A 55,226-nucleotide genomic window follows, 5' to 3' on the forward strand; every position below is an offset into this window, starting at 1 on the left:
CGAGACCGGCACCCGGGATATGCGCCAGATCAACGGGCTCTGGCGCTTCATGCCGCACACCGCAACCCTGGCGATGGTGGCGGCGGCCTCCATGGCAGGGGTGCCATTGCTCAACGGCTTCCTGAGCAAGGAGATGTTCTTTGCCGAATCCCTGGCGCTCAATCTGCCGGGTTTCTGGGCCTACCTGCCTCCCCTGGCAGCAACCCTGGCGGGCATCTTTGCCGTGGCCTACTCGGCCCGCTTCATCCACGATGTGTTTTTCAATGGCAAGCCGGTCAATCTGCCGATCTATCCGCCACAGGAACCACCGCGCTACATGCTGATTCCGGTGGAGATCCTGGTATTTGCCTGCCTGCTGGTGGGTATTTTTCCAGCCTTCGCGGTAGGGCCGCTGCTTTATTCAGCAGCAGCCGCTACCCTGGGAGGGCCGGTGCCCGAGTACGAACTGGTCATAATCCACGGCTTCAACCTGCCGCTGTTCATGAGTTTCCTGGCATTCTTTGGCGGCCTGATCATGTATACCCAGCGCCAACGCCTTTTCGATTTCCACGACCGTTTCAAGGCCCTTGACGAAAAAGCCATTTTTGAAGCCTTCGTGACCCGGGTTGCCGCCCGGGCCGAGTCTGTGACCGCGATGATCGAGAATGGCTCATTGCAGCGTTATGGCATGCTGCTGTTTATTTCCGCCGTCGTGATCGTGTTCATGCCCCTGCTAGATCTGGGCCTGTCCATTGGTTCGAATGGTTTGAGCCCGGTGGACCCGGCTACAGCTGTTGGGGCGGCGATACTCATCATCAGCACACTGGCCGCCACTACCTTTCACCGGGAACGACTGTATTCACTGATACTGCTCAGCGTGGTGGGGCTTATGGTAGCCCTGGCCTTTGCCCGCTTTTCGGCGCCGGACCTGGCGCTGACCCAGCTGTCTGTGGAAGTGGTCACTATTGTGCTGCTGATGCTCTCGCTGTTCTATCTACCGTCGTGGACACCTATGGAAACCACCAGTTTCCGGCGCTGGCGGGATGCCCTGATCGGCCTGGTGGTGGGGCTGGGCATGACCCTGGTGACTCTGGCCATCCTCACCCGGCCGTTTTCCTCGATTTCCGAGTTCTTCCTGGAAAACAGCAAACCGGGAGGGGGCGGTACCAACGTGGTTAACGTCATACTGGTTGATTTCCGGGGCTTCGATACCCTCGGCGAGATCACGGTACTGGCCATTGCCGCCCTTGGCATCTTCGCCATGCTTCGCAATGTGGTACTGAAACCAACCCAGGGCGACGGCAAGGGCCACGCCTGGTCCAGGGACGCTTACCCGACGATGCTTACCCAGCTTTCCCGGCCGCTGCTCCCCTTGGCCCTGATGGTGTCCGCCTATATTTTCCTGCGCGGGCACAACATGCCCGGCGGCGGGTTCATCGCGGGGCTGATTACAGCGGTGGCGCTGATTCTGCAGTATATCGCCAGCGGCATGGAGTGGACCCAGCAGCGACTGCCTCTGCGCTACCCGGCCATGCTCGGGTTAGGGGTTCTGATCGCGACCCTGACCGGGGTCGGCAGTTTCGGCTACGGCTACCCGTTCCTGACGTCGTCTTTCACCTACGTCACCTGGCCTGTGGTAGGAAAGTTCGAGCTGGCCACCGCATTGATTTTCGATGTTGGCGTTTTCCTGACGGTGGTGGGCGCCAGCATGCTCATTCTGGTCAGTCTGGGCCGACTTTCCCTGAAACTAAACGCCACCGATAGGAGAGCCTGACATGGAGCTTATGTTCGCGCTGGTCATTGGCACCCTAACGGGGTCCGGGGTCTACCTGATGATGCGGGCCCGTACCTTTCCGGTCATTGTCGGCCTAACCCTACTATCCTATGGCGTCAATCTGTTCCTGTTTTCGTCCGGGCGACTGATGTCCGGGGGCCAGCCCATTATTGGGAGCACGGAAAACTACTCCGACCCACTGCCCCAGGCTCTGGTTCTGACCGCCATCGTCATAGGTTTCGCCATGACTGCCTTCCTGGTTGTGCTTTCACTGCGCAGTCGCGCTGACACCAATGAAGATCACGTTGATGGTCAGCGTGAGCACCGGCGGGTACGGCCTGCTCCGGATGAAGCGGAGGAGCCGCGCAAATGAACCACTGGCTCACCGCACCGCTGCTGATACCGTTGTTTGGCGGCCTGCTCCAGATATTCATGACCTATGCCCCCTTGCAGTTGCGGCGCACGCTGGCCCTTGCGACTTCTGCCCTCACCGTGGTTGCAGCGGTAATATTGCTCGGTCTCGCTGACGACGGCACCTACCGGGCCTATGCCCTCGGCAACTGGCCACCGCCATTCGGAATCGTGCTGGTGCTTGACCGTCTTGCGGCATTGATGGTCTTCATGGCCGCGCTGCTGGCGTTTTTCTGCCATCTGTTCTCGATCCGGGGCACGGACGAAGAGGGCGACTACTTCCATGCCCTGTTTCTGTTTCAGATTTTCGGGCTCAACATCGCGTTCCTGACCGGCGACCTGTTCAACCTGTTTGTGGCCTTTGAGGTGTTACTAATTGCATCCTACGGCCTGCTCATGCATGGCAGGGGTTCGAAACGGACGGTACCCGGACTGCACTACGTGGTTCTGAACCTCATCGGCTCGGCGATGTTCCTGATAGCCGTAGGCATGATTTATGGCGTGACCGGCACCCTGAACATGGCGGATCTGGCGGTGATCGTGCCGGAACTGGATGCTGAGGATGTGCCGCTGGTCAAGGCGGGCGGATTACTGCTGCTGGTTGTATTCGGTCTCAAGGCGGCCGTGCTGCCGCTCTGCTTCTGGCTACCAAGAGCCTATGCCAACGCAACCGCTCCGGTTGCCGGCCTGTTCGCGGTCATGACCAAGGTTGGCATCTACGCTATTCTTCGGGTCTATACCCTGATATTTGGCGACCAGGCCGGAGAACTGGCCAATCTGGGCATGGACTGGATATTCCCGGCCGCCCTGCTGACCATTGTAGCCGGTGTTATAGGCTCGCTGGGCGCGGCTGGTCTGAGGACCCTGATCGCATGGCAGGTCATCCTGTCGGTGGGCACCCTTCTGGCAGCGGTCGGCCTGAACAATATGGCCGGTACCTCGGCCGCCCTGTTTTACCTGCTCAACACCACTTGGCTGGCCGGTGGCCTGTTCCTGCTGGCAGACCTGATTGCCAATCAACGCGGCACGGTTGGCGACCTAATTGTAACGGCACCCCGTATGCACAGCCGCCCGCTCCTCGGCGTACTGTTCCTGCTCGGCGCCACGGCCATCGCCGGCCTGCCGCCCCTGAGCGGTTTCTTTGCCAAACTGTATATCCTTAAGGCAGCGGCCCCTGGGGCACAAATGGCCTGGCTCTGGTCAATTGTCCTGATCGGCGGCTTCATGACTTTGATCGCCTTCAGCCGTGCCGGCAGTATTGTGTTCTGGCGCAATGTAGAGGGTCACGTGGACAACCCCGGCAAGCTCACCCTGCCGGTATCAGTATCTGCCGGGGCGCTGATCGGAATGACCGTAGCCATTGTGGTTCTGGCAGCCCCGATTTCCCGCTATACCGATGCCACCGCGGCGCAACTCCACGAACCCTCGGGTTATATATCCATCCTTGGTACCAAAGCGGTGAAGGGAGAAGGGCAATGAACAAGCGTTTCGGATTCCCCAAACCCTATCTCACCATCGCGCTGTTCCTGGTCTGGCATCTGCTGGCAGGCGAGATTTCAGGTGCCACGGTGGTCATGGGTCTGCTACTGGGCTGGCTGCTGCCCCTGCTGACCCAGTCCCTCTGGCCCGACAAGCCCGGGCTGCGCAAGCCCTGGCTGGTGCCGTTATACGTGGCCCGGGTTACCTACGACATTGTTGTGGCCAGTGTGGACGTCGCTATCCTGGTACTTAACTTCAGGCGCTCCCCCAGGCCGGCATTTATATCCTATCAGCTCAAACTGACCCACCCCATGGCCATCAGTACCCTGGCCGGCACTATATCCCTGACTCCCGGTACCGTCAGCGCCGATATCAGCGACGACGGCACCCTGCTGTTGATCCACGCGCTTGACGTGGAGGATGATCAGGCCCTGATCGATGCGATCCACAACCGCTATGAGAAGCCATTGCAGGAGATGTTCCCATGATCGCTTTTGCCCTGCCGTTTGCCATTGCCCTGATGTCCCTGGCGCTGTTACTGAACCTTTACCGACTGTTCAGGGGGCCGGATGCCCCGGACCGGATTCTCGCCCTCGATACGCTTTACATTAATGCGATAGCGCTCATCGTTTTGCTGGGCATGAGCCTGTCTACCCGGCTCTATCTGGAGGCCGCCCTACTGATTGCTGTCATGGGCTTTGTAGGAACGGTCGCACTGGCGAAATATCTTAAGCGCGGCAGTGTAATCGAGTAGTGGCGATCGCTGCCCGGCCGCCAATTATAAAAAGGAGCTGACATGGAATTTGTACTTGAACTGGTTGTCGCCGTACTGCTGATTGTCGGTAGCGGCTTTGCCCTGGTAGGCGCCATAGGTCTGGCACGGCTGCCAGACTTTTTCACCCGGCTGCACGGCCCTACCAAGGCGTCCACGATGGGCGTGGGTAGCATTGTGCTGGCGTCAATTGTGTTTTTTGTCGATCAGGGCAAGGGCTTTTCCCTGTCAGAACTGCTGCTTATGGTATTCATCGTGATGACGGCCCCGGTGAGTGCCAACCTGCTGGCAAAGGCTGCCATGCACCTTCAGGTTCGAACCACTGACGACACCCGAGGTAATACCTGGGACCAGTAATAACGCCCAGGTCAGGCAGGAGCCAACGCGCCTATCAGCAACGCTATGGCAACCACGAGCAGAATACCGAAGACCGCCCACAGCACCCGGGGTAGCCACGCGGGGGCGGGCTTTGGCGGTATCAGCTGGTGCTCGATGTGTTCCCTTAAAAGTCGGGCGTTACGGTCGTTCGCCCGCCAGACCAGGTCAAAGGCGTCGCCGAACACAGGCACCAGCCCGACCACAAAGTCCACCGCCACATTGCCCAGCATCTTGCCTACGACCCTGGGACCCACTTTGAGACCGATGGCCTCGCTGATCACATAGAAAGACAGCCCCAGGCCAACGGCATCGCCGATTCCCGGAATCAGGCCAATAATCGGATCCAGTCCGAACCGGATGCGAGTGAAGGGAACCCGGAACCGGCTGTCGAGTAGCCCGGCGTAACGATTCAGTCTTGCCAGGGCCCTCTCATACTGGGCATTGCTGACCCGAGCCCCTGGTCCATCTTCCGGAAAATTCCTTGGTGCTGGCATTCTAACGTCCTTATTTTGCCGTATAGTAGGCGATCTCAAATTTCAGGAGGCATGTCTGTGTTAAAGATTAACGAGTATTTCGATGGTAAGGCAAAGTCCATTTCATTCCAGACTTCAACCCTGCCTGCCACCGTCGGCGTTATCAGCCCCGGCGATTACGAGTTCGGCACCTCGAAAAAAGAAACCATGACGGTTATCAGCGGCGTTCTCACCGTGCTGCTGCCCGGCATGACCGACTGGATGGTCTATGGTGCGGGTGAAGGTTTCGAGGTCGCCGGACAGGCCAGCTTCAAGGTCAAAACCGACATCGATACCGCTTATCTCTGCACTTATGAGTGAATCTGCCTCTATGGGTGAAGCACCGTCCGGTGTTCACGATCGCCTGAACCGGTTCATTGGACACCAGTAGTAAAACGATACTGCAGGGCATTCAGGTCTGCAGTACTTTCCTTTGTGTCTACGGTTCCGGTTTTACGGGAACTGTGTCAAATTGAAACTCTTGTCTCGCTACAAAACCAACACTCGAGAAAAGAGGACCAATCTCCATGGCACAGACCAAGCTGCTTTCCCCGGCCAATAATGCCCACCAGTACCCGTTACTGATCAAACAGCTCTTACTGTCAGCTCCCCGCTACGCGCCGGACCAGGAAATCATCTACGCCAACCGGAGCAAATACACCTATCGGGATCTGGTCGAGCGCATCCACAGACTGGCCAACGCCCTTACCCAGGCCGGCGTGGGCCCGGGTGATACCGTCGCCGTCCTGGACTGGGACACCCCCCGTTACCTGGAATGCTTTTTCGCGGTACCCATGATCGGCGCGGTGCTGCATACAGTGAACGTACGCCTGTCGCCGGAGCAAATTGTCTACACCATGAACCACGCCGAAGATGATCTGGTTCTGGTTCATGACGACTTTGTCCCGTTACTGGAACAGGTCAGTGACGAGCTGACGACGGTCAAGGGTTATATCCAGCTCACCGACGAAAGCAAAGCCAAGGACACCAGGCTCAAATCCCAAGGCGAGTATGAAGCCCTGCTGTCAAAGGCAGACAGTCACTTCGACTTTCCCGATTTCGATGAGAACAGCATTGCCACCACCTTCTACACAACAGGCACCACGGGCAACCCCAAGGGCGTGTTCTTCAGTCATCGTCAGCTGGTGCTGCATACCATGGCGACCGCTGCCAATTTCTCTGCCTACGATGAATGCCCGCTGATGCGATCGTCAGGGGTGTATATGCCGATCACGCCCATGTTTCACGTACACGCCTGGGGCGTACCCTATGCCGCCACCATGCTGGGCATGAAACAGGTCTACCCCGGCCGTTATGAGCCCGAGTTACTGGTTGACCTGCTGAAGACCCATAAGGTGACCTTCTCCCATTGTGTGCCCACGATCATGCAGATGCTGATGGCCACCGAAAGCATAAAAACCGCCGACCTCAGTAACTGGCAGGTCCTGATCGGCGGCAGTGCGCTGACTGAAGGCCTGTGCCGGGCCGGCGCCAAGCTGGGCATCCGGATGTACACCGGCTATGGCATGTCGGAGACTGGCCCTCTGCTGACCGCAACCCACCTGCAGCCCGAAGACCTGGACCTGCCCCTGGAACAACAGTGTTCAAAACGGGTTAAGACGGGCATGCCGGTGCCACTGACTGAAATTCGTATTCTCGACCCTGAAGGCAATTCCCTGCCCCATGATGGTGAAGCAAAAGGCGAAGTGGTCGCCCGGGCGCCCTGGCTCACCCAGAGCTACCTGAAAGAGCCAGAGAAAGGCGAAGCTCTGTGGGAAGGTGGCTGGCTCCATACCGGCGACGTGGCCAGCATCGAGCCCGACAGCACGCTGGTGATCAAGGACCGTATCAAGGACGTGATCAAGACCGGTGGCGAGTGGCTGTCCTCCCTGGATCTGGAAAACCTGATCAGTCAGCATCCCGCCGTGGCCGGTGCTGCCGTGGTCGGGGTGCCCGATGAGAAATGGGGCGAGCGTCCCCATGCGCTGGTGGTTCTGGAGCCCGGCGAGACAGCGGATGTCAAGACCCTGCAGGAGCACCTGCAGAAGTTTGTTGATTCCGGCGAAATCAACAAGTGGGCAATCCCCGGCAAATTCGATTTTGTCGACGACATTCCCAAAACCAGCGTCGGCAAGATCAACAAGAAACTGATCCGGGACCAGATCAAGTAACAGCCCCCAGGCGGGCGGTGGAAGCCGCCCGCCTGGCTCTGCGTTAGTTGGGCCCCGCAGTCAGGCCACATTTTCATGCGAAATCGTAGCGTCCGCCTTTTGCCAGTGCCCGCTGGTAGGCCGGGCGTTCATGCATACGCTTGACGTAGGCGACGATGCTGGGCCGCGTGCTTTTGTCCACCAGATGGCGGGCGACCGATGCCTCCAGGGGAAAACTCATCTGGATATCGGCAGCGCTGAGCTCATCCCCCAGGAACCAGGTGTTCTTCGCCAGGTGGCTCTCGACGAAATCCATGTGGGTCTTGATCTGGGGCCCGATGAAGGTCTTGTTGGTTTTGTCCGCTATACCCTTGGCGACAGGTTTGATAAAGAACGGCATGGGACTGGTTTTGACCTTTTCGAACACCAGGCGCATGACCAGCGGCGGCATCAGCGAGCCTTCGGCGTAGTGCAGCCAATAGGTGTAATCGAGCCAGGCCTGGGTGCCCGCCGGCGGCAGCATGGCGTCCTTGCCATAGGTGTGCGCCAGGTAGTCGATGATTGCCCCGGATTCAGCCACCGTGAGGTCACCATCGGTGATAACCGGCGACTTACCCAATGGGTGCACTTTCTTCAGACTGGCAGGCGCCAGCATGGTCTTGGGATCTCTTTCGTAACGCTTTATCTCATAGGGAACCCCCAACTCCTCGAGCATCCAGAGAATACGCTGGGACCGGGAATTATTGAGGTGGTGAACTGTGATCATGGAGCACTCCGCTTAGTCGTGATTGGCAAACAGACTAACAGAGTAGGGTCGAAACCGCCTGATGGTTCACTTTCGGGCAACAAGCCAGGTCAGTGACCCGACTTGTCCCTTTCGATGCCGCGTCTCTTGGCCGGCCTACCTGCTCATCCCTGTAAACGCAAAGTCCACCTCGGGCTTACGCCCTGAAATAATGTCTGCGATGGCGGCTGCCGAGCCGCAGGAGTGAGTCCAGCCCAGGGTACCGTGGCCGGTGTTCAGGTAGAGGTTACGGTAACGGCTTTTCCCGATATAAGGCACGTTGGAGGGTGTCGCGGGCCGAAGGCCGGCCCAGAACTCGGCCTGGTCCCAATAGCCTGCTTCCGGCATGATGTCAGCGGCGCGCCTGAGGATGGCCCGGCAACGGACTTTGTTCAGGTCACGACTGTACCCGCTGAGCTCTGCCGTTCCGGCCACCCGCATCCGGTCACCCAGACGCGAATACACCAGCTTGTACTCATCATCGGTGAGGCTGACACTAAACGCTGCTTCGGCATTTTTGACCGGGACCGTGATGGAGTAGCCCTTGGCCGGGTAGATGTTCAGGAACAGTCCGAGGCTGCGGGCAACAGGAGCGCTGAAGCTGCCAAGGCTGAGGACGTAGCCGTCGGCTCGCATGGTACCGTGATGTCCGTCTTTCAGGGTGTGCACGCCAGCGATACTGTCACGGGTATGGTCGAAGCCGAGGATCTCGGTTCCGTACTGGAAGACCACCCCTGCCTCGGCGGCTTTATCTGCCAGGCCCTGGGTGAACTTCCTGGCGTCACCGGATTCATCGTCGGAAGTGTAGGTGGCGCCCACGATCCGTTCGCTGATCGGTTTGAGGGCCGGCTCCAGTTCAACGGCTCGGGCGCGATCAATCACCTGCCTGTCGCAGCCCAGTTCCCGCATGATGCGGGTCGGCTCCAGGGCGCTATCAAACTCTTTCTGGCTGGTGTAGAAGTGCAGGATGCCTTTTTCCAGGTGGTCATAGTCAATGCCCAACTGCTTCCGGACGGCCTGTAACTGGCCGCGGCTATAGGTACCCAAATTGACCATCTGGCGGATATTATAGGACGCCCTGGCGTTAGTGCATTGCCTCAGAAAACTCAGACCCCAGCGCCATTGGGCCGGGTCCATGCGGAACTTGAACAGCAACGGGGCGTCTGCCTGGGTCAGCCATTTAAGCATTTTCAGAGGGGCGGCCGGGTTTGCCCAAGGCTCGGCATGGGATACGGAGATCTGGCCGCCATTGGCATAGCTGGTCTCAACCCCCGGCTTGCCCTGACGATCAATGACTGTGACGTCGTGGCCCGCCTGCCTGAGAAACCAGGCAGTTGTGACCCCGACGACACCCGCGCCCATGACCAGTATGTGCATGCCTGTCCTCCCCGTTGCGAATGTCAACGCCCTATTGTAGTGACTGAATCCAGGCTTTGCGCCCCAGACCATCAGCCACCCGAGCGGCGGACTTTCCAGCCCCTGGCTTCCAGCAGCGGCATCAAAAGATCGCGCTGGTCACCCTGGATTTCGATGACGCCGTCCTTGACGGTACCCCCGGTTCCACATTTGGCTTTCAGTGCTTTCGCCAGGGCCTTCAGATCGGCTTCAGCCAGGGGCACGCCGGTTACCAGGGTGACGCCCTTGCCTTTGCGTCCTTTGGTCTCACGGCTGACCCTTACAGTGCCATCACCTTCAGGAATCCTGGGGGCGCCGCATGAGCATTCCGCTACCGCATTTCCACAACCCGGGCACATACGACCCTGGTCCGTGGAAAAGACCAGTCCGCCAGCGGATCGTTTTTTCATGATGCACTCCTGTACCGGTTATGGCTGCAGAGGTTGTGATTGACGAGGTCGTGCCAGATTACTGGTCTGAGATTCGGTTAGGGATAGGACAGACAGGACGCAAGGCCGCTCCGGGCCTCACTATAGCAGGAATCATGAGCCGATGAAGAACACCAGCAGGGCCATGAAAAAGCCCCGCTTGCGCTTTTGTGATGCCAGAGGCGCCAGCAGGAGAGGTTCACCGCCCTGATCCTGTGCCTGGCCGTGCCCCGCTTCGAATTCATCGACCAGGTCTGACCGATCCTCGGCGAGGATTCCGTCCGCACGCTCGACCATGTCCTCCTGGACGCGTAATCGCACACCGCCGAGGGCATCGGAAAGCATCCACTGCATATTGATGGTGTGCTCATCCGCTACCAGGGCGGTAATACCCTCGGACTCCAGCCGTGCCCTTGCCAGGTGGGCCTCGAAAGGCAATGAATACTGGCGGACAGTGACCCAGGACAAGGCCTCAGCCTCCTGGTGGATACTTGCTGAACATGTCAGCAACGATGGCATCGATCAATTCGCGCCGGGTATCGGGCGCCTGGTCCTCGTTGAGGTAGCGCTTGCTTGCGGCGCGCCAGACCACGCGATCGCTGGTGCTGTCGATAAGCTCCACTATCAGCTTGCCCTCCTCGACTTCACGGACCGGCGGCGCTGTGGACAGGCCGAACCCGAATGGCCCGCGGCCAAGGCCGAGGCCGTAGGAGAAGCCGGTGGTATCGAGTCGCTCCACGGTTTCAATGCCGTAGGAGACCAGGAGGTCAGCTTCCTCCTGTGGCTCCCTGGCAAGGTTCTTGCCCTCCAGTGCAGTTTCAATGGCAGCCTCTATTCGTGCAGCGTCCAGTGAGAGCGCCTGCTTCTCGCCGGTCTTGTCTGCAAACGCCCAGGTGTCGTAGCTGGCGAACTCTGTGCCCGAATCATAGTCGGTCGCAACGTTACTGGCGCAGCCTGCTAGCAGCAGCACCATGACTGAGGTTATCCACATTCGCATCATTTAACGGACTCCTGTCTCTGTATCCCATGCAATTGAATGCCTTTGACAACAGTATACGCACTGTCATGCCAAACGGAGGCCTGGCCCGGCCTAACTGTCCAGACTGTAATCCATTCCCTGGGCGCCACAAAACGCCAGCAGTGCCTCAAGATGCGCGTCCGGAACCTCCAGCCTCACCGAAACCCCGGTATCGTAACCGACGGCTTTAATCTCGGCGTCATGCTGACCAGCCCAGTGGCGCAGGGCCTGCTCCAGGGCAAAGTCGAGGGCCAGCGTGACCGCTGTCAGAGCGGACGGCACTGTTCGCTCGACCTCAGACAGAACGCTTTCAGCAGCGCCGGCGTAAGCCCTGACGAGGCCGCCCGCGCCCAGCTTAACACCGCCAAAATAGCGGACGACCGTCACCAGCACATCACCCATGTCCTTGTGCTGGATGACCCCCAGAATAGGCTTGCCGGCGGTACCGGAAGGTTCGCCATCATCATTCATGCCTGCTTCCGCCGCCGACCCTGGCTTCCCGATCTGATAGGCCCAGCAAAGGTGCCTGGCGGCCGGATGCTCCGAGCGTATACGGGCAACCTGTAACTGCATGTCCTCCCGGCTGTGGACAGGCGCCACCCGGGCGATGAAATGGCTTTTCCTGACTTCGGTTTCCCGCTCCAGGGCCCCGGCTGGTATGGGATAGGCTTTCATCGCTCACCTCCCGGAGTATGGGTTAGCGGCTGGTGGACCATGAGCCCGCTTCGGACTACCCGCAAAGCCATGTCAGCGCCCACCGGTGAAGACCGGCCAGCTCAGAATCACCCTCAGGCCTCCTTCCGGGGGCAGCTGGGCCGTGATCTCGCCATCGTGGGTTTTCATGATGTCCCGGGCTATGGCCAGACCCAGGCCCCAGCCGTCCCCGGTTCTGGACTCATCTGCGCGGTAGAACGGCTCGAACAGCTTGGCCAGGGTGGTTTCGGGCACCCCAGGTCCGGAATCGGTGACCACGCATCGCAACCGGTCTTTCTGGCAGCTTACCTCGAGGACCACAGTGCGGCCCGGCGGCGTATGGTCCAGGGCATTCTGAAGCACGTTATCCAGGGCCCGGTGCAGCATACCCTCATCCCCAAGGACTGTGGCCCCCCTGCACTGGGGCGACACACTAAGATGGCAGTCCACTCCGCGGCGCTCTGCATAGTCCGTGGCATCCTGCAGGACATGGTTGACGACCCGTACCAGAGGCACAGGCTCGCGGCTGATGTCGCCGCCCTGTTCCGACAACCGGTAAAGGGTCAGGATCTGGGCGGTCATGACCTCCATGCGTTCATTCTGGCGCAGAATACTCGCCATCAGCTCCCGGTCGGCGTCGCCATCGCTGGCCAGCTCGATGGCGATACGCTGACGGGTCAGAGGCGTACGCAGGTCGTGGGATATATCCCGCACCAGATGCTTCTGTCTCTCAAGCAGGTTCCAGAGCTGATCAGTCATGGTATTGAAAGCCCGTGCCAGAGCACCGATCTCATCATGCCGGTTGGCGATACGGTCAGGCACCCTGAGCGACGTATCCCCATCGGCAATGGCCCGGGCGGTGGATTCAACCTGCCGCAGCGGCCGGGAGATCCGGCGTGCTATCCACCAGCAACCGAGGGTAATGATGACAAAGCCCAGGCTGATCTCGAGGATGCGGAAAAACCGGGGATCAAGCCAGCCTTCGCCGCCTACCCGGGGCCAGGCCACCAACCTGAACCCGTCGGCAACCTCGAGCACCGCTGGCTGATGCCGATACCAGCCGCCGCCCATGCGTTCGCGAATATGCTTGGGCAGGACGTTGTCCGAACCCTCCGGTTTTTGGCCGTTATCCCCGGACTCGACCAGTAGCAGGTGAAGGTCCAGCGCCTGTCCCTGCTCCTTGAGGTAGCGCCAGGCTGCTCCCCGGCCCTCACTGGAACGTACCTGTAGAGCCTCGGCCGCGATATCCCTCAGGCCTTCCTGACGTTCGATGGCGGAACGTTCCCGGTCAATAAGCTCTTGGGTGGTAAAATTGCTGACCAGCAAGGTCAGCGCCATAGCCAGCCAGATCATGCCAAAGATGCGCCAGAACAGGGGAAACGGGAGTCCCATCAGGACGTGCTCCGGTAGCTGTAGCCCAGCCCGCGGACGGTTTCTATTCTGGGGAGATCGTCGTCGCCCAGCTTACGTCGAAGGTTACTTATGTGCATATCCAGGGTCCTGTCATGGGAAGCCAGCCGCCGACCGCGGGCCCTCTGCATCAGGTCGGTCTTGCGTACCACACTGCCCGCGCGGGCCAGCAGCTGCCTCAACTCCGGATCGTCCTCGACTAACAGTACCCTGTTCTGCATGCTTGCTCTCTTTTTGCGCTTATGCCAAGTCTAGCATGGCCGAAACCCCGGGCCATTTATCGAAGCTGCCGGTTTACACAACCTCTACGAGACACTGACGACGCCTGACTTCCGGCATCTATGCTTGTCTGGGTCAGCAACTCCCTAATTATGTAGCCCCCTGGCGCCAGGACCGTTTACTGACAACCTGGTGGTGATCCAGGGGTAGGTTATGACGTAAGCTGCCCTAGGCTTAAACCAAAGCCGAAGCCTATTTGAGGAGTTCGCCCGCAGCCATGACCCAACCTGCTACGCCCGGTTTCTGCATAAAGACCCTGAGTTCGATTACCGAGATTCCGGAAGCCCTCTGGGACAGTTTCAGCGATGGCAGCAACCCCTTCCTCCGCCACCGTTTCCTGAGCGCCCTGGAAACCACCGGATGCACCACAGCTGCAACAGGCTGGGCCCCGGCCCACCTGGTGTTCTATCACCACGACCGCCCGGTTGGGGTCAGCCCCGCCTATCTGAAAAGCCATTCCATGGGCGAGTATGTATTTGACTGGGCGTGGGCCGATGCCTTTGAACGGTATGGGCTTGAGTATTATCCCAAACTGCTCATTGCCATACCCTTCACGCCTTCCGAGGGTCCAAGACTTCTGCTAGAGCCCGGGTTTCGCAGCCAACTGACAGCGCCACAGCTCGAGGCTGCCCTGGACAGCGTCGCCGGAGAACTGGGGGTCCACTCCTGGCATCTGCTGTTCCCGGATGAAGCTGACCAGGAGCTACTGGTGCCCACCGGAAAACTTCAACGCCTGGGTTGCCAGTTCCACTGGTACAACCGTGGCTACCAGAGCTTCGAGGACTTTCTTGCCACCCTAACGTCCCGCAAGCGCAAGAGTATCCGCAAGGAGCGCCGCCAGGTCGAGGAACAGGACATCGGATTTATCCAATACCCGGGCACCGGGCTGCCGGACCATGTGCTGAAGGCCTTCTATGTGTTCTATCAGGCCACCTACCTCAAGCGGGGGCAGCGCCCTTATCTGAACCTGGCTTTCTTCCAGGCGCTAACGGAAAACCAGCCAGAGCAGGTCCATATCACCATGGCGGTGAAAGACGGGCAGATGATTGCAGGTGCCCTGTTTCTCCACGGCGGCGGCACGCTCTACGGGCGGTATTGGGGCTGTCTCGAAGAATACAGCCACCTGCACTTCGAGACCTGCTACTACCAGGGCATCGAGCTGGCCATTGCACGTGGGCTTCACTGTTTTGACGCCGGTGCCCAAGGCGAACACAAGCTGGTGCGTGGTTTCGAGCCGGAGCTGACCCATTCCTGGCACTGGGTGTTTCACCCCGGCTTCGAGGATGCGCTGGACCAGTTCTGCAGGGAGGAGCGGGCCCAGACCCGCGCCTATCGGCAAGCTGCACTGGCAGCCCTGCCCTACCGACAGGCAGACTAGCCCGAACATCGGGTAGACGGGACTAGCGCATGGCGGTCACTGACAGGGTATGAAACTCATCAAGGGCAAACTGGTCGGTCATGCCGCTGACCATGTCCTGGATCAGCCGGCAACGGGCGTAGCGTTCCCAGACCTCAGCATCCGTCGGGGAGGTCTCACGCATGGCAAGATATGCCCGCACGTGCTTGTTGGGCAGGCGCTTGTAAAGCCGGCTTTCCACCAGCAGGCCTTTCTGCTGGCCGGCCAGCAGGCGGTCGAAGTCACTGCGTGACAAAAGAAGCAGTGGCTTGAAGTGGTCCAGCAGGCCGGTAATGATCCGATAGCCCTGCAACTCCAGTGTCTCCACTTCCGGCACCGAGAACACGTGGGTCACCGCGACTCGCTTGAATGTTTCAATAACGGCGTGGCAGGCGGAATCGTCTTCCAGCAGGGCCCGGTTAAGGTCTCCTGCACAGACAGCCTCGAGATTGGCGACAAACGCCTGGGCAGCATGGCGCACCAACGGGTGAATCACCTTTACTCGAAGCCAGACAAAGAACTCATGGTCTTTGTTTATGGATTCGCTCTCTGCGCGTTTACGGGCAAATTCAACCAGATCCCGAAACGACTCATTACCCAGTTCAGCATGGGACGCTGAACCCGGGTGAAGCCCGTCGAAGGTGCTGATCAGTTGGCTGGCCAGTTCATTGTAGGTCATCAGTCCCTTGTCGACGCCGTCCTCAAGATCGGCGAGACAGTAAGAGATATCGTCGGCGGCTTCCATGACATAGGCGAGCGGGTGCCGATGGCCGGGCGTCATGCCAAGGGCCGTTTGCATGTCCTGGACGAACGCTGACTCGGAATAGTAATACCCTGGCTTTTTCCTCAGGTACGACAACGGCTCTCCCGCCTCCGGACGGGGTTCCGTTGCGGGGCGCGTATACTTGAACACAGCGGCGGCCTGCACATAAGTGAGGTTCAGCTTGAGCAGGTTGGAAATCAACCGTATGCCCTGGGCATTACCTTCGAAGCTCTTCAATTCATGGGCCAGCTGGGCCTTGAGGGAGCCTGTCTCTTCGGTATCGGCATCCCGGAATGGCGCCAGTTCGTGAAGGTGGTCGTTGAACCACTTGGAAAGCGCGGCCTCACCGAAATGCCCGAACGGCGGATTGCCGATATCGTGCATCAGGCAGGCCATTTCCACCAGGGTCTCTGTGGCACGTTCAAGGCCGCCAAGCCCCAGCTCATCAACCCGGCTACCCAGGCTGCGGAATATGGTACGCACAATGAAACGACCGGTCTGCTGCACCTCAAGGGAATGGGTGAGCCGGCTTCTCACGGCCGCATTGCGCTCAAGGGGGAAAACCTGGGTTTTCTGCTGCAGACGGCGTACCGCAGCCGAGTTGATGATTCGCCCGCGGTCACTCTCCAGCTGGTCTTCGAACCTCTGGATACCGCAGGCCGCTACACTGAAGCGGGTGCTATCGACGCCCTCTGCCGTGCGGTTATAGGGGCGCTGGAGGGAGAATCTGGGAGCAAAATCTGTCATGTCATCCGGTACCTCGATAAACAGTCTGGCAGTGTCACATAACCGTCAGGAACGATCCAGAACCTGGCGACGGCCAGCCGCCCAGCCACGGAACGGCTCGGCCGTTCTGCTGTCAACAGGCTGCTGGAACCAACGACGGGGCTGGTGACAGCGTGATACTTTTTTTCCGCATTCGTAAAGACCTACTCATCGGGTTTACGGCCCATTTTTTGACTCGCCTGCTGTGACAACAGCACTGCTGAAAGGAAAGTCTATAGATGATGACAACGTTCTGGTGGTTGGCCAAAGCAGGACTTCTGCTGCTGCTCTTGCTTGCCGGCCCCCTGTTCATGGCCGCCAGCAGCAACATACAGAGCAACCAGAACTGGTTTGACGCGGACAGATCAAGCGCGGGCATTGCGCCCAGGGCAGAGGGATTTCCCGAGGCCATCGTGCAGGTTTACGGGGCACGGGCCTTTGGCTGGCGAGGTTACTTTGCCGTGCATACCTGGATCGCCACCAAGCAAGCCGGCGCCAGCAGCTATGTGGTCCATGATGTCACCGGTTGGGGCAGCCACACCGTAAGGTCCCGGCCAGGGGTTCCCGACCGGGCCTGGTACGGCAATGCACCAAGACTTATTGCCGACTTCCGCGGCCAGCGCGCAGCCGAGCTTATCCCGGAAATACAGCAGGCGGTGGCGGATTACCCTTACCCGAACCGCTACGAAGCCTGGCCGGGGCCGAACAGCAACACCTTTGTGGCCTGGGTTATACGCCAGGTGCCAGAGCTGGACGTGGCTCTGCCCAACACCGCCATCGGAAAGGACTACCTGGGGGATGGTTACATCTCGCGTACGCCAGGGGGCCTGGGCTATCAGGTTTCCGCCAACGGCTATGTCGGCCTTCTGGCCAGTGTCAGGGAGGGACTGGAGCTGAACATCATGGGTTTGTCCCTGGGAATTGACCCCCTTGCCCTGGCAATAAAATTGCCTGGCGTGGGTCATCTGGGCTTCCGGGATCCCTGGATGGATAAGGCTGATGCCGCCACTGAAACCGGCACCCTGACCGGCTCCGCTTCAGGCAGTGACAGCCCTGGCGAGCCGAGTGGGCTGTCACTCCGTGACCCGGCAGCGAGCCAGTAAAGCGTCACCGCTGGGGCTGTGCGATGGCCGTATGCCACCCGGCGTTTTTAGCGCCGGGTCCAGTCGCCCCAGCTTAGCGAGACCGCTTGCCTCAGAAGCTGACGGTCAGCCCGAGGCCAAGACCGTCAATAGTGACGTCGTCTTTGTCGAAGTAGCGCATGTACTCCAGGTTGGCAGAGAGTGCGTCGTTAACCGCGAAGTTGACCCCTATACCATAGGACAGATCCGACTCGTCCTCTGTTGAGCTTCCCAGGACATTATCAACTTCCAGCTCATATCGGGTAAAACCCAATATTCCGTATGGGGTTACCGGGGATTCGTTGACCACGCTGAGGGTGCCGTAGGCACCAAAAAAGCTGTTAACCGAAAGCTCAGTGGTGCTGTTGATATCTTCATCCACCACCCCGAAACCAGCTCGCGCTTCAACCCCGAAGTAAGGGTTGACGTGGGCGCCCACTTTGCCTGAAAGCGTACCCAGGTCGGCGTCCAGATCATCGCCGTCAACGTCCACAAAGGTATAGTTGGCGCCGGCATAGAGGCTACCGCCTCCGCTCTTATAGATATCGGCCAGGGCCGGGGCAGACGCGCAAGCCAGCGTGACTGTGGCAATAAGGGCAGGAATCCGATTCATGATGTACCTCTGACTGTTTTGGTTTGAGTTAATTACAACATCCGTGTCGGCATTACCAGGGAAGTTCATCCCCATTGCTGTGCCAGAATGACCCGGTATTATCCAGGGAGAGCGCTTCGATCCGGCGCGCCAGGCCCAGGGCCGCCTCTTCCGGCGTTATGATACCCCCGAAATTGACCATGCGCGTTTTGACATAGCCCGGATGCAACTGGGCGACCGCGATACCCCGCGGTTTCAGGTCCATGGCCAGGGACCTGCCAAAGGCATTCAGGGCGGCCTTGGAGGCGCGATAACCGTAGCGGCCGCCGGAGTCATTATCTGCAATGGATCCCATACGGCTGGTGATGTTGGCGATCTTACTGCCCGATCCCAGGTTGGGCAGCAGCGCCTCGGTCACCCTGAGAGGTCCATAGGCATTCACTTCCATCTGCCTGCGAATGGAATCGAGATCGATGCTGCCCAATTGCTCATCCTGAAGCAGCCCGGCGTTATTGATCAGAAGATCGAGTACCTGGTCTCCCAGCCGGTCTGACAGGCGCTGGATATTATCAGCTTTCGTGATGTCGATATCCTCAATGACCTCCTTTGCCAGGCTATCCAGATCCTCTGAACTCTGCCTGCAGACGCCAATAACACTCCACTCTTCACGGGCATAATGACGGGCAAGCTCCAGCCCAATGCCGCGATTGGCTCCGGTAATCAGGACAGTGGTCATAACCCCTCCTCGCTGTGTGTGGTGAATCCGACGAACGGCAAAGCCTACCATCGCGCCTCACGGGTTCCCATGCCCAGGCGCGTCAGTTTTCCGATCCTGTGATCGGGTCACTCCGGCCGGGCCGCTGCAGGACAGCTCAGCGGGTAAGCACTTCGGCCAGGGTGATCAAAATCAGAAGCCCAAGCCATAACACACCGCCGACGGCGAAAAGCCGGATCAGCCCGTCGCTGGCCCTCAGCCGCATAAAGAACACCATCAGTAACGCAGCCATGGCGGTGGCAATTACATAGTGCAATAGAGGACGCCACGGGCCGGTCATCAGGACATTAAGGCCCACGGTCAGCGCAAGCAGAGCCAGCAGCCCAAGCCAGATGAGGATTGGTTGACGGTAATTCATGCTAGGGCCCTAACAGATACAGTGTGGTGAACAGGAACAGCCAGATCACATCCACAAACGCCCAATACAGGCCGCTTACCTGGGTCTGGCGTGTCAGCCGGTGCGGATCTCGCCAGCGCTGGACCAGAACGACCATGACCCCGAGAAGCCCGAGGCCGATGACCATGTGCAGGGCGTGCAGCCCCGTCAGGATGAAGTAGAGGTTGAAAAACAGCTCCGCCTGTTGGGACTCGTTTCCTGGCCATGCAAAGACCAGCCCGGGAAGAGGCATCAGCTGCGCTTGCCATTCCTGGTACCACTCGTAGCCCTTCACCCCGAGGAACCCCAGACCAAGAGCCATGGTGGCCAGGTAAAACACCAGGGTCAGCCGACGACTTCCGGCCTCAACCGCCTGCTCCGCAAGGGCCATGGTAAGACCACTGGTCAGTAGCAGCACAGTATTGGCTGTTGCCAGGGGCAGGCTCAGGTGGCCGGCGGCCTCGGCAAAAACCTGGGGATGCTGCACCCGATACATGGCAAACATTGCAAAGCCACCACCAAACAGGAGGAGCTCGGTGACCAGGAAGACCCACATGCCCATAAGCACCGCTCGACGCTGCTGGCCCATGTCATCGAACTGCTCTGCCGGGGCAGGCTTAACGATAGGCATAGGGACCCTCCGTCACCCGGGGGATACTGACAAAGTTGTGCTTCGGCGGCGGCGAGGCAGTACGCCACTCCAGGCCCTCGGCCTGCCAGGGATTGGCTCCGGCCGGTGCACCCCGGAACAGTGACCAGGTGAAATACACCAGCGGCAGCAGGTAGCCTATGGCCAGCACGACACTGCCCAGGGACGACATGACATGAAGCAACTGGAACGCCTCAGGGTACTCGTGGTAGCGCCGGGGCATGCCGCTGTAGCCCAGCAGGAACTGGGGGAAGAACGTCAGGTTGAAGCCGATGAACAGCGCCAGGGCCGCAATCTTTGACCAGAGTTCGGAATAGAGTCTGCCAGTCATTTTCGGCCACCAGAAATGCAAGCCGCCCAGATAGGCGGTCACCGCCCCACCCACCATGATGTAGTGAAAATGGGCGGTAATGAAGTAGGTATCGTGGAGGTGTACATCCAGCGCCAGGGCGGCCAGGAAGATGCCCGTCAGCCCGCCGATGGCGAAGAGCCCCAGGAACGACAGCCCATAGATCATCGGGGCGGTAAAGGTGATGCGCCCGCGATACAGGGTCGCTGTCCAGTTAAGGGTCTTGACTGCCGAAGGTACCGCAACCAGGAAGCTGAAAAAGGAAAACAGGATGCCGGCATAGAGGCTCTGGCCAGAGGTAAACATGTGGTGACCCCAGACCACGAAACCGAATAGCGAAATCGCCATGATGGCAAGTACCATGCCCTTGTAACCGAAGATCCGGTTCTTCGAGAAACAGGTAATGAGCTCAGATACCACCCCCATCGCCGGCAGGATCATGATGTAGACCGCCGGGTGCGAGTAGAACCAGAACAGGTGCTGGAACAGCAGGGGGTCGCCGCCCAGGGATGGATCGAAGATGCCGATGCCGAGCAGGCGTTCCGCAGCGATCAACAGCAAGGTAACGGACAACACCGGCGTTGCCAGGACCAGGATAAGACTGGTGGCATAATTGGCCCAAACGAACAGCGGCAGCCGGAGCCAGTGCATGCCTGGCGCGCGCATGGTGTGGGTGGTGACGATGAAGTTGATGCCGGTAAGAATCGATGAGAAACCGACAATAAAAACACCCGCGACCGCTGCGATCACCGCGGAACTGGAAAACAGGCTGGAATAGGGCGTGTAGAAGGTCCAGCCGGTATCAACCCCGCCACCGATGACCATTACAATGGTGAAAATCCCGCCCAGGGTGTAGATGTACCACGACAGCAGATTCAGCCTGGGAAAGGCCAGGTCCCGGGCGCCTACCATCATGGGCATGAGGAAGTTGCCCAGGGTGGCCGGAATCGAGGGGATCAGAAAAAACCAGACCATCACGATGCCGTGCAGGGAAAAGGTTTCGTTGTAGCCTTCGGCGGTCAGGAAATCCCCAGGAGGTGTCATCAGTTCCAGCCGGATAAGCAGCGCGGCTATGCCGCCCAGGAAAAAGAACCCGGTAATGGATACCAGGTACAGCCAGCAGATGCGCTTGTGATCGGTGGTCAGCAACCAGGAGTGCAGACTCCAGCCACCGCTCAGGTAGTGCTTGTGTACTTCCGCAGTCATTGCCCTGCTCCTGTTGATTGCTTCCATGCGCCCGCCGGTAGCGACTTGATATAGGCGATGATCTGGAAGATCTCGTCCTCGGAAATCTGCCCTTTATAGCTGGGCATGACCGGCTCATACCCGGCCACCACATGTTTTTGTGGCTGCAGGATGGAGTTACGCAGGTAGGCTTCGTCGGCTTCGATCATCTCGCCGCTGGCCAGGGGCCTGGTGCGGCCAAACACGCCGTCCAGGGTCGGCGCCCGGACGCTGGCATCGCCCTGGTGGCAGCCGGAACAGCCATAACTGCGAAACAGGTCCTGCCCCGCCACCTCAGGGCTTGGCCCCTTGCCCTGGCGCCCGAGCCAGCCCTGGTAGTCGGCCTGGGACAGCACCACAAGCTTGCCTCTCATACGGGCGTGCTCGGTACCGCAGTACTCGGCGCAGAACAGCCGGTACTCGCCGGGTTCGGTGGCACGAAAATGGGCTTCGGTGTACATGCCCGGCACCGCATCACGCTTGAGTCGCAGGGCCGGCAGCGAAAAACTGTGGATCACATCCTGGGAGGTAAGCCGCAGTTTAACGGTCTGGTCCACCGGAATATGAAGGGTGTTGATCTCACGGGTGCCATCCGGATGCTGGGCTTTCCACATCCACTGCTTGCCGATGACGTTGATGGTGAAATCCGACTCGGTCTCCCCATACAGGTTCAGGTAGAGCCAGCCCGCCCAGACAAACAACCCCAGGAAGGACACGGCCAGAATCAGGGCAAAGCCGATTTCTATGCGCTGGCCGAGCTTTTCCGGCACCGCCTTGCCCCGCTCACCAGAGCGCTTGCTGCTGTAACGGAACCCGAAGCCGACAATGAGCCCGACCAGCACCAGTATCAGCAGGCCCGACAGGGCCAATAGCACGAAGTACAGATTATCCACCTGGGAGGCATAGGCCGAGGCCTGGGTCGGAATCAGTTCGAGGCCGATATCGGCGTCCACAACGGAGCTTGTGCTCATCGCGCCTCCCGCTTTCTCAGCCAGAACACCAACAGGCCCAGCGCCAGTGCTGAGGCGCCCCCAGCCATCTGCATCATCCGGCTCACCGCCAGGTTGTACTGCCCGGCATCAGGGTCAAAGCGGTAGCAACGCAGCAGGACCTGATCGGCGGTGCTGCCCAGCTCACCCCGGGAGGCGTCCACCAGGGCCAGCCGCAGGTCTGGCGACCTCTGCGCCAGGCGCAGCAGGTAATGACTGATCACGTTGCCTGGCGACAGCACCACCACCCCGGCGGGGTGGGCGTAGCGGTCACGCTCGGCGTCGTAGGCATAGGAATAGCCGATGGCGTCAGCCAGGGAGCGGATGGCCTCCTGGCTTCCGCTCAGAAAACGCCAGTTTTCAATGCCGTCCTTGTAGTGGCTGCTCAGACCCTCTTTCAGAGTGCTCGCCTCGGCCGGGCCCTCGTCCGGGTCAATACTGACCACAGCGACGTCAAAATCACGGTGATCGAAGTCCAGCCCGGCCAGGGCCTCCGCAAGATCATCCAGCACCATGGGGCACAGGTCGGGACACTCAAACCAGGACAGCACCAGAATCAGTGGCCGCTGCCGGGCAAGGTCAGCAATCAGCACAGGCTCACCGGCGATGTCAGTAAAAGTCCCCTGCACTTCCACGGTGTCGCCAATGCGTTGTTCGAACCCTGCCGTTGCCAGCTTCTGCCCGGAAGTCTCTGCCCCCACCTGGACCGGAGCCAGCAAGACAAGTATCAGTAACAGAACTGGGCCAGCGTTCATGGTTCGGCCTCCCCGGCTCTGGCGTCCTGATCGACGCCTTTCTCCACCAACAGGGTTATTGCCTGGTCGATGGGAATGTGAACAATGCCGTTTTGGCGATCGACCCATCCCGAGCTCTGCAGGTGATCCCGAGAGGCGGCCTGCCATTCATCCAGATCGGCTACCGGGTCATCCTGAAGCTGTATGCCTGTCTCCGGGGCCTGCCGGGGTTCCATAAATGGCGAAGGCCTCGGGGAAAACGCTGACAGGTACCAGGAAAAACCGCCCCATACCAGCAGACTCAGGCCAGCGATGACCACCGCAGCTATGGCAAGGGCACGGAAAAGTGAGCGCGCCTCGGTACTGTCTTCTTCATGAAGCCGGGGCGCTCGCGAGTCCTGCCGGTCGTTGTACCTCATGGCATCACCTCCGCTCTCTCAGTCCGTGTCTGGAATCCGGCGCGAACCATCGCCAGGAAACCTGCCCCTGTGGCCACCAGTAACACCGGTGTCAGCCAGAGCTGCACCGGCTGCCATTCACCAAAGGCTGGCAGGATCAGCCAGTGAACCTGCAGCAAATGCCCCACCAGACAGGTAACAGCCGCCGTTTTCAGCCAGGTCCCCCGGCCCTTGGCGGTACCGGACAGAAGGATCAGAAAGGGCACCAGGAAAAACAGTCCGAATGATAACCAGCCCATCTCAAACCAGGGGGATTCATTGCGCGCCAGATACCAGCCAATTTCATCGGGAAGATTGGCCGACCAGATCACGATGTACTGGGAAATCGCCATGAACATCCAGCCCAGCAGCACCGCCAGCCAGAGATTGGCAAGGTCACGCCGGGGGCTTTCTCCAGCGGAGCCCGGCTGGACCAGCATCCCGAATGCAAGGGCCGCGCTGCCAAAGCCCGTGGCAAGCATCAGACCGTAGATATCGGAATAGAACAGAGGCTCAAGGGACATGAACCAGTCGAAACCGAAAAACGTCAGTATCAGCAGCCAGAGGATAAGCCCCGGCGCGTGGATGCGGCGCGCCCTGCCCCGCCAGACCCCGAGGCCCCAGGCCAGGGCCAGCCAGACACAGCCGTAAAACAGGCTGCGGAGTACAAAAAACGGCTCATTCAGATACAACAATTTGTTCTGTACCAGCTCCGGCAAGCTGCTCGCCGGAGCCGTCCACGGAAACAGCAGACCAATACCCAGTACGGGCACAACCATTGCCACCACAAAGACCGGCAGGGTGCCTGCCAGCGCCAGCCAGAGCGGCCTGGTCACAGTCCCCCACCGGCCTCCGGTCAGGCCATGGGTCATCAGGATGGCCAGCGCGCCCAGGGGCAATGCACCCCATGTAAGGACAACCGCCAGCCAGCTCTGGAGCGCCCCCTCGGGACTCTGCCAGGCGCCAGCTGCGCCCGCCATGAGGGTAATCGCCAGCGGCAGCCACAACCTGAAGGGATTCACTGGTCCACCTCCAGCTCGGCCCGCTGGACATCGGTCAGATCCTCGGTACTGGCATGCTGGGATAACTGTAGGGCGCGGATATAGGCGGCGACTGCCCAACGTTCGTCCGGGGTCACCCTGGCGCTGTAGGAATACATCACGCCGTAACCATCGGTAATCACATCGTAGACGTACCGCATGGGCATGGCCCGGAGGCGACTCTCATGCAGTGACGGCGGCGCCGGGAAACCACGCTGCACCACCATGCCTTCGCCCTTGCCGGTAATGCCGTGGCAGGGGGCGCAGAATATCTCGTACCTCTGGCGTCCCTGTTCAAGCAGCTCGCGATTGAGCTCAAGCGTCAGGGTCTGGGGCACGGGTTCCAGCCTCGCATCCCGGGCAACGGTGCCTGCCACCGGGGGACGTGCCGACGCATTGCCCGGCCAGTCTGGAGCCCGTTCGTAAGCCTCGTACCGGGGCTGCTCTGCCATTTCCTGCTGGCAGCCGGCAAGGGCCAGCACCATGGCCAGGCCGAGAAACCACCAGCGCGTCACGTTCCCACCTCCTCGATGTCTTCCGCGCCCAGGCCCTGCAGGCAACGGCGCGCAGAGTCCGGGTCGGGGGTGTGGATCATCAGGAAGAACCCATCATCTGAGGCGCGACCGAACGCCGGGTAATCGAATACCGGATGGTGAGGCCGCGGCAGACGGTTGCCCGCCAGCATCATAACGACTGCCGTCAGCGCCGCCACCAGTATGCCCACCTCGAAGGTGACCGGCAGGAAGGCGGGCCAGCTCGCCAGGGGTTTGCCACCAACCACAACCGGATAGTCGATCACCGAAGAAAACCACTGAAGAAATAGCACGCCCGCGGCGGCAAGCACGCCTGCGCCCAGCGCGTAGACCGGTATGGGTCGCGGTTGAAAGCCCAGGGCTTCGGCCAGGCCGGGCACCGGGAAAGGGGCAAAGGCTTCAAGCCGGTCATGGCCCTGCGCGGAGGCGGCGCGCACCGCCGCGACCAGTTCGGTATCCGTTGTGAAACGCCCCATGACGCCGCCAACCTCTGCCTTACTCATGACGAGCACGCTCATGGTCAGTGGACTCAGGTTGGGAGCGCTCCCTCATGGCGGTGCGCATGTCGTGCATCGACACCACCGGCGCCAGGCGCACAAAGACAAACATCAGGAAGGTGAACAGGCCCAGGGTGCCGGCGTACAGCAGCCAGTCCCAGCCGGTGGGCCAGATCGTATCCCAGGTCGACGGCATGAACTCCGCGTGGGTGCTGGTAAATACGATCTGGAAGCGCTCCAGCCACATGCCCAGGTTGCTGGTGAGCGCCAGTACAAACAGCCACAGGGGCGAACGGCGCACGTTGCGGAACCATAAAAGCTGCACCAGCACCACGTTGCAGAAAATCATGCCCCACCATATGGGCGCATAGGGGCCGGTCCAGCGATCGATCATCAGGTACCGGTAGTACTCGTCACCGGTGTACCAGGCAGTGAACATTTCCTGGCTGTAGGCATAGCCCACTACCAGGGCAAACAACAGCATCATGCGGCCCAGGTAATCCAGGTGGCGCCGGGTGATCAGGTCCCTGAGACCGAACACCGACCGCATGATGATTGCCAGCATGGACACCGTTGCAAAGCCGGAGAACAAGGCCCCGGCGACAAAGTAAGGCGGAAATATGGTGAAGTGGAACCCCGGCACGATAGAGATCGCCAGGTCCAGGGAAATGATACCCGTCACTGAAACCACAATGGGCGCGGCCACCACCGCAAGGACCTGGTTGGCTTTTTCGTAGCGGGCCCAGTGCCGGGCCGAGTTGCGCCAGCCCAGGGCGAGCACCCCATAGAACAGCTGGCGTCCCCGCCCGAGGGCCCGATCGCGGAGTGTCGCAAAGTCCGGCAACAGGCTGAGGTAAAGAAAACAGGTGGTAAAGATCAGATAGGTGGCGATGGCGAAAAAGTCCCACACCAGAGGGCTGCGCCACTGGGGCCAGAGACCGAGGGAGTCCGGATAAGGCAGCAGGTAGTAGGCCAGCCACGGCCGGCCGAGATGAATCAGCGGATAGATACCGGCACAGACAATGGCAAACATCGCCATGGCTTCGGCGAGACGGTTGATGGAGGCGCGCCAGGGCTGTCTTGTCAGCAGGAGTACAGCGGAAATCAGCGTACCGGCATGGGCAATACCGATCCACCAGATGGTATTGACGATGGGCATGCCCCAGGCCACCGGTATATTGATACCGAAAATACCCACGCCTGTGGTGAAGAGATGGGCCAGCCCCCCGAGCAGCACCAGGGTCAGCAGGCCGGATACCACAAACCCCACCCGCCAGCCGGGCCGTGGCCGACGATCCAGCACCAGCCCTGCAATACGACTGGTCAGGGTGCGCTGGGTCAGGTCGCCGGGTATCAGCTGTTGTCCTTGCTCCCTAGACATAATCTGTCCTTGAGTGATCGCCTTAAGTCACGTTCAGAACACTCACGTTCTGGTTTTAATCGCCGGGTTAGGGTTCTTTACCGCAGCCAGATAGGTGGTGCGGGGTCGCGTATTCAGGTGCGCCAGCATGCTGTAATTGAGCGGGCTCGCCTTGAGGCGGCTGATTTCCGAGGTTTCGTCCGCCAGATCGCCGAAAACAATGGCCCGGGTGGGACAGGCCTGCTGACAGGCCGTCTGTAACTCACCCTCAGCAATGGGCCGCTCTTGTGCTTCCGCCTGCTGACGAACCGAGCTGATGCGCTGAACGCAATAGGTGCATTTTTCCATCACTCCCCGCGACCGTACGGTAACGTCCGGGTTCTGCACCGCCGGCTCGGCCGGATACGCGGCCGCGGCACTGGTGTAGTCGATCCAGTTGAAGCGGCGAACCTTGTAGGGGCAGTTCTGGGAGCAGTAGCGGGTGCCCACACAACGCTGGTAGATCATCTGGTTCAGGCCGTCAGCGGAATGTTGGGTTGCCCCCACCGGGCAAACATATTCGCAGGGGGCATTTTCGCAATGCATGCAGGGTACCGGCTGGAAAACCATGGCGGGGTTTTGGGGCGCTCCGGAAAAGTAGCGGTCCACCCTTATCCAGTGCAGGTCGTGGCCCCGGGCTATTTCCTCAGCACCTACCACCGGAATGTTGTTCTCGGCCTGGCAGGCGGTGACACAGCCATTGCAGCCAATACAGGCAGACAGGTCAATGGCCATGCCCCAGGCATGCTCCGCCTCCCGCTCCGCCGGCCAGGGCTCTTCATAAAGCGACAGTTCATGGTGCTCTTTTTGGGCAAAGCCCGGATTACGTCGATAGGTTTCCAGGTCAGCGGCACGGATCAGGTCCCGCCCCTCGATGTCGTGATGGGTCTGAATGGCCGCAAGCGCCCTGTGGCTGCCGGTCGGCTGCAACTGCACAACCGTTGCCCAGGGTGACTCCGGATCCAGTAGCTCATAGGCTGAAATCCCCACTCCATCTGCAACCCGACCGCCAAAGTCACGGCCAAACCCCAGGCTCAGACTTACTGACTGCTCAGGCTGGCCCGGCAGGACCATAACCGGCACCTGGAGCTTGCGGTCAGCCCGGGTCAGTTCGACCATGTCTCCATCTTCAAGCTTATGGGAATCCGCAAGCGCAGGACTCACCAGCAGGGCGTTGTGCCAGGTCAGGGTCGTGATCGGGCGGGGCATTTCCTGGAGCCAGCCATTATTGGCGTATCGTCCGTCCCACAGCGCCGGATCCGGCCTGGGCTGAAGCACCAGCCCCTCTGGCACAGCCTGACTTTCCGGCAGATCCGCGAGAGCCTGCGGCCGCTGTCCGGGCATGACCGTTTCAGCAGCGGTTCCCGAAACGACGCCATCCCGGAGTGCGCGACGCCAGAGATCCTCAAAATTACCTCCCTTGTCGTCCTGACTGTCAGTAATAGTCTCCAGCCCGGCGCTGTTCTGCTGCCAGTGGTCCCGCAAAAGCTGAAGAGGATCAGATTCCACGCCCTCGCCGATGGCGGCAAGCATCTGCAATGCAGTCCAACCCCCGGTGAGAGGCAGGATCATGGGCTGGATAAGGGAAACCGTGCCATCAAAGGCTCGGACATCCCCCCAGGACTCGAGATCATGAGTGGCCGGCACATGCCAGAGGGACAGTCGGGCAGTTTCATCCTGGTACTCTCCCCAGTGCAGGCGCCAGGGAATCTGGGAAAAAAGTGTCCGGAACCCGGATTCGGCAGGCGCCGTATAGACGGGATTGGCCGCCAGAACGACAAGGCTCTCCACCTCACCGTCCCTTGCCGCCTGGGCAAGTTCTTCCAGCCCGGGCAAAAGGGGATCTCCTGCCACCGGCTGCATCCACGCCAGCGGCCCGCCAAAGGCTCCCAGCTCCTGATTCATGGCGTGGGCCAGCACCTGCACCGTTTCCGATTGCTGCTCGCCGGGCACCACCAGAGCGGCGCCCTCATGGGACCTGAGATCCTCGACAACGGCAGTAACCCAGTCTTCAGGCAGGACATTACGTTCAGGCGGCGGGACATCCAGCCCCAGCTCCCGGGCCAGCTGGCGGGCTGCGGCATCCACTTCCGGATAGGCCAGGCCAAGGCGATGGTCCGCTGTCGCCCCCGTGATAACTGGGGTCGATTCAATGGCATAGAGCCGGGTAAATGCTTCGTCTGGGTCCACGGGACGCCGCCGCGACATCAGGTCATGGGCGTAACGCAGAAAACCGGGTGGCGATTGCAGGAAGTCCGCGTCCAGGCTCAACACCACCTCTGCCTCGGTAAAACGGTAACGGGGCTCGAGGGCTTCGCCGAACAGTCTCTGGCTGGCCCTGAACACCTGTCGGCGGTCAACAGGCTCGTGCAGGAACCAGCGCGCACGAGGCCAGCGTTCCTGCATTTTGGCTATCCGGGCCCGCTGGCTGGGCGATGAAATGGTCCCGGTAAGTAAGCACAGGCCCCGCCCTTCTTCCCGGTCCCAATCGTCCTGTTTCTGCCTCAACTCAGCCAGCAGTGAGCCCATGTCCGAGACTGCCTGCCTGCGCATCACGGAGGCCGAACGGTCAGGATCGTATAGGGAAAGTACCGCCGCCTGGGTAATCGCATCGCAACTGCCGAGTGTGGCCGGATGGTCGGGATTGCCCTCCAGCTTGGTCGGCCTGCCCTCGTGGTTTTCTGCAATGACGCCGTGGCCGTAACCGCCCAAAGCAATAGCAGAGGCGTAGTAACGGGCCTGACCCGGCACACTGTGCTCTGGCATGCGCACGTAGGGAATCAAATCCTCTTCCGGCGGACGCCCGCACCCGGTCAGGCCTGCAAGAGCTACGCTTGCACCCAGAAGATGAAAGGTCTGACGCCGGCTTATGGGAGCCTGCCACAGCTGCTGGGCCTCGGTAATTTCCGACGTCGGTCCACCACTACAGCTACTCCTGTTGAGCTCAGCCAGGGTTCGCCAGTACCCGGTTTCCTGGCCGGGACCCCGGGCAGCGGCGATTGCTCTGTCTCTTTCCGGCTTTATCGGTGGCATGTCATGCACTCAATCAGGCGGTCGGTCTTGATTCCGTAGTGGGCAACCAACTGCCCGGACTCTTCAGGGCTCAGGTCCTCGAACCCCATGGCGGTAATGGCACCGGAGGGACGCAACTCCGGGCTCGGATTACGGTGGCAGTCCAGGCACCATTTCATCGAAAGACTGCTCTTTTTCTGGGTCAGGGGCATACGGTCGAGCCTGCCGTGACAGGATTCACAACCTACCCCGTTATTCACGTGGCTCTGGTGGTTAAAGTAGACGTAGTCCGGCAGGTCATAGACCCGCTTCCAGGCCAGGGGCCGGTCTTCCGTGAAGCTCTCGCGCACCGGTGCGAGTATGTCGGCGTTCGTCCAAAGCTGGGAGTGACAGGTCATACAGGTTTGCGTGTCGGGAATACCCGCAAAACTCGAACGGTCAACGCTGGTATGACAGTAGCGGCAATCGATACCCAGTCCGCCGACATGGTGCTGATGACTGAAGGGCACCGGCTGTTGCGGTACCGACTCGGCGCCCGTGACATAGGGCGACCCGGAAAAGGCGACAGCCATGACCAGTACAGCCACGGCAAGACAGGCCCCGCCGATAAATACGATGCGGACTATGGCATTGGAGCGGGGTTGAAATACCTGGGCCATCAGGCCGCTGCCCGGCTATAAGCAGAAACTCCGGCATCACAGTTCCGGTTCCGGTTCAGGTAACAATCCCGGTAACAAAAGGTGGCGACCGAAGTCCGTCCTTCTGAAAACCAGAGCAGATCTCTGGACATTACAGTAGCTCCATCCTTGAAACTCAACTTCATGCTAGCGAGCCAAACCTACAGTTTCAATGTCTGTTTGCCATGCTCCGGGCGGAACCCGCCCGCGCTATCCCTGGCACTATCCCTGGCACTATCCCTGGCACTATCCCTGGCAGTATCCCGGGGCAATCCCAGTCGCGCCTCAGCATGGCGACCGGCGGCGGTTTACGGCGTGCGGAAAGCCTTGCTATGGTTAAAGTCCAACCACGGCCAACCACGGAACGGGAGGATTTATGGACACCCTACCCTTCGGTACAACAGACATAAAAGTAACCCCTGTCGGGCTCGGAACCTGGGCTATCGGGGGCTGGATGTGGGGAGGCACCGATGAGAAGCAGTCCATCGAGACTGTCCGCGCCGCCGTCGACAAGGGCATCGGCCTGATCGATACCGCGCCGGTCTACGGCTTCGGTCGTTCTGAAGAGCTTGTGGGCAAGGCCCTGGCAGGAGGTTTGCGGGATAAAGTCGCCCTGGCCACCAAAGTGGCCATGAACTGGAACCTGGAGCAGACCGAGGTCTGGCGGGACGCAAGCGCCGCCCGGATCGAGCGCGAGGTGGAGGATTCCCTCCAGCGACTCCAGACTGACCGCATCGATATCTACCAGGTCCACTGGCCGGATCCTGTAGTGCCCATGGAGGAAACTGCCAAAGCCATGGAGAAGCTCTACACGTCCGGAAAAATACGGGCGATCGGAGTCAGTAATTTCACGCCGGATCAGATGGATGAATTCCGTAAATTTGCGCCCCTTCATAGCCTGCAGCCCCCATACAATCTGTTCGAGCGCGGCATTGAAGATGACGTGCTGCCCTATTGCCAGAAGCACGACCTGGCAACCATCACTTACGGTGGCCTGTGTCGCGGGCTGTTAACTGGCCGAATCGGCAGGGACACCCAATTTGAAGGCGATGATTTACGCAAAAGCGACCCCAAATTCCAGGGAGACCGTTTTGAGCATTACCTCTCGGCAGTCAATGAGCTTGATCAGTTTGCCAGGGACTACAGTCAGAAAACGGTGCTTGCCCTGGCCCTGCGCTGGTTGATCGACCGCAAGGGCGTAACCACCGCGCTCTGGGGCGCACGAAGACCTGACCAGCTGGACCCGGTGACTGAAATCGACGGCTGGTCCCTGGACAGCGATGCCATGAAAGAAATCGACCGCATACTCGACACCCATATAAAGGACCCTGTCGGGCCCGAATTCATGGCACCCCCCAGCCGGGAGAAGCCGGCCAGCAAGACCCGCAAGGTCCACAGCGGTACGCTTTGAGTTGGTAGCCTTCGGCCTGTCAGCCTGAAAGGACGCTTTAAGTATAAGGAGATTTATTATGGCAAGAGACCCCGCGAAGTGGCAGCAACTCCGTTCAGACCACGACGATGCCTGGCGCCACTATGAGGATGTCGTTTCGGACATCCATGCCTCCTACGAGGAGATGGCTCAAGGCGGCACCGGAGACATTCCGGACGATGCCCAGCTTGGGCGGCTGTCCGATGCCTGGGAAAGACTTGGTGATGCCAGGCGCCGTATCGATCACTACTTCAAGGGTGAAGCAGAAGCCTGACCCTCGCCGGCTAACCGGCCAAAGGCGCCATTCTGGGCAAGGTGAAACCGGTCGAAGTCGTTCGCCATGAACAGGGGGCCGGTAAAGAACTGGCGGGCTTCGTTCTCCAGAACATCAATGGAGTCTTCACCGGTACCATGATAGCGCGGACTGATATGGGTCAGCACCAGGTTCCGCACGCCGATGTCTTCTGCAAACCGGGCGACCATCTCCGCTGAACTGTGTCGCGGTGCGTTACCGATGCGGTCAGCTACCGCCTGGGTGTAGGTAGCCTCGTGAACCAGCACATCGGCCGCCGAAACTGCGCTGGCCAACAAGGCGGGGGTGTCGTTGTCGCCAGCGATAACCACCTTGCGGGATGCGTGCAGTCTCAGGCGGTAGTCTTCGCTTCGCAGGACCTGGCCGTCGGGCAGTTCAGCATCTTCCCCCGCCTGAAGCCTCCCCCATTCCGGGCCAGGGCTGATGCCCTCCAGTTCCAGCTTCTCAACGTCCAGACGCCAGCCTGGCTGCTTTTCACTGAAACCATAGGCCCAGGACGGCAGCCGGTGGGAAAGCCGGGTAACCTCCAGTTTGAAGTCGCCCAGGTCGGTGGCCGAAAGCTCCTCCACATTCCGGTAGTTGATCGAAAACGGCGGCGTCAGTTCGGATGCCGCCATGGCAGCCACCACGAAAACCTTCAACTGTCGCGGGCCTATGATTGTGAGCGGGTCTTTCCGCCCGGACAGGGCTGCGGTGGCGATGAGCCCGGGCAGCCCGAAGCAGTGGTCGCCATGCATGTGGGTTATCAGTACAGCCTGAAGGTTGTGCAGGGACAACCTGGTATAAAGCAGGCGATGCTGGGTACCCTCCCCGCAGTCGACCAGGCACCAGGCTTTGGAATTGGCTCTTTTAACAGCAATGCCCGAAACATTGCGCTTCTTGGTCGGCATGCCCGCCGATGTACCGAGAAACTGGATTTCCATAACAAACATTCGCCAGACTAAAGGTATCTGTTTTGCACATTTGTTTTCTATCTTGCACCTAAGCGTTGTAAGACACAAAACGGGAAACAAACAGTTAGAATCTACAATAAACGATTCACGCCAGACCTTCCCATAGTCCGATAAGACTGATGACCAGTAACACGACCCCCAGGAGGCGGAAGAAAACCGGCGTTTCTGCCTGCAGCATCCGGTTGTGGAAGTGCAGGCCGATGATGTGACCCACTGCGGCACAGGGTAACAACCAGAGGTGGTGAATGAGCTGCAGATCCACCCCCACATAGATAAAGGCGGCCATCTTGATGGTCACCAGAATAAACCATAAGGCAAACAGTGTGTCCCGCAGGCGTTCCTTGGGCAGATGCTGGGCAACCACAGCAATAATAAGGGGCGCCCCTATCAGGGAAGTTCCGCTAATATAGCCGCCGAGCATCAGGAAGACGCCATCCACCACCCGACTGTTACTACGGAATGGCTTGTCGAGAATGTAGGAAACCGCATAGAACGAAACAATGGTAAAGATGATGCCGCTCATGATCGACGGCGGCAGGGTCAGCAGCCCGAACACTCCGATCAGCTTGGGCACGATCATGATGCCGAGGATACGCCAGAGATAAGGCCAGTCGACGGTGCTCAGCCCCTTTCCTGCGGACTTCGTGCCCCGGTTGTTAAGGGCAATGGTCAAAGATGAAAACACCAGAAGATGTACCGCAATCAGGGGCAGAAAAACCAACGGCTCATTGTGGACCAGCAACAGGAACGGCAGCGACAGCACAGCACCGCCAAAACCGAGGCCCGAGCGTACAAATCCGCTCCAGACAAAAATGAGCCCGATCAGGGCATACTGGTAAAACGAAAATTCAGTCATGGAGGCTCAGGTTGGGGGCAAACAGTAAGCAAGGCAGGAATTATAGGACGGCACTGGACGGATTGATATTGGTGGCCCTGCTGGTCATCGCTCCGTTATTTTTCATCGGCGGCCCGGATTGGGCCTCCAGCCCCCTGGTGAAGGCCACCTGGAATCTCGGCCATATTCTGTTTTTTGGTCTCGCTGTTGCCCTGATCAGGCCCCGGCGCTGGCTCCAGGGCTGGCGCCTGTGGTTGACTGTGAGCGTGATCGTGCTTGGCCTTGGGATGGCGATTGAGCTGGTCCAGGGCGCGGGCAGCCGGGAACTGGACAGCCATGACCTGTTGCGCAACCTGATCGGCGCCTGGGCCGTTCTGGCCTGGCAAAAGCCTGCAGCAAAGCCGCTCGGCCACTGGCTGCTGCGGGGCCTGGCTACCCTGCTGTTACTGACGGAACTGGGCCTGGTGACTGAAGTCGCGATACAGCAGGTGCGGATAGAACGACAGATGCCACAGCTGTATGACTTTTCGGCCCCTGACCCCTCTGACTACTGGAGCGGTAACGCCTATGCCAGTGACCGCCACGTTGCAGAGGGAGAACAAAGCCTGGCCCTGAACCTCGACCCGGGCGCCTATTCCGGGGTGTGGCTGGAGAATCTTGCCTGGGACTGGCGTGGCTACGAGTCGCTCAGCCTGACTTTCCATAATCCCGAGCAGACGCCGGTTCGTCTTACCCTGCGGGTCAACGACGTTACCCATGACCGGGGTGACAATGCCCACTACGACCGCTTCAATCACAGCCTGACTATCAGGCCCGGACGACACGAGTTCAGCTTTGCCCTGCAGAGGATAGCCCAGGCACCCAGGGACAGAACCATGGATATGGCCCATGTCCGTCGACTGGGCCTGTTTGCAACCGGTCTTGAGGAATCCAGGACCGTCTACCTGTTAGAGCTGACACTTGAATGACGGGGCCAGATAGCCGCGACCAGCTCTAAAGATCCGCCAGCGTTGCCTTGAGCGTTTCCGAGATGCGCGCGTTGAGCTTCAGGTCGACAATGCCGTCAGCGCGGGTGCGGCCGAGGTTCAGGGTGGCTATGGGCTTGCCCTGCTCATGGGCGCGCCGACAGAAACGATACCCCGAGTACACCATCAATGAGGAGCCGATAACCAACAGCCCGTCGCTGGCATCAAGGGCCTGGAAAGCTGCGGTCACCCGCGGTTTGGGTACGTTATCGCCAAAGAAGACCACATCGGGCTTCAGGATGCCGCCGCAACTGGCGCAATCGGCCACCTGGAAGCTGCTGAAGTCCACATCAAGATCCGCATCGCCATCCGGAGCTGCTCTGGCAGTGAAGACAGTGAAATCGGGGTTCAGCCTGTGACAACGGTCATGGACGTCATCCCGGCTCGACCGTAAACCACAAGCCATGCAAACCACCTGGTCGGCACGACCATGGAGATCCACTGCCCCTGGGCTTCCTGCCCGCTGGTGCAGACGGTCTACATTCTGGGTAACCACATAGCCGGCATGGGACCTGGCTTCCATCTCCGCCACGTAGAAATGCGCCGGGTTGGGCTCAGCATTGCGAATGGTGGGCCAGCCAATGAGGCTGCGCCCCCAGTATCGTTGCCGGATGCCTTGGCTTTCCATGAACTCCTGGTGCTGAACCGGCTGCTTGCGCTTCCAGGCCCCCTCTCCGTCCCGATAGTCCGGAATGCCGGAATCCGTGCTCATACCGGCGCCGGTAAGAATGAACAAACGCGGGTTGCGCCGGATAAATCCGATCAGATGCCCGGCTGCTTCTTCTGGCGAATGGCAGAGCAATGCCGGGGCGTCTGGTGGTCCGATTTCTGGCCCGGTCCCGCCCCGGGTTGCGTTATTCGCCAGCGAACTGCCTGCGATCATGGTGAGGCCCTTTCAGGTAAATCAAAGCCCCATTCTAGTGGGGGCACCAGGCACATCCAAGGCCTCTGCCATTACCGGGAATCAATGCTCCTTGGCTTCCCAGCCCGCCGGGGGCTCGACACCCTCGGGGTCTTCCGTGGGCGATACGCCGGGCTTGCTGATGATCTGCACGGTGCTTGCCTGCGGCCCTTCTTCGCCCATTTCCGCTTCGAACCGTACCTCGGTACCTGGGGTCAGGCGCTCGAAGTCACCGTGCAGAACCGAGTTACGGTGGAAATAGTATTCCTCGTTGTCAGTGGGTGACTTGATAAAGCCGTAGTCCTGGTCGGGGAACAACCGGACCACCATGGCGGTGGGTGTGTCGTTATGCTGCTGCTTGACGGCGCCTTTCTGTCTGGCGGTTTCTTTCTGGATCTGTTTCTCAATGGCTTCAAACGCCTTGCGGATAACCGGTCTTAGCTGAACCTGGGGATCAGCCACGGTGCCCTGCTTGTCCGCGACCAGGTCCTTTTTCGGCGGCAGGGTGACCTCCACGCGGGCCCGGTAGGGGTTTCCGGTATTGTGTTGATGCTGGGCCCGCTCGACGACAACCCGGCAGGAAATGAGGCTGTCGCACATGCGGTCAAGGCGCTGGACCCGGTCCTGGATATAATCTTCAAGCCACTGGGAGGAAGAAACGCCCTCAAATTTAATAACCGGCTCGGTTTGCATAGCTGACTCCCTGGTATCCGTTCTGAATTTCCGGTGGAGGGCAGCTGAATTGCCGGCAATAGCGCCAGCAACAGCGCCAGGCAACGCCAGGGCAGTGACGCCATCCGGCGTAACTGATCGGCATCGCCTGGCAAATGCCCCTATAACTAAACCTGAGAGCGCGCAGCTCAAATTCAAGCCGTAGCAGGAATTTCCTTTGGGATGAAAGGCGGAATACAGGTAGAACCTATCGGGTGATGCCTAGGCGACGCACGATATTGCCCTTTCGGTTACTAGTGAAAAGCTACCCTATCAGAGGCAACAGGCCTTGTATTTCCGGCCGCTGCCGCAGGGGCATGGTTCATTGCGGCCGGGTCGAAGTACCCCTTCCCTGGGCTCACCCGTCAGGTAGAACCAGCGTCCCTGTTCCTGGGCAAAGTCAGACTGCTCTTCCAGGTAGCCCCAGCCTTCGGCCGTTCGGTATACAGCGCGAAAATGGACCTGTCCGTGCTTGTCTCCGGGTGCTGTGCCGGGAGCCGAGATGACCTGCAATCCTGCCCAGTCCGGCGAGCGGGCAAGATCAAGGGTTTCAGGCCGGGTCGTAGGGTGCCAGGTCTGAATGAGGTAGTCGGTATTCCTGAGGACGAAAGCGCTGTACCGGGAGCGCATGAGGGATTCCGGAGTCGGCGCTGGCTGACCCTCGTGCCATGGTCTGCAGCAATCCCGATAGGATCGGCCCGTGCCGCAGGGGCACGACGATCCTGCGATGGTAGTGCCTGGCATGGCTGACGCTTCTATTCTTGATCGGCGCTGTACTCGCCGCGCCGCGCCATGCTGTTAAGCTTGGCCCGTTTCAGAAACGCTGCCTGGGCCTGATCACGGTTGCTGTTATCGCCGCCCCAGGCTGCCATGGCGGGCTCCTGAAGTGCCCGGCCGTAGGACATGCTCAGGTGCCAGGGTGCTTTGTCCCGCAGACGGTTTAGCGCGTTCAGGTTGGCAGTCGCCTCTTCCGGACTCTGCCCGCCGGACAGGAAATTGATGCTGGGTACCGCCGCCGGAACCGTGCGACGCAAAATGCGCAGGGTGGTTTCAGCGACTTCTTCCGGCGAGGCCTTGCCGGCTTCCTTACCCGGGGTAATCATGCTGGGTTTGAGGATCATGTGCTCGAGCACCACCCCGTGCTGGTGCAGGGCATGGAATACAGAATGCCAGACCTGCTCATTCACTTCAGCTGCCCGCTCGATACTGTGGTTGCCGTCAATCAGTACTTCCGGCTCCACAATCGGGAGTATACCGACGGCCTGACAGACGGCTGCGTACCGTGCCAGCATTTCGGCATTGGCCGTGAGACCGAGCGCCGTGGGGTTATGATCGGTAATCGGGTAGACCTCGCGCCATTTGGCAAAACGAGCACCCTGCTTCTTGTGCCGGAGCAGCCGATCCTCCAGCCCGTCCAGGCCAAAGGTGATCATGTCGCCCGGCGCTCCTGCCAGGGGGCCCTTGCCCTTGTCTACCTTGATGCCGGGAATAATGCCGTTAGCGGACGCCAGCTCTGGTAATGGCTTGCCGTTGCCGTCCTGCTGGCTCATGGTCTCTTCGTAAAAAATCATGCCACAAATGTACTTGCCTACCTCGGGCGTGGACAACAGCATGGAGCGGTACCAACGCCGATTCTCTTCCGTGGATTCAACCCCGACTGCCTTAAGACGCTTGGTCATGGTGCCGGTGCTCTCGTCCGCCGCCAGAATGCCCCGCTCGTCGTCAATCATCTCTTCCACGGTGTTCTGAAGTTCCGCATGAACCGACATCGGCCTACCCTCCCTAGTTTGCTGATAGTTTGTTGAATGCACCATGGTTGCTGATTTGGCGTCCGGGAGCAAGATGTGTCACCGGTCCCGTTGTGTCCTGAAGCGGGAGCGTGTAAACATTCCCCAAAGCGCCTACATTAGGCAGACAGTGCCCGACAGCGAGCCAGGGGCAGTCATTGATCAATACCAGGAGGTGGTCGTGAAGGAGAGGGACAGCAAGCCGGTTCTGTTTGCGCTGGAGGCCAGCAGGGACTTTGGCGCGCGGGTAGCGAGTCTGCTGGGACTGGAACTGGCCTCCCAGGAAGATCGGCACTTCGAGGATGGCGAGCACAAGACCCGGCCTGTACTGCCAGTGCGCAACCGCGACACTTACATTCTTCACTCGCTGTTCGGGGACGACCAGTTCAGCGTCCACGACAAGCTCTGCCGTCTGCTGTTTTTTGTCGCAACCCTCCGGGACGCCGGCGCATCAAGCGTTACGGTTCTCATGCCGTATCTGGCTTACGGTCGCAAGGACAGACGCAGCAAACCCAATGATCCGGTGACCACGCGCTACGTGGCGCAACTGCTTGAGGCCATGGGCGCCGACCGTGTTGTTGCCCTTGAGGCCCACAACCAGGCTGCCTTTGACAACGCCTTCCGCTGCCGGACCGAGCATCTGGAGGCCCACGGTCTGTTTGTGTCCGAACTGACCACTCTTGTTGATTCCGCCCCTGTGGTTATCGTGTCGCCGGATTCCGGTGGTACCAAACGGGTTGACCGGTTCCGCGACGCCTGGGCTGCCGAGACCGGCAGCCAGCCTCCCACCGCCTTTTTGGAAAAGCACCGAAGTGAGGGCGTTGTGAGCGGCGATGCGGTCATAGGCGACCTCGAAGGCCGGGTCGCCATTATCGTGGATGACATGGTGGCGGGCGGCACAACCCTGCTGCGGGCCGCCCAGTCGTGTAAGGCGAAGGGAGCTACGAAGGTCTACGGGGTGGTTACCCATGGCCTGTTCGGCCCGGGTTCGGAGAGACTCTACAGCGCCCCAGAACTGGACCTGCTTCTGGTCAGCGACAGCGTAAAGCCCATGCAGACGCCGCCTACTGGCAGCCGGGTCAAGGTGGTTTCGGTAGCCAGTCTGTTTGCCGGTGCTATTGGCCGGCACCCGTTCTGGACGAATGCCGCCGGAGGCCAGTGAAAGACGATGGGATGGATGTCGCTGGAGCGGAGCGATGGAATAAAGGCACCGGCACTGGCGGTCGCTCACGCCCAGCCGTCTGCGGTTGTGTATGGTTGGGCGACCTTGTTTTCGCCGTCCGCTCTGGACTAGGCTGGACAGAGGCTCTTGCTGAAACCGGCCAACCGGATTCAGATTTTGTTTCTTTTGAGTCAAAGCGGAGACGCCAAACCCGATGAAGCAGGCTGAGCTCGATAGACGTGCTGGTTGGAAAAAATCCCCTGTTTTGGGCATTCTCACCAGCGTGGTGTTTGTCGGTATTATCCTCGCTATTCTCTATGCCTTCGGCATCCATGAGCATGTGGTGACCATGTTGCGCTGGTTTGAAGCCCAGGGCGCCTGGGCCGCGCTATGGTTCATTCTGATCATGGCCGCAGTGATGGTGCTTCTGCTGCCGGGCGTGCTGTTTACCACCGGCGCGGGTTTTGTTTTCGGCGTGCTTGAGGGCACGGTTTATGTGGTGAGCGGGACTGTGCTCGGGTCATCCATTGCCTTTCTTATTGCCCGGTATCTGTTCGGGGAAAAAGCCCGCAACTTTGTACTGGCCCGCGCCCGCTTGAAACTGATGAGCGACGAGCTGACCCCCCACGGTGGCAAGATCGTACTGCTCACGCGCCTGATCCCGTTCTTCCCCAGCAAACTGTCCAACTATTTTTTCGGCCTGACCGACTTCTCGTTCAAGGGTTTTTTCTTCGGCTCGCTGCTGGGTTATATCCCTTTTTCCCTGCATAACGTGTATCTCGGCTCCCTTGCCGCCGACCTCACGGTACTCGGTGTGCGGGAAACCGGAAGGACACCCCTTGAATGGGGGATCTATGCAGCCGGGTTTATCGGCACAGTCATCGCCGTCATTTTTCTCAATGTTCTTGCCCGTCGTGCTCTGGCGAAATACACCGGCAATGAAAATATCGTGGAGGCACCTCAGTGAGCTGGATGAAATGGTTGCCCTGGCGCTACGCCGTCAAGAAGGTTGCTCACCAGCACGGGTTTCTGGATCCGATCGCCCTGCTGGCAAAACTGCACGGCTTCGCCCAGCCCTCCGAAGTGGGCGAACCCATCGAACTGCTCAGAGCCGGCGTTGTCTTTCACGCCCGGGGTCTTATCAACAGCCGGGTGATCCAGCACAACCTGGATTGGGTCTGGCCCCACTGGATCGAACGCCAGTTCAATCCCCTGGACCCTGCGTTCATACCCCGCGCCTTTTCCATCACCCACATCAATCTCAGCCAGCGCAACTGGACCGCTATCGGTCATCCGGACTGCGACGAACTGCCGATTGTTGACCCCCGCGGCCTACTGACACCCCTGTATGACAGCTGGTCCCTGGACGGTTGGCTTATGGCAGAGGATGGCCGCTGCCTGCTCCCCTCCCGCGCCGACATCAGTCAACAGCGCCAGGATCTGGATGAGGGCGTCAGCGTTACCACAGAATCGTCCATGGATGATCTGGAACTGACCAGCCGCAGCTGGGTTGAGCTGGAAAACGGCATCCCGGTATGCAAGCTCCGCCTTCGGGCCCGATGCAAGACCGCAGGTTCCCTGATACTCGCGTTGCGCCCAAGCAATCCGGAAGGGGTGAGCTTCATCCACAAGGTCAGCCTCAGCGACAGGCGTGACGGCTGGCTAGTGGACGAAAAACACAAGGTCGCCTTTGGGGATGCAGCCGACAGTCACCACGTCTCCGACTACCGCAACGGCGATGTGCATATTCACCTGACCGACCGGGATGATCAGAGCGAGGGCACCTGTGACGTAGGCATGGTCACCGCCGCCGCGCTTTTCAAGGTGGAGGCGGGCAAGCCCCGGGAGATCACCGCCAGCATTGCCCTATCCGAAACCCAGGCCCGCCTGCCAGGCAAGGACGCATGGCAAACCGAACGCGAGGGTCATGCTCGTCTCCAGTGCCCTGACCCCCACTACCAGTTTCTTTATGAAGCGGCTGTGGCCTCGCTCATCCTGCACTCTCCGGACGATGTCTACCCCGGGCCGTTTACCTATAAGCGCTTCTGGTTCCGGGATGCCGCGTTCATTATCAACGCCCTGCTCAGCATTGGGCTGACGGCACGCGCCGAACGGGCGCTGGCACGGTTCCCCGAGCGCCAGACGACCATGGGCTATTTCCGCTCCCAGGAAGGCGAATGGGATGCCAACGGCGAAGTTCTGTGGGTGCTCAAGCGGTACTTTGACCTGACCGGCACCCGCCCGGGCGCCAACTGGCAGGGACCCATCAAACGGGGCGCCCGCTGGATCATGAAGAAACGTCTCAAGGATACCCTTGACGCGCCCCATGCCGGTCTGTTGCCCGCAGGTTTCAGCGCCGAGCACCTGGGGCCAAATGACTATTATTACTGGGACGATTTCTGGGGCATAGCCGGCCTTGAGGCGGCGTCCGCCATGCTGGCAGATGACAGCCCTGAACACAGCGGCAAGTTCGCCCAAGGAGCCCGGGATTTTTCCAAAGCGGTTAGCCGTAGCCTGGCCCAGTGCCAGCACCGGCTGAAGCGCCCCGCCATGCCGGCCTCCCCCTACCGCCGCCTGGACGCCGGGGCCATCGGGTCGCTGGCGTTTGGCTATCCGGTTCAGCTCTGTGCCCCGGACGACCCGAGATTGCTGGACCTGGCGGATTTTCTGATGGACCGCTGTCTGGTTGCAGGCGCCTTCTACCAGGACATGATTCACTCCGGACTGAATGCCTACCTGACCCTGCACATTGCCCAAGTTTTGCTCCGGGCCGGCGACCCCCGCTACCTGGACCTGATGGATGCAGTCGCCGACCTGGCATCGCCTACCGGCCAGTGGCCCGAAGCCATCCATCCCACGACCAAGGGCGGCTGCATGGGGGATGGCCACCACGTCTGGGCTTCGGCAGAGTGGGTCTTGATGATCCGCAACTGTTTTGTCCGTGAGGAGGGCGAGCGTCTTATCCTGTGCGGTGGTGTGCCACAGCGCTGGCTTGAGCAGAGCGAGCCTGTCAGTTTTGGCCCGGCACCCACCAGCTTCGGCACCGTCACCATTCGTATTCTGCCCCAGCAGGACGGTGGCCCACGGGTCGAGTGGGAAGCCAACTGGCATAATGACCGGCCCCCTATCGAGGTTTCACTCCCGGGATTCAAGTCGTTGAGTCCGACGTCGGACGCCAGCTCTGTTAAACTGGAGCCGGTCTGACGCCGGGTAGGAGACGCCTCATGCCCGACAGAGGATCAGAACACCATTTAAAGTAAACAGGTACGAGTTAAAGTAAACAGCTACGAAACCGATTCAGCCAGACAGGATGCACCATGAAACCACCCCTTGGTATTATCGAAGGCTTTTACGGGCCCGCCTGGTCCTGGCAGGAGCGCACCGATGTGGTTTCCACTCTTGCACCCCATGGCTACGGTTTCTACTGGTACGCCCCCAAGGGCGATCCCTTCCTTCGACGCCAGTGGCAGAAACCCCATCCCCCGGAAGAGGCCCGGCAGCTCACTGATTTTGCCGGTTCTTGCGAATCCGCCGGCCTTGCGTTCGGCGTCGGACTGAGTCCCTATGAGATCTATCGCAGCTTTGACGCCAGTGCCAAAGCCCTGCTGCAAGCCAAGCTCGCGGGACTGGCGGCAATGGGCGTAGAGCGTCTGGCCCTGCTATTTGACGACATGCCGGGGGACCTGCCCGACCTGGCCTTGCGCCAAGCGGAGGTGGTGGATTGGGTGCTGAACCAGACACCTTTCCAGCAGATAGCCGTGTGCCCCACTTACTACACTGATGACCCGGTCCTTGACCGTGTGTTTGCCCAGCGTCCTATAGACTATCTGGAAAATTTGGGCAGACTCCTGGAGGATTCTGTGGAAATTTTCTGGACCGGAGAAGAAGTCTGCTCCAAAGCGATCTCACCGGGTCACGTCCGCCAGATCAATGAACGGCTGGGCCGACCGGTGTTGCTATGGGACAACTACCCTGTCAACGACGGCGACCGAATGTCCCGGCACCTGCACCTGAGAGGCTTCACCGGACGCCCATCAGGCCTCCGTGAACTTGTCAGCGGTCACGCCATAAACCCGTCACTGCAACCGACCCTGGCCTGCATTCCGGCACTGACCCTGGCAGACAGTTACCGCCTGGGAGACGACTACTGTTACATCGATGCAACAAGGCGTGCCGCTTCCGCAGTGCTGGGAAACGAGCTGGGACAACTGGTCTGTGACGACCTGCTAAGCCTGGAGGATGCCGGTCTGGCCAGACTGAGTGAGGGTCGTATCGCCGCCTTGCGTAAGCGCTACTGCGGCTTTGACCACCAGGGCGCCCGGGAAATCGTCGCCTGGCTCGACGGCGCCTATCAGGTTACCGATGAGATGGTTCTGACTCAGTAATTGCCCACGACTGGCCGGCAGGGCTTCGAATAGCGGGCGCCCCAGGGATAGCCCATCGCCTTCTGGTCCGCCAGGAAGGTCTTTAGCTCTGCCACGGGCATGGGCTTGGCGAAGAAAAAACCCTGCCCGAAACTGTAGTTGTAGTCCCTTACCACACGCCATTGGGCTTCGGTTTCGATTCCTTCGGCGACCAGGCGCATATTGAGCGCCTCCGCCATCTGGCCGATGGTTCGCACCAGTTCGTTACTGGTGCCCTGCCCCTCAACATTTTTCAGAAATGACTTGTCCAGTTTGAGCATGGCCACCGGCATGTCCCGGAGTCGGCTGAGGGACGAGTAACCGGTACCGAAGTCATCAATGGCCACGTCATAACCGCTGGCACAGAGCCGCGCCAGCATACTCTCCATCTTGCAGGCGTCCCTGAGCATTGAATCTTCGGTAATCTCGATCACCAGCGCATCTGCAGGCATGCCCTCAGCCCTGGTGATGTCCTGAATCTGTTCGAGAATATGGGGCTGCCACAACTGGTTGATGGAGAGGTTCAGTGCCAGACGCAGGTCTGGCTGTACGGTTCGGCATTCCATGAGTGCCCGGCAGGCTTCCCGGAACACCAGTTCGCCGGCACGGGCGATCAGGCCGGTTTCCTCAAGCACTTTGAGAAACTGCTCCGGTGTGCGCAGGGAGCCGTCCATTCGGGGCCACCTCATCAGGGCCTCAACTGCTTCGACCTCTCCGGTCTGCAGGTTGAGAATAGGCTGGTAGAAGGTAATGAGCTCTTTTCTGTCCACCGCTTCATGAAGCTCATTCTCAAGGGCAAGTCGCTCCCGTTGTATAGTGGTCAGCATGGCGGAGTAAAACTGGAACTGGTCCCCGCCTCTGGACTTGGCCTCGTACATGGCCATGTCGGCCCAGTTGATGAGCTTGGTCGCGGCGGTTGTATCGGCAGGAAACAGTGCAATGCCAACACTGGCGCCAAGACGGTGTTCATGGGATCCATCCAGGAAAGGCTCCCGCATGCACTCCACCACCCGTTCCGCCAGCTGGCTGGCCGCACGGGCCAGCTCCTCCATGGGCCCGGCAAGGCGGCTACCCGTGCCGGCCTCGATTGTCTCGCCGTGGATAAGAAAGACAAATTCATCGCCGCCCAGCCTGGCCACAAAGTCTTCTTCCCGGGCAAGCTGTCGCAGGCGTTCTGCCACCAGCCAGAGAAGCCGGTCGCCCACTACGTGGCCGAGACTGTCATTGATGCGCTTGAAACCGTCCAGGTCCACGAAAAGCAGGGCTGCGTAACGCTCGTGTCGCTCGGCCTCGGAATCAAGCTTGGCCAGTTCCTCCTTGATGTACTGTCGGTTTGGCAGCCCCGTCAGGGCATCGCGATAGGCTCGTCTTTGGGCAAGGGCCCTCTGCTCTTCCAGCTTGTCCCGCATGCGCAGCGAGGAAATGCCATGGGCCGCGTTATCGGCGAGTTTCTGCAGCAACGCGACTTCATCGGTATGGAAGGCTTCGCTTATGGTGGAGTAGATGACCATGACGCCCAGTGTGGTGCTGCCGTCGAAGAACAGCGGCAAGGCCAGCGCTGTGCGGATCCCACGCTCGGCCAGCTGGCCGTCCCGCGCCAGTTCCGCCGGGCCGCTGATTACCGGCAGGCGTTCAGCAATGGCACTCTGGGCGGGGCTGGCTGCGACCTGCTCCTCATTCACCACTAGTGCATCGAGGTTATTACCCCGGGCACTGTCCGCTTCGTGCACCGCAAGGACATCTATCTGGCCGGGCGTGTTCTGATGCGCCATGCCTACCCATGCCAGGCGGTAGCCTTCCGGCCCGACAATATGGGTCAGCACCCGGTCGAGAAGATCGTCCTCGGTGCTAGAGCGGATTGCCGCCTCATTGGAGGCTGCCAGAATCCGGTAGGCCCGGTCCATCCTGACCCGCTGGGTCTCGGACAACAAGAACCGCTGATGCTGGTGCCGTGAAAGCTCCTGGAGCCGTTCGAGGTTATTGATCCGGGCACGCAGCTCTGCGGTCAGCACCGGCGTGAACACGACATCGTCCACCTCGTTACCCAGCACATTACGGGTATGACCGAGCTGGTTTTCCCGCAGCATCAGCAGGACTGGCACCAGCTCAGGGTCACGGGACTGCCTGAGAGTTCTCAAGGTGGCGCGGCTGCTGCGAAGGCGATTGAAATCAACGATCACAAGGTCAATGTCTGGTCCTGGCGTCATACCCTCCTGCCAGCGCACCAGGGTATGCTGCGGCAGAGCCTCTGCCAGGACCCGCCGGTTTCCTTCGTGACTCAGTAATAAAAGTATGCGTGCCATCCGGGGTCAGGCTCCTGGATTGGGTTAAGAGCCCGTATCGGGATCGATCTGAATGGGCTGACCGCGCAAAATACCGCTCAGGCCATGCAAGGGCGGACCCACCTGCAAACCCTCATCGGTAATATCGAACCGATGCAGAGTCTTAGCAAAATCCCCGACCCGGTTTTTGATCACGCCAATGGTTTTCCGGAGTTCACTTTTCACTTCGATATAGCGGAGCATGATGAGGGTATCGCTCAGGTAATTCATGCTGGGATCAGCGGCAGACACGTTCTCTGATGAGATATGGGGTGTCTCATTCACCAGTATCGTCGATACACCCGCACTGACAAGATAACGGCAAAGGGCGTGCAGACGGTTGTTCACATCCTCGCCATCCACGGCCAGATTCTCCACCGACACCTTGTAACCGGAAGAGCCATCAATCATCACGGTTCGGATATCATGCTCTTCAATCTGCTGACGTATACTCTGGGCCAGCTCATCCGGAGAGAAGCGCATGGGCTCGATGGTCTGGACCTGAAGATCCCCTGCCTCCGTCAGCTGCGCAGCAGGCAGGTGCAGGCGTTCGCAACGGCTCAGCACGGTCTGCTCACTTTCTTCAAAGCAGAAAACCAGGGCTCGCTCGCCCCGTTTTGCTGCCGCACAGACAAACTGCATACCCAGGGTGGTTTTGCCCACCCCCGTTGGTCCTGCGATTATAATCATGCTGCCCGTGTGCATGCCGCCATTAAGCATGTCGTTCAGCGCAGGGATGTCCGTGGTGATCTGCCGCGATGTCACTGCCTGGCTGTGATCAGAAGGCACCATTCTCGGGTAGACCCTCATGCCTGACGAGGTGAGCTTCATGAAATGGTTGCCCGCCGAAAAGGTTGACCCTCTGTGTTTACTGACCCGGATGCTGCGGCCCTGCCCCATTCGGGCCAGGGTAACGATGCCGTCTGCGATAAAGTTCAGTTCTGAGCCACCCTGCGTACTGTGTTCGCCATCAGTAGCCTCGCTTGAAAACAGCAGGGTCGCCCCGCGGGAGGCAATAAAGTTGAACAGGGCCTGACTTTGGCGACGGAACTGATAGGCATCCGGTGAAAGCGCCGCCAGGGACGACAGTGGCTCAATGACCACGCGGGCTGGCCGGTGGCGGTCCAGGGCGTCACAGATCTTGCGGAGTATGGGGGCCAGGCCCAGGTCAGAGCTCGGGATCACATCGAAAGCATCCTGGGCCTCCTGCTCAATATCTCCGGGAGATAGATCCTCGAACACCAGCTTCTCGGGCATCAGCCCGAGAGATTCGGCCATCCACCGGATCTTTTCCATGCTTTTATCGAAGGTAATGTAAAGCGTTGGCTCATCGGAGCATTGAGCGAGAAACTGCAGACAGAGGGTAGTTTTGCCGCATCCCGGCCCGCCGCTGACCATATAGGCTCGCTCCTTGAAGAAGCCACCACCCAGAATGCTGTCTAGACCGGCGATGCCGGCTGAAATGCGTTCAACCACGTGAAACTCCACAATGTCAGCGCTTGGTAGACTGATAAAGCCGCTCTGGCGTCAGTGCAGAACAGGGAGCGGCTCATGGCCACAGGAATACAGGGCAACCTGAATGCTGGCAAGCAGATGCTTAATCGTGCGGACGGCGTCTTGGATGACTCGCTTTTATAAACAGGCATCTGCACTATCAGCGTGTCATGGCGGGGGGTAAGCTACAAGAATAAAAAAACCCGCAACCACGGTGGTGCGGGTTTCCTTGACATCAATCAAAATCAGCTTACTTCAGTTAACGCCTCTTCGACTATTTTCAGGCCTTCTTCCAATATGTCGTCTTCAATGGTGACCGGCATCAGAAAGCGAATGGAGTTGCCATACATGCCGCAACTCAGCAGTATCAGGCCCTTTTCCTTGGCCTTCGCGGTTACTGCGGCGGCCAGATCAGCCCGGGGCGTCCGGCTGGCTTTGTCTTCCACAAGCTCAAAGGCAGCCATGGGTCCCAAGTTGCGAACGTTGTCCACGTGCTCGAACTTTTCCTGCCACTGGGCAAAGCGCTTTTTCAGCTTTTCGCCCAGACGTTGGCTCATACCCAGGATGTCCTCCTGCTCGAAGACTTCCATAACCGCAAGCGCCGCAGCACAGGAAACCGGACTACCGGTATAGGTGCCGCCAAGGGAGTTGGGCCCGGAGGCGTCCATGTACTTGTCGGTGCCCACAATGGCCGAGATGGGCATGCCATCTGCCATGCTCTTGGCCATGGTCATCATGTCGGGCTCGACACCGCTGTGCTCGATGGCGAACATCTTACCGGTGCGGCCGAACCCGCTCTGGACTTCATCCACGATCATCAGCATGCCGTGCTCATCACAGATATCACGGATCGCCTTGAGGAAGCTGTGAGGCGCAGCGTAGAACCCACCCTCACCCAGAACAGGCTCGATGACGATGGCGGCGGTGTCTTTCGGGTTGGCATCGGTTTTCAGCACCATCCGGAGCCCACGCAGTGCTTCCTCTTCGCTTACGCCATGGTAGGGAACCGGGTAAGGCGCCCGGAATACGGTGCCTGGCATGGGTCCGAAATCGGTCTGGTAGGGGTTGACCTTGCCGTTCATGGCCATGGTCATGAAGGTACGGCCATGGTAACCGCCGTCGAAACAGATAACGTTGGTCTTGCCCGTTGCCGCCCGGGCAATCTTAAGCGCGTTCTCCAGCGCTTCTGCTCCGGAATTCGCCAGCATGACCTTGGCATGGCCACGGACCGGCGTCAGGTGACTGAGCTTTTCGGCCACTTTGACATAGCCCTCATAGGGCATCACCGTCTGGCAGGTATGCATGACCTTGTCCAGCTGCGCCTTGACCGCCTCCACCACCTTCGGGTGCCGGTGACCCAGGTTCAGCACCCCGATACCGCCGGCAAAATCGATCATGCGCTTGCCGTCGGCGTCCCAGAGCTCAGCATTCTTGGCGTGGTCGGCGAACTGCTCGTTGGGGCTGGCGGCGCCACGGGCAACATAACGCTCTTTCAGTGCCTGCAACTCTTTGTTGCTCATCCTGTCCTCCATTGATTTCGGCGTCAAAAATATGAGCATCAGTATGGCGCTTCAGAGGCGGATTTTCCAATCGATGCGGCCTGCTTCCGTCAATGGCGCCAGTCCCTTGTGACTTTTGCGGGTCCGGCAGAGGGGGCTGGATTAGCTTCTAGCGTCTGAACTTGGTCTCCAGCACGACCGCTGAATTGGTTCGCTCGACCCCTTCCAGGTTACCGATCGTGTCCAGGGTGGCACTGAGCGCTTCCAGCGATTGCGCCTGAACGATAGCCACCAGATCGTATTCCCCGCTAACGGAATAGAGTTGAGCTACCTGACTGATCTGCTCCAGGGCAAGATTTGTCCGCGCCGTCAGCTTCTGTCGGACCTTGATGGACACGTGGGCCTCGACCTGATTCTGTGAGTAATCACCGCCCAGCTCCAGGGTGTAACCCCGGATGACCCCACTGGCTTCAAGCCGGGCGATCCGGTGCTGCACAGTTGACCTGGACAGGCTCAGGGCTCTGGCAAGGTCTGAAACGCTCTCCCTGGCATTCTGTCGTAAAAGAAGTAAAAGACGCTGGTCCTGCTCGCTGATCATGGGCCACTCAACATTCGGGTTCGGACAGTCGCCAATCTAGCATATAGACCCTGCGCTGGCGCTTAGTCCTGCAGCAGCAGGGGCATGACCAAATGGTAATAGCTCCGGGTATCGCGCCCGAACCCGAAGGAGTGGCCAGGGAACCTTCCCGCGCACAGGCACTGGACAACGCATTGTCTAGCCCTGCAACTATGTGCTAAATATCGGTGTACAGTAGTTAACGCATGACATAACACCAAGGAGGGAGTTTATGAATCGTCTAGCAACCACCATGCTGGCACTCGCAGTGGTGCCCGCAATAGCAATGGCCGACCTTGATCTTGTCGCCGATGACTACGAGATCGAAATTCACAAAATCAGTACGGAAGGGGTCGGCGAATCCATTGGTACCGTCACCCTGCGAGACCACGAGTACGGTGTCCTCATACGGCCTGATCTCGAAGGCCTGAGCCCGGGACTCCACGGTTTCCACTTGCACGCAAACCCTGATTGCGGACCTGCGGAGAAAGATGGCGAGACGGTCGCAGGCGCTGCTGCCGGTGGCCATTTTGACCCTGACAACACCGGTTCTCACAAAGGGCCATTTGAAGAAGGCCACAAGGGCGACCTGCCCGCTTTGTACGTCAATGAAGACGGTGAAGCGACCATTCCCGAACTGGCTCCCCGCCTTGAGTTCAGTGATCTCGAAGGCCATGCCCTGGTCATTCACGAGGGCGGCGACAACTACTCCGACGACCCCAAACCCTTGGGCGGCGGCGGAGCCCGGGTTGCCTGTGGTGTCATAGAGTCCCAGTAAAGCAGACTCTTTTCAACAGTCGTAAACAGTCTCAGGTGGGCGCCTGCGTCCACCTGAGACAGGCTTGACCCGACAGGGAGAATGTAGCCATGTCCACACTCAGACAATTTGCCATACCAGCACTATGTCCGGCCCTATGGATGTCGCTCGTCCTCGCCACCCCAACGCTGGCCCAGGAAGATCCGGAAGAGGAAACCGCCCCGGCAAAAGGCGCCCTCTCGGTAGAAATGAAATCCGTTTCTCCGGCTGGAAAAGGCGAAACCATAGGCGTTATAGAGATTTCCGTGACCCTCGGGGGCCTTCTTTTCGTGCCGCAGCTCGAGCTACTCCGGCCGGGCCTTCACGGCTTCCACGTGCATGAAAACGCCAACTGCCGAACCTCCCGGAAGGAAACCGAGCCTGGCGCCACTGCCCAGCCGGTTCCCGCTGGCGAGGCTGGAGGGCACCTGGACCCGGGCTGGATAGGAAGCCACGAAGGCCCATACGGCAATGGCCATCTCGGCGATCTTCCCAACCTGTACGTCAACGAAGAGGGTATTGCAGAGCATCCGGTGTTCGCGCCCCGGCTAAGTGTTGAGGCGCTGGAAGGCACTGCCCTCGTTATTCATGGCCGGCCTGACAACTACTCGGACGACCCCGAGGAGAATGGCGGCAGCGGACGCCGGGTGGCCTGCGGCACTATCCGAGCACTGTAGTCAGAGAACGCGATCAACGCACTCAGGGCACTGCTGAGCAGAGACCTGATATCGGGTGTCTGTCGGAATGATAGCCGGTCACAAGCCAGAACCAACTCCGGTTTTAATGGCGGGCCGGCAGCTATTTGCTAATTAGTCAGTAATTCTGGTCATTTTGTTTATTTTTATAACCATTCCGATCATTATGACCCTGCAGTCTGACACTCGAATCCGCGACAATAGCCCCACATACCCGTACTCCGGGTCTACGGGCCTGTCTCGGAGAAGACATGATGATCATACGTCCGATAGCCAAACAGGATCTGTCTGCCTTGCAAGCCATTGCACGGGAATCCGGTCCCGGTTTTACCTCTCTGGTCGATGACGCTGAGTTTCTTGAGCGCAAGATAGAGCGTTCCCTGGCCAGTTTCCGGCGACCGGTGGCGAGTCCCGGCGATGAAGGCTATCTGTTTGTGCTTGAATCGCCGGACACCGGGGAAATAATGGGAGTGACCGGTATCGAAGCTGCCGTCGGCATCAAACGTCCGCTTTACCATTTCCGACAGAGCCAGCTCACACAGCGCTCGGCCAGGCTTGGCCTGGCCCGGGAATCGCAGGTGCTGAGCCTGTGTAGCCATTACACCGGCTGTTCTGAGATCTGCACCCTGTTTCTACGCCCCCGGTTTCGGCGGCCCTGGGCCGGCAAGCTGCTCTCGCGGGTGAGATTCCTCTTTATGGCACAACATCAGCAGCGTTTTGCGGAAACCGTAATCGCAGAGATGCGCGGAGTTTCCTGCCCGGAAGGCCGCGCGCCATTCTGGGAGTGGCTCCGTGAGCATTTTGTCGACATGGATTTTGCCACCGTCACCGCCATGGTTGGCGCTGGTGACAGCGATTTCATCAAGGAGCTCATGCCTCCTTACCCGCTCTACGTTAACCTGTTAAGTCCGCAAGCGCGCCAGGTCATCGGCAAGGTGCATGATCAGACCGCGCCAGCCCTGCGGCTGCTTGAACAGGAAGGTTTCGGCCACCATGGGTACGTAGATCCTTTCGATGCAGGCCCGACTGTGGAAGCAAGGCTCACCGAGATCAGCAGTGTTGCCAAGTCGGTTGCCTGCGAAATCCAGATTACCGATTCTCCGACGCCCAGGGCCGACCACGGGGCCACCGGCTCCGAGAGCCCTTTTCTGGCTGTCGCCAATAGCAGCGTCGAGGATTTCCGTGCCTCTGTTACCCAGCAGGCCAGCTATCTTGCCCATGAAAACCTGCTTCAGATTCCTTCGGCACTTGCACAGTCTCTGGCGTTACGTAATGGTGGCAGTGCACGGTTTCTGAATCTTTCGGCAGAACCGGCGACCGCCCTGCCCAGAACTGCCGTACCCCACTGCTACCAGGAGGAGGCCCGCTATGCATACCGATAGAGACGAGCTGTTTCGCAATCTGTGGAATGACTACAAGGCAGTAACGCCCTCGGCCGAGAAGATACACCGGCTACTGGCAGACACCCAGGGCGGAACCATCGTGAATGACCACATTGCCCTGCGCACCTTCGACATCGACAAGACCAGTTTGGACAAGCTGGCAGCCCACTTTCTGGCTCTGGGCTACTTCGAAGGCGGTGAGTATCATTTTGAAGGCAAGAAGCTCTATGCCAAACACTTCGAACACGAGGACCCTGCAGCGCCCAAGGTTTTCATTTCAGAGCTTCTGGTAGAAAAGTGTTCGCCTGAATTGAAAGCCATCGTCCATGGCCTGGTCGAGCAGATGGACCCGGAGGCAGTGCAGGCGGATGATTTTCTGTATTCAGGCCCCCATTGGCAGATCAATTATGCCACCTACAAGGAGTTGCTTGCGGAAAGCGAATACGCTGCCTGGGTTGCAGCCTGGGGCTTCCGGGCCAACCACTTCACCGTGAGCGTCAACGAGCTCGAACGGTTCAGCAGCATCGAAGAAATCAACCAGGTGCTGAAAGACGAGGGCTTTGCAGTGAATAGTTCGGGCGGTGAGGTCAAGGGATCGCCGGACGACCTGCTGGAGCAGTCCTCGACCATGGCCGACCGGGTTGATGTCCGGTTCAAGGATAAAATCGCAGCCATACCCAGCTGTTTCTATGAGTTTGCCCTGCGCTATCGGCAACCGGACGGCAAACTCTATTCGGGCTTTGTGCCGGCCTCTGCCGACAAGATCTTCGAGAGCACCAACGCCGGGATGTAGCTCAGCCAAGCGCGAGATTAGCCGTGCCGGCCGCTGAAGGGGGTGGTATGGTTAAACCACAGCGACAGGCAGCACAGGTGAACCATGGCCAGCGACAATAAAGACCGAAGCAAACTGGACCGGATTCTGGACGAACAGCGCAAGTACATTGCCGAGCGTGAAGGGGGCTACCGGGAAAAGGCGCTCAAACTTTATCCCTGGGTCTGCGGTCGATGCGCCCGTGAGTTCAACCACCGCAACCTGCGGGAGCTGACGGTTCACCACGTCAACCATGACCACGACTACAATCCGCCCGATGGAAGCAACTGGGAACTGCTGTGCATCTATTGCCACGATGAAGAGCACAGCAAGTTCGAGGCCTTCGTGCGTTACGGTGGGGGCTCGGAAGCAAGGCGCGAAGCCGCTACCTTCAATCCCTTTGCAGGCCTGAAAGACGCGCTGGCCAAGAAAAAATAACCCTGCGGGTTATAACAGGGCTCAGCCCTGCTGTTTCTTCTCGCGCTTTGCGACCTTCTTCTCTTTCGCCGTCATGGTCGGTTTCTTCTTCGTTTCTTTGACGTTCTTTTGTTCTTTGCTCATCTCAGGTACCCCGATCAGTAAATTCAAACTTCAGACCCGTGAAATTCTCACCTGTTGGGCGGGCGCCTAAAAGCAACTGATTGGGCTGACCAGCGGGTGGGCAATTGATATTACCACGGGCCGGCTTGTGCAATAGCGGGAAAAGTACGGATATCGAAGGTGCAAAATCAAGGCTGCCAGAGTTGAAATTCCTGCTCCACAACGCCAGAACATTCACCAGGACCCTCACGTTGAGAAATTGCATCAAAAAGGAGCCACCCATGCTACAGACCAACCCGGAAACCATCTGTCGTCTGATTGAACTTGCAGAGAGTTACCATGTGCAGGAGCCGGCCACCGATTTGGATAGCCCCGATGATCCTACCGAGGACTGGGCCCAGGAGATGCTGGTGGATACCGGTGACAACTCTGGCCTCGAGGAATTCAAGACCGTAGTCGAGGATCTGGAGCCGGACCAGCAGCAGGAAGTGATCGCGCTCTTGTGGCTAGGTCGTGGTGACTATGTGCTTGAGGAATGGGAAGAGATAGTAAAGCAGGCCCAGGAACAGTGGACACCTGAGACAGCGGATTACCTGATACAGCACCCTATGCTGGCTGACCACCTGCGTGAGGGTCTGGACCTGCATGGCTACAGCTGCCAGGACTCCAACTTCCTGAACCCGGGCTGAGAGCCAACCCTGAATGGAAAATGGAGGGGCATGATCGCCTGAGCATGCCTCCTCAGAATCAGGTCTTTCAGAAC

The 55,226-nt window shown here is 59.5% G+C and carries 57 protein-coding genes and 1 pseudogene (2 of these 58 running past the window's edge); 23 read left to right on the forward strand and 35 right to left on the reverse strand.

Going from position 1 to position 55,226, the window contains the following annotated elements; all coding sequences use genetic code 11:
• The 6 genes in view from G7W63_RS05760 to G7W63_RS05785 are tightly spaced (at most 42 nt apart) and all read left to right on the forward strand, a layout consistent with a single transcriptional unit that may run on beyond the window.
• On the forward strand, nucleotides 1-1,753 hold the 3' portion of the coding sequence (locus G7W63_RS05760; RefSeq protein ID WP_166254518.1) for a monovalent cation/H+ antiporter subunit A. The gene continues 1,043 nt to the left of window position 1, outside the view; the window shows 1,753 of its 2,796 coding nt (coding positions 1,044-2,796); its start codon lies off the left edge, out of view; its stop codon occupies nucleotides 1,751-1,753.
• A 1-nt stretch (nucleotide 1,754) separates the two neighbouring features.
• Nucleotides 1,755-2,126 (forward strand): Na+/H+ antiporter subunit C, encoded by a 372-nt coding sequence (locus G7W63_RS05765; protein WP_166254521.1) that lies wholly within the window; start codon nucleotides 1,755-1,757, stop codon nucleotides 2,124-2,126.
• On the forward strand, nucleotides 2,123-3,643 hold the full coding sequence (locus tag G7W63_RS05770; protein WP_166254524.1) for a monovalent cation/H+ antiporter subunit D: 1,521 nt from the start codon (nucleotides 2,123-2,125) through the stop codon (nucleotides 3,641-3,643). Before G7W63_RS05765 ends, G7W63_RS05770 begins: the two co-directional genes overlap by 4 nt.
• The gene (locus G7W63_RS05775; RefSeq protein WP_166254527.1) at nucleotides 3,640-4,131 is read left to right on the forward strand and encodes a Na+/H+ antiporter subunit E; all 492 of its coding nucleotides are present in this window, start codon (nucleotides 3,640-3,642) and stop codon (nucleotides 4,129-4,131) included. The genes G7W63_RS05770 and G7W63_RS05775 overlap by 4 nt, the downstream gene beginning before the upstream one ends.
• Entirely contained in the window at nucleotides 4,128-4,397 is a 270-nt protein-coding gene (locus G7W63_RS05780) for a K+/H+ antiporter subunit F (protein WP_166254530.1), read from the forward strand. Before G7W63_RS05775 ends, G7W63_RS05780 begins: the two co-directional genes overlap by 4 nt.
• 42 nt (nucleotides 4,398-4,439) lie before the next feature.
• A complete protein-coding gene (locus tag G7W63_RS05785) occupies nucleotides 4,440-4,772 on the forward strand; it encodes a Na+/H+ antiporter subunit G (protein WP_166254533.1) in 333 nt (110 codons plus the stop codon).
• A gap of 11 nt (nucleotides 4,773-4,783) precedes the next feature.
• Here the strand turns inward: G7W63_RS05785 and G7W63_RS05790 are convergent, their stop codons facing one another.
• Nucleotides 4,784-5,287 carry a DUF4112 domain-containing protein gene (locus G7W63_RS05790; RefSeq protein WP_166254536.1) on the reverse strand — a complete coding sequence of 168 codons (504 nt, stop codon included), beginning with the start codon at nucleotides 5,285-5,287 and terminating at the stop codon, nucleotides 4,784-4,786.
• A gap of 57 nt (nucleotides 5,288-5,344) precedes the next feature.
• On the opposite strand from G7W63_RS05790, the gene ppnP reads away from it, so the two are divergent.
• Both ppnP and G7W63_RS05800 read left to right on the forward strand, forming a co-directional pair.
• Entirely contained in the window at nucleotides 5,345-5,626 is a 282-nt protein-coding gene (gene ppnP, locus G7W63_RS05795) for a pyrimidine/purine nucleoside phosphorylase (RefSeq protein WP_166254539.1), read from the forward strand.
• Between the two features lie 206 nt (nucleotides 5,627-5,832).
• Nucleotides 5,833-7,476, forward strand: coding sequence for a fatty acid--CoA ligase (locus G7W63_RS05800; RefSeq protein ID WP_166254542.1), 1,644 nt, complete (start codon nucleotides 5,833-5,835; stop codon nucleotides 7,474-7,476).
• Between the two features lie 73 nt (nucleotides 7,477-7,549).
• On the opposite strand, the gene G7W63_RS05805 is transcribed toward G7W63_RS05800, so the two are convergent.
• The 8 genes and pseudogenes from G7W63_RS05805 to G7W63_RS05840 form a co-directional block, all read right to left on the reverse strand.
• Nucleotides 7,550-8,221 (reverse strand): glutathione S-transferase, encoded by a 672-nt coding sequence (locus tag G7W63_RS05805; RefSeq protein ID WP_166254545.1) that lies wholly within the window; start codon nucleotides 8,219-8,221, stop codon nucleotides 7,550-7,552.
• A 135-nt stretch (nucleotides 8,222-8,356) separates the two neighbouring features.
• Complete coding sequence (locus tag G7W63_RS05810; RefSeq protein WP_166254548.1) at nucleotides 8,357-9,616, reverse strand: D-amino acid dehydrogenase; 1,260 nt, start codon at nucleotides 9,614-9,616, stop codon at nucleotides 8,357-8,359.
• A gap of 71 nt (nucleotides 9,617-9,687) precedes the next feature.
• On the reverse strand, nucleotides 9,688-10,044 hold the full coding sequence (locus tag G7W63_RS05815) for a translation initiation factor Sui1 (RefSeq protein ID WP_166254551.1): 357 nt from the start codon (nucleotides 10,042-10,044) through the stop codon (nucleotides 9,688-9,690).
• 132 nt (nucleotides 10,045-10,176) lie between these two features.
• Nucleotides 10,177-10,530, reverse strand: a complete 354-nt coding sequence (locus G7W63_RS05820; protein WP_207308891.1) for a putative signal transducing protein — start codon at nucleotides 10,528-10,530, stop codon at nucleotides 10,177-10,179.
• Nucleotides 10,531-10,534: 4 nt separating this feature from the next.
• Nucleotides 10,535-11,062: a DUF4136 domain-containing protein gene (locus tag G7W63_RS05825; protein WP_166254556.1), complete on the reverse strand. Its 528-nt coding sequence runs from the start codon at nucleotides 11,060-11,062 to the stop codon at nucleotides 10,535-10,537.
• 90 nt (nucleotides 11,063-11,152) lie between these two features.
• Nucleotides 11,153-11,755 carry a YigZ family protein gene (locus tag G7W63_RS05830; protein WP_166254559.1) on the reverse strand — a complete coding sequence of 201 codons (603 nt, stop codon included), beginning with the start codon at nucleotides 11,753-11,755 and terminating at the stop codon, nucleotides 11,153-11,155.
• A 72-nt stretch (nucleotides 11,756-11,827) separates the two neighbouring features.
• Nucleotides 11,828-13,165: a sensor histidine kinase gene (locus G7W63_RS05835; RefSeq protein ID WP_207308892.1), complete on the reverse strand. Its 1,338-nt coding sequence runs from the start codon at nucleotides 13,163-13,165 to the stop codon at nucleotides 11,828-11,830.
• Nucleotides 13,165-13,365: pseudogene (locus G7W63_RS05840) on the reverse strand (winged helix-turn-helix domain-containing protein); the annotation flags it as partial. The gene G7W63_RS05835 and the pseudogene G7W63_RS05840, both read right to left, overlap by 1 nt.
• Before the next feature lie 314 nt (nucleotides 13,366-13,679).
• Here G7W63_RS05840 and G7W63_RS05845 point away from each other — a divergent pair.
• Entirely contained in the window at nucleotides 13,680-14,840 is a 1,161-nt protein-coding gene (locus tag G7W63_RS05845) for a GNAT family N-acetyltransferase (protein WP_166254562.1), read from the forward strand.
• 22 nt (nucleotides 14,841-14,862) lie between these two features.
• On the opposite strand, the gene dgt is transcribed toward G7W63_RS05845, so the two are convergent.
• Nucleotides 14,863-16,368 carry a dGTPase gene (gene dgt, locus G7W63_RS05850; protein WP_166254565.1) on the reverse strand — a complete coding sequence of 502 codons (1,506 nt, stop codon included), beginning with the start codon at nucleotides 16,366-16,368 and terminating at the stop codon, nucleotides 14,863-14,865.
• 257 nt (nucleotides 16,369-16,625) lie between these two features.
• Between dgt and G7W63_RS05855 the strand changes: the two genes are divergently transcribed.
• On the forward strand, nucleotides 16,626-17,489 hold the full coding sequence (locus G7W63_RS05855) for a DUF3750 domain-containing protein (protein WP_166254567.1): 864 nt from the start codon (nucleotides 16,626-16,628) through the stop codon (nucleotides 17,487-17,489).
• 91 nt (nucleotides 17,490-17,580) lie between these two features.
• Here the strand turns inward: G7W63_RS05855 and G7W63_RS05860 are convergent, their stop codons facing one another.
• The 14 genes from G7W63_RS05860 to G7W63_RS05925 all read right to left on the reverse strand — a co-directional run bounded on the left by G7W63_RS05860 (nucleotide 17,581) and on the right by G7W63_RS05925 (nucleotide 30,772).
• A complete protein-coding gene (locus G7W63_RS05860; RefSeq protein ID WP_166254570.1) occupies nucleotides 17,581-18,120 on the reverse strand; it encodes a porin family protein in 540 nt (179 codons plus the stop codon).
• A 52-nt stretch (nucleotides 18,121-18,172) separates the two neighbouring features.
• A complete protein-coding gene (locus G7W63_RS05865; RefSeq protein WP_166254572.1) occupies nucleotides 18,173-18,835 on the reverse strand; it encodes an SDR family oxidoreductase in 663 nt (220 codons plus the stop codon).
• A 136-nt stretch (nucleotides 18,836-18,971) separates the two neighbouring features.
• The gene (locus G7W63_RS05870) at nucleotides 18,972-19,232 is read right to left on the reverse strand and encodes a cytochrome C oxidase subunit IV family protein (protein WP_166254575.1); all 261 of its coding nucleotides are present in this window, start codon (nucleotides 19,230-19,232) and stop codon (nucleotides 18,972-18,974) included.
• Nucleotide 19,233: 1 nt separating this feature from the next.
• A complete protein-coding gene (locus G7W63_RS05875; protein ID WP_166254578.1) occupies nucleotides 19,234-19,881 on the reverse strand; it encodes a cytochrome c oxidase subunit 3 in 648 nt (215 codons plus the stop codon).
• Entirely contained in the window at nucleotides 19,868-21,454 is a 1,587-nt protein-coding gene (locus tag G7W63_RS05880; protein WP_166254580.1) for a cytochrome c oxidase subunit I, read from the reverse strand. The genes G7W63_RS05875 and G7W63_RS05880 overlap by 14 nt, the downstream gene beginning before the upstream one ends.
• On the reverse strand, nucleotides 21,451-22,443 hold the full coding sequence (gene coxB / locus G7W63_RS05885; protein WP_166254583.1) for a cytochrome c oxidase subunit II: 993 nt from the start codon (nucleotides 22,441-22,443) through the stop codon (nucleotides 21,451-21,453). The genes G7W63_RS05880 and coxB overlap by 4 nt, the downstream gene beginning before the upstream one ends.
• Complete coding sequence (locus tag G7W63_RS05890) at nucleotides 22,440-23,216, reverse strand: SCO family protein (RefSeq protein WP_166254586.1); 777 nt, start codon at nucleotides 23,214-23,216, stop codon at nucleotides 22,440-22,442. The genes coxB and G7W63_RS05890 overlap by 4 nt, the downstream gene beginning before the upstream one ends.
• Entirely contained in the window at nucleotides 23,213-23,614 is a 402-nt protein-coding gene (locus G7W63_RS05895; RefSeq protein ID WP_166254589.1) for a hypothetical protein, read from the reverse strand. The genes G7W63_RS05890 and G7W63_RS05895 overlap by 4 nt, the downstream gene beginning before the upstream one ends.
• Nucleotides 23,611-24,654, reverse strand: coding sequence for a hypothetical protein (locus G7W63_RS05900; RefSeq protein ID WP_242634324.1), 1,044 nt, complete (start codon nucleotides 24,652-24,654; stop codon nucleotides 23,611-23,613). Before G7W63_RS05900 ends, G7W63_RS05895 begins: the two co-directional genes overlap by 4 nt.
• Entirely contained in the window at nucleotides 24,651-25,187 is a 537-nt protein-coding gene (locus G7W63_RS05905) for a c-type cytochrome (protein WP_242634325.1), read from the reverse strand. Before G7W63_RS05905 ends, G7W63_RS05900 begins: the two co-directional genes overlap by 4 nt.
• The gene (locus G7W63_RS05910) at nucleotides 25,184-25,708 is read right to left on the reverse strand and encodes a DUF3341 domain-containing protein (RefSeq protein WP_207308894.1); all 525 of its coding nucleotides are present in this window, start codon (nucleotides 25,706-25,708) and stop codon (nucleotides 25,184-25,186) included. Before G7W63_RS05910 ends, G7W63_RS05905 begins: the two co-directional genes overlap by 4 nt.
• On the reverse strand, nucleotides 25,701-27,083 hold the full coding sequence (nrfD, locus tag G7W63_RS05915; RefSeq protein ID WP_166254592.1) for an NrfD/PsrC family molybdoenzyme membrane anchor subunit: 1,383 nt from the start codon (nucleotides 27,081-27,083) through the stop codon (nucleotides 25,701-25,703). The genes G7W63_RS05910 and nrfD overlap by 8 nt, the downstream gene beginning before the upstream one ends.
• Nucleotides 27,084-27,125: 42 nt before the next feature.
• Nucleotides 27,126-30,134: a 4Fe-4S dicluster domain-containing protein gene (locus tag G7W63_RS05920; RefSeq protein ID WP_166254595.1), complete on the reverse strand. Its 3,009-nt coding sequence runs from the start codon at nucleotides 30,132-30,134 to the stop codon at nucleotides 27,126-27,128.
• Nucleotides 30,122-30,772, reverse strand: a complete 651-nt coding sequence (locus G7W63_RS05925) for a cytochrome c3 family protein (RefSeq protein WP_166254598.1) — start codon at nucleotides 30,770-30,772, stop codon at nucleotides 30,122-30,124. The genes G7W63_RS05920 and G7W63_RS05925 overlap by 13 nt, the downstream gene beginning before the upstream one ends.
• Before the next feature lie 394 nt (nucleotides 30,773-31,166).
• Between G7W63_RS05925 and G7W63_RS05930 the strand changes: the two genes are divergently transcribed.
• Together G7W63_RS05930 and G7W63_RS05935 are read left to right on the forward strand one after the other, a co-directional pair.
• Nucleotides 31,167-32,201: an aldo/keto reductase gene (locus G7W63_RS05930; protein ID WP_166254601.1), complete on the forward strand. Its 1,035-nt coding sequence runs from the start codon at nucleotides 31,167-31,169 to the stop codon at nucleotides 32,199-32,201.
• A gap of 58 nt (nucleotides 32,202-32,259) precedes the next feature.
• Entirely contained in the window at nucleotides 32,260-32,493 is a 234-nt protein-coding gene (locus tag G7W63_RS05935; protein ID WP_166254604.1) for a hypothetical protein, read from the forward strand.
• Here G7W63_RS05935 and G7W63_RS05940 read toward each other — a convergent pair.
• Together G7W63_RS05940 and G7W63_RS05945 are read right to left on the reverse strand one after the other, a co-directional pair.
• A complete protein-coding gene (locus G7W63_RS05940) occupies nucleotides 32,466-33,455 on the reverse strand; it encodes an MBL fold metallo-hydrolase (protein WP_166254607.1) in 990 nt (329 codons plus the stop codon). The genes G7W63_RS05935 and G7W63_RS05940 overlap by 28 nt on opposite strands.
• A gap of 115 nt (nucleotides 33,456-33,570) precedes the next feature.
• Nucleotides 33,571-34,341: a sulfite exporter TauE/SafE family protein gene (locus G7W63_RS05945; RefSeq protein ID WP_166254610.1), complete on the reverse strand. Its 771-nt coding sequence runs from the start codon at nucleotides 34,339-34,341 to the stop codon at nucleotides 33,571-33,573.
• Between the two features lie 71 nt (nucleotides 34,342-34,412).
• On the opposite strand from G7W63_RS05945, the gene G7W63_RS05950 reads away from it, so the two are divergent.
• The gene (locus G7W63_RS05950; protein WP_166254613.1) at nucleotides 34,413-35,288 is read left to right on the forward strand and encodes a succinyl-CoA synthetase subunit beta; all 876 of its coding nucleotides are present in this window, start codon (nucleotides 34,413-34,415) and stop codon (nucleotides 35,286-35,288) included.
• Nucleotides 35,289-35,313: 25 nt separating this feature from the next.
• On the opposite strand, the gene G7W63_RS05955 is transcribed toward G7W63_RS05950, so the two are convergent.
• From G7W63_RS05955 to G7W63_RS05970, 4 genes are all read right to left on the reverse strand, one after another.
• The gene (locus tag G7W63_RS05955) at nucleotides 35,314-36,228 is read right to left on the reverse strand and encodes an NAD-dependent protein deacetylase (RefSeq protein ID WP_166254616.1); all 915 of its coding nucleotides are present in this window, start codon (nucleotides 36,226-36,228) and stop codon (nucleotides 35,314-35,316) included.
• A gap of 81 nt (nucleotides 36,229-36,309) precedes the next feature.
• A complete protein-coding gene (locus G7W63_RS05960; RefSeq protein ID WP_166254619.1) occupies nucleotides 36,310-36,939 on the reverse strand; it encodes an HPF/RaiA family ribosome-associated protein in 630 nt (209 codons plus the stop codon).
• Between the two features lie 291 nt (nucleotides 36,940-37,230).
• On the reverse strand, nucleotides 37,231-37,701 hold the full coding sequence (locus tag G7W63_RS05965; RefSeq protein WP_166254622.1) for a YchJ family protein: 471 nt from the start codon (nucleotides 37,699-37,701) through the stop codon (nucleotides 37,231-37,233).
• A gap of 11 nt (nucleotides 37,702-37,712) precedes the next feature.
• The gene (locus tag G7W63_RS05970; RefSeq protein WP_166254625.1) at nucleotides 37,713-38,726 is read right to left on the reverse strand and encodes a class I fructose-bisphosphate aldolase; all 1,014 of its coding nucleotides are present in this window, start codon (nucleotides 38,724-38,726) and stop codon (nucleotides 37,713-37,715) included.
• Between the two features lie 43 nt (nucleotides 38,727-38,769).
• Between G7W63_RS05970 and G7W63_RS05975 the strand changes: the two genes are divergently transcribed.
• The 4 genes from G7W63_RS05975 to G7W63_RS05990 all read left to right on the forward strand — a co-directional run bounded on the left by G7W63_RS05975 (nucleotide 38,770) and on the right by G7W63_RS05990 (nucleotide 44,291).
• Complete coding sequence (locus tag G7W63_RS05975) at nucleotides 38,770-39,906, forward strand: ribose-phosphate diphosphokinase (protein ID WP_242634326.1); 1,137 nt, start codon at nucleotides 38,770-38,772, stop codon at nucleotides 39,904-39,906.
• Nucleotides 39,907-40,120: 214 nt separating this feature from the next.
• Nucleotides 40,121-40,873: a TVP38/TMEM64 family protein gene (locus G7W63_RS05980; protein ID WP_166254628.1), complete on the forward strand. Its 753-nt coding sequence runs from the start codon at nucleotides 40,121-40,123 to the stop codon at nucleotides 40,871-40,873.
• A gap of 5 nt (nucleotides 40,874-40,878) precedes the next feature.
• Nucleotides 40,879-43,110 carry a YkoF family thiamine-binding protein gene (locus G7W63_RS05985; RefSeq protein WP_242634341.1) on the forward strand — a complete coding sequence of 744 codons (2,232 nt, stop codon included), beginning with the start codon at nucleotides 40,879-40,881 and terminating at the stop codon, nucleotides 43,108-43,110.
• Nucleotides 43,111-43,223: 113 nt separating this feature from the next.
• Nucleotides 43,224-44,291: a beta-N-acetylglucosaminidase domain-containing protein gene (locus tag G7W63_RS05990; RefSeq protein WP_166254634.1), complete on the forward strand. Its 1,068-nt coding sequence runs from the start codon at nucleotides 43,224-43,226 to the stop codon at nucleotides 44,289-44,291.
• On the opposite strand, the gene G7W63_RS05995 is transcribed toward G7W63_RS05990, so the two are convergent.
• From G7W63_RS05995 to G7W63_RS06010, 4 genes are all read right to left on the reverse strand, one after another.
• Nucleotides 44,285-46,612: a putative bifunctional diguanylate cyclase/phosphodiesterase gene (locus G7W63_RS05995; protein ID WP_166254637.1), complete on the reverse strand. Its 2,328-nt coding sequence runs from the start codon at nucleotides 46,610-46,612 to the stop codon at nucleotides 44,285-44,287. The genes G7W63_RS05990 and G7W63_RS05995 overlap by 7 nt on opposite strands.
• 24 nt (nucleotides 46,613-46,636) lie before the next feature.
• Complete coding sequence (locus G7W63_RS06000) at nucleotides 46,637-48,106, reverse strand: ATPase domain-containing protein (RefSeq protein WP_166254640.1); 1,470 nt, start codon at nucleotides 48,104-48,106, stop codon at nucleotides 46,637-46,639.
• A gap of 263 nt (nucleotides 48,107-48,369) precedes the next feature.
• Nucleotides 48,370-49,644, reverse strand: a complete 1,275-nt coding sequence (gene gabT / locus G7W63_RS06005; protein WP_166254643.1) for a 4-aminobutyrate--2-oxoglutarate transaminase — start codon at nucleotides 49,642-49,644, stop codon at nucleotides 48,370-48,372.
• 148 nt (nucleotides 49,645-49,792) lie between these two features.
• Nucleotides 49,793-50,221 (reverse strand): Lrp/AsnC family transcriptional regulator, encoded by a 429-nt coding sequence (locus G7W63_RS06010; protein ID WP_166254646.1) that lies wholly within the window; start codon nucleotides 50,219-50,221, stop codon nucleotides 49,793-49,795.
• A 250-nt stretch (nucleotides 50,222-50,471) separates the two neighbouring features.
• Here G7W63_RS06010 and sodC point away from each other — a divergent pair, with 250 nt between their 5' ends.
• The 6 genes from sodC to G7W63_RS06040 all read left to right on the forward strand — a co-directional run bounded on the left by sodC (nucleotide 50,472) and on the right by G7W63_RS06040 (nucleotide 55,152).
• Nucleotides 50,472-51,017 carry a superoxide dismutase family protein gene (gene sodC, locus G7W63_RS06015; RefSeq protein WP_166254649.1) on the forward strand — a complete coding sequence of 182 codons (546 nt, stop codon included), beginning with the start codon at nucleotides 50,472-50,474 and terminating at the stop codon, nucleotides 51,015-51,017.
• An 89-nt stretch (nucleotides 51,018-51,106) separates the two neighbouring features.
• On the forward strand, nucleotides 51,107-51,712 hold the full coding sequence (locus G7W63_RS06020; RefSeq protein WP_166254652.1) for a superoxide dismutase family protein: 606 nt from the start codon (nucleotides 51,107-51,109) through the stop codon (nucleotides 51,710-51,712).
• Between the two features lie 269 nt (nucleotides 51,713-51,981).
• Nucleotides 51,982-53,112: an arginine N-succinyltransferase gene (locus G7W63_RS06025; RefSeq protein ID WP_166254655.1), complete on the forward strand. Its 1,131-nt coding sequence runs from the start codon at nucleotides 51,982-51,984 to the stop codon at nucleotides 53,110-53,112.
• Entirely contained in the window at nucleotides 53,099-53,905 is an 807-nt protein-coding gene (locus tag G7W63_RS06030) for a DUF1338 domain-containing protein (protein ID WP_166254657.1), read from the forward strand. The genes G7W63_RS06025 and G7W63_RS06030 overlap by 14 nt, the downstream gene beginning before the upstream one ends.
• 84 nt (nucleotides 53,906-53,989) lie before the next feature.
• Nucleotides 53,990-54,361, forward strand: coding sequence for a YajD family HNH nuclease (locus G7W63_RS06035; RefSeq protein WP_166254659.1), 372 nt, complete (start codon nucleotides 53,990-53,992; stop codon nucleotides 54,359-54,361).
• Nucleotides 54,362-54,744: 383 nt separating this feature from the next.
• Nucleotides 54,745-55,152 (forward strand): DUF3775 domain-containing protein, encoded by a 408-nt coding sequence (locus tag G7W63_RS06040; protein WP_166254662.1) that lies wholly within the window; start codon nucleotides 54,745-54,747, stop codon nucleotides 55,150-55,152.
• A 67-nt stretch (nucleotides 55,153-55,219) separates the two neighbouring features.
• Here the strand turns inward: G7W63_RS06040 and G7W63_RS06045 are convergent, their stop codons facing one another.
• On the reverse strand, nucleotides 55,220-55,226 hold the end of the coding sequence (locus G7W63_RS06045) for a DUF3096 domain-containing protein (protein ID WP_166254665.1). It continues 137 nt past the right edge of the window; 7 of the gene's 144 nt are visible here — the last part of the coding sequence; the start codon falls outside the window, past its right edge; its stop codon occupies nucleotides 55,220-55,222.

Source organism: Marinobacter salicampi, assembly GCF_011074795.1.
GTDB lineage: Bacteria > Pseudomonadota > Gammaproteobacteria > Pseudomonadales > Oleiphilaceae > Marinobacter > Marinobacter salicampi.

What these genes read in the sequence shown, in the direction of transcription:
- G7W63_RS05765 (WP_166254521.1), top strand. Translation starts at nt 1,755, where the DNA reads ATGGAGCTTATGTTCGCGCTGGTCATTGGCACCCTAACGGGGTCCGGG.
- G7W63_RS05770 (WP_166254524.1), top strand. Translation starts at nt 2,123, where the DNA reads ATGAACCACTGGCTCACCGCACCGCTGCTGATACCGTTGTTTGGCGGC.
- G7W63_RS05775 (WP_166254527.1), top strand. Translation starts at nt 3,640, where the DNA reads ATGAACAAGCGTTTCGGATTCCCCAAACCCTATCTCACCATCGCGCTG.
- G7W63_RS05780 (WP_166254530.1), top strand. Translation starts at nt 4,128, where the DNA reads ATGATCGCTTTTGCCCTGCCGTTTGCCATTGCCCTGATGTCCCTGGCG.
- G7W63_RS05785 (WP_166254533.1), top strand. Translation starts at nt 4,440, where the DNA reads ATGGAATTTGTACTTGAACTGGTTGTCGCCGTACTGCTGATTGTCGGT.
- G7W63_RS05790 (WP_166254536.1), bottom strand. Translation starts at nt 5,287, where the DNA reads ATGCCAGCACCAAGGAATTTTCCGGAAGATGGACCAGGGGCTCGGGTC.
- G7W63_RS05800 (WP_166254542.1), top strand. Translation starts at nt 5,833, where the DNA reads ATGGCACAGACCAAGCTGCTTTCCCCGGCCAATAATGCCCACCAGTAC.
- G7W63_RS05805 (WP_166254545.1), bottom strand. Translation starts at nt 8,221, where the DNA reads ATGATCACAGTTCACCACCTCAATAATTCCCGGTCCCAGCGTATTCTC.
- G7W63_RS05810 (WP_166254548.1), bottom strand. Translation starts at nt 9,616, where the DNA reads ATGCACATACTGGTCATGGGCGCGGGTGTCGTCGGGGTCACAACTGCC.
- G7W63_RS05815 (WP_166254551.1), bottom strand. Translation starts at nt 10,044, where the DNA reads ATGAAAAAACGATCCGCTGGCGGACTGGTCTTTTCCACGGACCAGGGT.
- G7W63_RS05825 (WP_166254556.1), bottom strand. Translation starts at nt 11,062, where the DNA reads ATGATGCGAATGTGGATAACCTCAGTCATGGTGCTGCTGCTAGCAGGC.
- G7W63_RS05830 (WP_166254559.1), bottom strand. Translation starts at nt 11,755, where the DNA reads ATGAAAGCCTATCCCATACCAGCCGGGGCCCTGGAGCGGGAAACCGAA.
- G7W63_RS05835 (WP_207308892.1), bottom strand. Translation starts at nt 13,165, where the DNA reads ATGGGACTCCCGTTTCCCCTGTTCTGGCGCATCTTTGGCATGATCTGG.
- G7W63_RS05845 (WP_166254562.1), top strand. Translation starts at nt 13,680, where the DNA reads ATGACCCAACCTGCTACGCCCGGTTTCTGCATAAAGACCCTGAGTTCG.
- dgt (WP_166254565.1), bottom strand. Translation starts at nt 16,368, where the DNA reads ATGACAGATTTTGCTCCCAGATTCTCCCTCCAGCGCCCCTATAACCGC.
- G7W63_RS05855 (WP_166254567.1), top strand. Translation starts at nt 16,626, where the DNA reads ATGATGACAACGTTCTGGTGGTTGGCCAAAGCAGGACTTCTGCTGCTG.
- G7W63_RS05860 (WP_166254570.1), bottom strand. Translation starts at nt 18,120, where the DNA reads ATGAATCGGATTCCTGCCCTTATTGCCACAGTCACGCTGGCTTGCGCG.
- G7W63_RS05865 (WP_166254572.1), bottom strand. Translation starts at nt 18,835, where the DNA reads ATGACCACTGTCCTGATTACCGGAGCCAATCGCGGCATTGGGCTGGAG.
- G7W63_RS05870 (WP_166254575.1), bottom strand. Translation starts at nt 19,232, where the DNA reads ATGAATTACCGTCAACCAATCCTCATCTGGCTTGGGCTGCTGGCTCTG.
- G7W63_RS05875 (WP_166254578.1), bottom strand. Translation starts at nt 19,881, where the DNA reads ATGCCTATCGTTAAGCCTGCCCCGGCAGAGCAGTTCGATGACATGGGC.
- G7W63_RS05880 (WP_166254580.1), bottom strand. Translation starts at nt 21,454, where the DNA reads ATGACTGCGGAAGTACACAAGCACTACCTGAGCGGTGGCTGGAGTCTG.
- coxB (WP_166254583.1), bottom strand. Translation starts at nt 22,443, where the DNA reads ATGAGCACAAGCTCCGTTGTGGACGCCGATATCGGCCTCGAACTGATT.
- G7W63_RS05890 (WP_166254586.1), bottom strand. Translation starts at nt 23,216, where the DNA reads ATGAACGCTGGCCCAGTTCTGTTACTGATACTTGTCTTGCTGGCTCCG.
- G7W63_RS05895 (WP_166254589.1), bottom strand. Translation starts at nt 23,614, where the DNA reads ATGAGGTACAACGACCGGCAGGACTCGCGAGCGCCCCGGCTTCATGAA.
- G7W63_RS05910 (WP_207308894.1), bottom strand. Translation starts at nt 25,708, where the DNA reads ATGAGTAAGGCAGAGGTTGGCGGCGTCATGGGGCGTTTCACAACGGAT.
- nrfD (WP_166254592.1), bottom strand. Translation starts at nt 27,083, where the DNA reads ATGTCTAGGGAGCAAGGACAACAGCTGATACCCGGCGACCTGACCCAG.
- G7W63_RS05920 (WP_166254595.1), bottom strand. Translation starts at nt 30,134, where the DNA reads ATGCCACCGATAAAGCCGGAAAGAGACAGAGCAATCGCCGCTGCCCGG.
- G7W63_RS05925 (WP_166254598.1), bottom strand. Translation starts at nt 30,772, where the DNA reads ATGGCCCAGGTATTTCAACCCCGCTCCAATGCCATAGTCCGCATCGTA.
- G7W63_RS05930 (WP_166254601.1), top strand. Translation starts at nt 31,167, where the DNA reads ATGGACACCCTACCCTTCGGTACAACAGACATAAAAGTAACCCCTGTC.
- G7W63_RS05935 (WP_166254604.1), top strand. Translation starts at nt 32,260, where the DNA reads ATGGCAAGAGACCCCGCGAAGTGGCAGCAACTCCGTTCAGACCACGAC.
- G7W63_RS05940 (WP_166254607.1), bottom strand. Translation starts at nt 33,455, where the DNA reads ATGGAAATCCAGTTTCTCGGTACATCGGCGGGCATGCCGACCAAGAAG.
- G7W63_RS05945 (WP_166254610.1), bottom strand. Translation starts at nt 34,341, where the DNA reads ATGACTGAATTTTCGTTTTACCAGTATGCCCTGATCGGGCTCATTTTT.
- G7W63_RS05955 (WP_166254616.1), bottom strand. Translation starts at nt 36,228, where the DNA reads ATGATCGCAGGCAGTTCGCTGGCGAATAACGCAACCCGGGGCGGGACC.
- G7W63_RS05960 (WP_166254619.1), bottom strand. Translation starts at nt 36,939, where the DNA reads ATGCAAACCGAGCCGGTTATTAAATTTGAGGGCGTTTCTTCCTCCCAG.
- G7W63_RS05965 (WP_166254622.1), bottom strand. Translation starts at nt 37,701, where the DNA reads ATGCCAGGCACTACCATCGCAGGATCGTCGTGCCCCTGCGGCACGGGC.
- G7W63_RS05970 (WP_166254625.1), bottom strand. Translation starts at nt 38,726, where the DNA reads ATGTCGGTTCATGCGGAACTTCAGAACACCGTGGAAGAGATGATTGAC.
- G7W63_RS05975 (WP_242634326.1), top strand. Translation starts at nt 38,770, where the DNA reads ATGGTTGCTGATTTGGCGTCCGGGAGCAAGATGTGTCACCGGTCCCGT.
- G7W63_RS05980 (WP_166254628.1), top strand. Translation starts at nt 40,121, where the DNA reads ATGAAGCAGGCTGAGCTCGATAGACGTGCTGGTTGGAAAAAATCCCCT.
- G7W63_RS05985 (WP_242634341.1), top strand. Translation starts at nt 40,879, where the DNA reads ATGAAATGGTTGCCCTGGCGCTACGCCGTCAAGAAGGTTGCTCACCAG.
- G7W63_RS05990 (WP_166254634.1), top strand. Translation starts at nt 43,224, where the DNA reads ATGAAACCACCCCTTGGTATTATCGAAGGCTTTTACGGGCCCGCCTGG.
- G7W63_RS05995 (WP_166254637.1), bottom strand. Translation starts at nt 46,612, where the DNA reads ATGGCACGCATACTTTTATTACTGAGTCACGAAGGAAACCGGCGGGTC.
- gabT (WP_166254643.1), bottom strand. Translation starts at nt 49,644, where the DNA reads ATGAGCAACAAAGAGTTGCAGGCACTGAAAGAGCGTTATGTTGCCCGT.
- G7W63_RS06010 (WP_166254646.1), bottom strand. Translation starts at nt 50,221, where the DNA reads ATGATCAGCGAGCAGGACCAGCGTCTTTTACTTCTTTTACGACAGAAT.
- sodC (WP_166254649.1), top strand. Translation starts at nt 50,472, where the DNA reads ATGAATCGTCTAGCAACCACCATGCTGGCACTCGCAGTGGTGCCCGCA.
- G7W63_RS06020 (WP_166254652.1), top strand. Translation starts at nt 51,107, where the DNA reads ATGTCCACACTCAGACAATTTGCCATACCAGCACTATGTCCGGCCCTA.
- G7W63_RS06025 (WP_166254655.1), top strand. Translation starts at nt 51,982, where the DNA reads ATGATGATCATACGTCCGATAGCCAAACAGGATCTGTCTGCCTTGCAA.
- G7W63_RS06030 (WP_166254657.1), top strand. Translation starts at nt 53,099, where the DNA reads ATGCATACCGATAGAGACGAGCTGTTTCGCAATCTGTGGAATGACTAC.
- G7W63_RS06035 (WP_166254659.1), top strand. Translation starts at nt 53,990, where the DNA reads ATGGCCAGCGACAATAAAGACCGAAGCAAACTGGACCGGATTCTGGAC.
- G7W63_RS06040 (WP_166254662.1), top strand. Translation starts at nt 54,745, where the DNA reads ATGCTACAGACCAACCCGGAAACCATCTGTCGTCTGATTGAACTTGCA.